Source organism: Paenibacillus lacisediminis, from assembly GCF_046567315.2.
The window spans coordinates 288,357-346,027 of sequence record NZ_JBKIAX020000004.1 but is presented as its reverse complement, the minus strand read 5'-3'; the positions used below and the strand labels follow the sequence as shown (position 1 = coordinate 346,027).

The window sequence follows — 57,671 nt, the reverse complement described above, 5'->3', positions numbered from 1 at the left end:
ACAACGCCCAGACTGAAAAAGGTAACGGCCGGCAGCAAGTAAACGAACGCCGGCATCGTCTGCATGAAATCAAGCAGCGGCGCGATGATCCGGTGGGTAATTTTGCTGTAGGCGCTCCAGATCCCAATCGGAATCCCAAGCAGGATCGAAATCAGCCCCGACGTAATGACAAGGCCAAGCGTATTCATCGTTTCCTGCCAATAACCCAAGTTATCGATCAGCAGAAACCCGATCACCGTAAACAACGCTAGCTGCCATCTGCCGATCAGATAAGCAAGAATTCCGATGATCGCGATAAACAGAAGCGGATGAGGCAGCAAAAACAATCCGGAAAAGAAACTTACAATCCATTCGATGACCGCGGACAAGCCGTCGAAAAATCCACCCAAATACGTGCTCATCCAATCGACGATCGACTCAATCCAGTCGGCAATCGGCAATTTAGGAATCGAGTTCATGAGCGGTCACCTCCTTCGTCTCATGATGAGTTTCATGATGAGTTTCATGGTGGGTTTCACCGGCAAGCGCGCCGAGCACGGCGCCGCGGACGATGACGCCCAGCAGGCGTTCCTGTTCGTCCACAACCGCCAGCGGTACTTTCGACGAGCTTGTGACCTCAAACAGATCGCTCAGCACAGTATCCGGCATGACCCGCGGACCGTCCTTGATCAGAATGTCGCTGAGCGATGCTCCGGTTTTCGCCGCGGCCGCGGCGTCTTCGGCGGTAATGACGCCGAGCAGGCGCTTGCTGCGGTCGATCACAAACAGGTTGGAGATTCCCCGTTCGCGCATCAGTTCCAGGGCAACCCGCGGTCCGCGATCCGGGTAGATCGTCTCCGGACGCCGCATCACTCGCGCGGCGGTCAGTACTTTGGACAGATCGACGTCCTCGATGAACCGTTCAACATAGCGGTCGGCCGGATTCGTCAGCATTTCTTCCGGCGTTCCGATTTGTACCAGCGCGCCATCCTTCATCAGCGCGATCCGGTCGCCGATCCGCAGCGCTTCGTCCAGATCATGCGTAATAAAGACGATCGTTTTTTTCATTTTTTCCTGCAGTTCGAGCAGTTCGTCCTGCATGTCGCGGCGAATCAGCGGATCCAGCGCGCTGAACGCTTCGTCCATCAGCAAAATCTCCGGGTCGTTGGCCAGCGCCCGGGCCAGACCGACCCGCTGCTGCATGCCGCCGCTAAGCTGCTCGGGATATTGATTTTCCCAGCCCTTCAATCCGACGAGCTCCAGGCCCTGCATGGCTTTTTCCTTCCGGTCGCGTTTGTTTACTTTTTGAACTTCAAGCCCGTATTCCACGTTTTGCAGTACCGTGCGGTGCGGGAACAAAGCGAATTTCTGGAACACCATGCCGATCGATTTTCTCCGCACTTCGCGAAGCTGTGATTTATTCATTTTCAGCAAGTCCTGCCCGTGCAGCAGAATTTCGCCTGCCGTAGGTTCGATGAGCCGGTTCAGCATCCGTACAAGCGTCGATTTGCCGCTGCCGGACAGGCCCATGATCACGAAAATTTCCCCTTCGCGGATATCCAGGCTAACCTGGCCGACACCAATCGTAATGCCTTTCTCCTTGAGCAGGCGTTCCTTCGTATAACCTTGTTTCAGCAAAGGTATGCCTTGCTCCGCGTGAGGACCAAACAATTTGCTTACTTCATGGACACGCAATATTTCCTTACTCATGTATTCACTCCTCTTCTTAACAACTTTGCCCTCCGATGCCTGACTTCGCTGCAGCAAAAAGCAAGGCGAAGCGGGCAGCATCGCATCAACCTATGTATAACAGTCTAACAGGGAAAAGGAACATAATTCAAAGCTCAAATCCGTACGTAAGGAACGTACAGAAAAAACTGAACGTAACGAATCTACAGATAACTCCCGTATGCTCCCATATCCTACCGAAGTCGCTTCTTTACATTTAGGCAGGCTTTACTTAAGATAGAATAAGCGTTAGACTACGCAGTGTTAGATGGCGCCAACACCATAGAATCATGGTTCGCAATGAATAGGAGGTTGCAAGCATGAGCTTGGACCAGCTCACAGAAGAACAGCATGCGTCATTAATGAAGGTACGCAAGCGTGTTATAGAAGCGATTGGCAGAAATATGGACTTATATGGCATTTCTCTTTCTACGGGCCATTTGTACGGGCTGCTTTTTTTTGCGGATAAGCCGATGACCCTGGATGAGATGGGCGTCGAAATGAGTATGAGCAAGACCAGCATGAGCACGGGCGTGCGAACGCTGCTTGATCTCAAAATGGTGAATAAAGTATGGGAGAAAGGCTCGCGCAAAGACTTATATGAAGTAGAATACGACTGGTATCAGACGTTTACGGACTTTTTTGCCATCAAATGGAGAAAAGCCGTGGAAGGCAACATTCTGGTGCTGCGCCGTTCCCTGGAAGAATTGAACCGCTGCCTGGCCAGTGAGCCGGAAGGACCGCTCCGCAAGGTGCTGGAGGAAGACGCTCGCAAAATGAAGGAAGCGGTAAAATATTACGAATGGCTGGACCGCCTGATCGACACCATGGAAAACGGGGACATCTACCAGCTCGTACCTAAACCTGAATAATCACGCCTTATTGTAAAAAACGCTTAGTCCCGGACCCGGCCTAAAGGATGGCCGAAGGGACTAAGCGTTTTTAGTATACTCCGATGTTGTCCAGCATGATTTTGGCCGGTCCGCCGTCCAGACGGAAGGCCAGGCGGGTGATTCCGGCCGATGGGTCAAAGCCCGGCTTCGCGGCGGTGAAGGCCGCTAATGGCAGGCGGTAAGTTTGAAATACCGCTTCGGTGGGATGCTTGTATTTGCCTTCCGACAAGTTCCGCTCCAGCCACGGATGAATCGTGAAAGTGGTCTCGGGAAGCGGCGCCCTGTCCATGAACGCGGACAAAGGCAGGCGGACGGCTAGGCCATGGCTGTCGGTCAGTTCCACGCTGATTTCCGGAGCAGCCGGATCGGCCGCAGCTGAATCGTTTTGTTCAAGCTCATGGTTTAGGTCCGCCAACGAAAAGGATAACAATTCGGGAGCGGACCCGTCCATTCCGGGAAAGGGGGCGCCTTGCTCCCATTGCAATGTGTAAACGGAGCTGATGCCTACTGTACTTTCGCCGCGTTCCAGCACGATGCCGCGGGTAGGCTTGCTGACATTATGCCGGTTTTTGGCGTTCCGCTCCATCCAGATGAGGCCGCTGGCCTCCGCTTTTCCGCCCCCGGGAACCGACGTCTTGTTTGTGTCCTCGTCATACCGGGCCCAGGCGATAAATGATCCGCTCTCAAACCGGTTATAATAGTCCGTGTCCGGCAGCCAGGACATTCCGGTGCGATAGTCTTGGAACAGGGCAAGATATGACTCTCGCTCTTGCTCCCGCTCCTGCCGTTGCAGCGTTTCCTCCAAAAATGCGGAAATATACACTTTCGCGATTTCCCGCTGCTCGTCGGGAGCCAGCATCCCGCTTCGGCTAAGCAGGATGCCCTTCGGGTAACTGACGTCGCTTGCCCCCCAGCTGCTGTTAAACTGGCTGTGGTTGGCATCGGCGATGTAGACCGAAGCTTTGAATTTATCCGCCCCGCGGGAATACGTTGTTCTTATATACTGGCGGTCGCCGTCGAAGTCGTTGACATCGCCGTCCCGGGCGCCCTGCAGCGTTAAGTAGCTGACATCCCGCAGCCTGGTGTATTTGTTGTCCACCTTTTTGTCGGTCGGGGCAATGGCAACCGCGGCTTGAATCCGGAACGAGTCCAGACTTTGCAGCGACGCGTCGGAACCGAACCAATTCCGGTAATCGGCGGCCATGACGGCCGCTTGCCCTCCGCGCGAGTGGCCGATCAGGGCGATTTGCCCGAAGTCGATTTTCCCGTAAAACGGATTGCCCGGCTCGGCGGCAAACTCCCCGATTTGCTGCAAATGCTTCAGCAGCATCCAAGCGCGCACCTTCATATCGTTGTCGGGTATCCCCGACCATGCCGAATAGTTCAAAAAGTTTTCGTCCACCGAAACGGCCACATATCCCCGGCTGGCCAAAAGCTCGCCCAAATAAGCGTATCCCCCGTCGGAAAAGTCCTCCATCAAATGATTGCCGTGAACGATCAGAACGAGCGGATAAGGCCCGGCGTTCCCTGAATTCTCCTCGGGCGTTTCCGGCATCCATACCCGGCCATTAACGGGAAGCGCGTGCTGGTCATAACCCCAAAACCAGGTGCGGAGCCGCGGCCAGCTTTTAATGTAAGCGGAGGCGTCCACCGATTCGGAGCGCAAATCCGTCTCTTTCCCGAATTCCGGCTGCCAACGGTCTTCGCAGCTCCCATAATATAAAGTAGAAACTGGATAAGTTCCCGGGTTAGCCGGATTATCGGCCGGCTCGAAAGCGCCCGAATCGGAGAGGGAGGCCGGCACCGTGCCGGTTTGTTGCGAAACATCCGGCCAGACGGCGGCGGTTAGCCCGAACAGCGCAAGCACCGCGATCAGGCCGGCTTTGGCGCGCAGGGAGAGACGCAGGCGGGCAACCCCTGCGGCGATCATGCCGGCGATGGCTCCTGCCAGTGTCACCACGCCAGATATCACCGCGGAAGCGGGGAAAGGTACTTCACTAAAATAGAAGATGAAAAAAATGATGGCCAGATCATACAACAAAGCTCCCGCAAACAGGCGGGGGATCGGCACTCCGATCAGCGCCAGCAGGACTGCGGCCGCGTGCGCCGCGGCGAACATCCCTATCGTCCCCGTCAGCACAAACAGCAGCATGTCGAAGGCGGTACCGAAGCCCGTAGGCATGCCCAAAGCCAACAACATAAAAGCGAACATGCCGGCCCCCCAAGGACCGGCTGCCGCAAAACGCCAATAGGCGGTATCGTATCGGTAAGCGCCCTGAATCCGGCGAATCAGCCGGTAACGTAGGCTTGGTTTCTGCAGAACAAGTTCGGTCAGTATCTGAAGTTCCATAATTCCCCCCAACCCGCTTTAGACTTCCGCCGTTATTGTAACATGCCGGGCAGGGGAGGAGAAACAGTCTGTTTACGTTCGAAGGTTGACAACGTTCTAGCGGCTGCGGCCGGCACCGGAGCGAAAACGAAGGATGGACCAGGCGGTCAGCAGGATCAGTACGAAGAGACATACCGAGATGCTGATCCGGTTTTGCGCGTCAAACAGAAACAACAGGGCGATGACCGATAAGCAAATGACCGTTAAGCTCGTGATATACGGATATCCCCAGACTTTAAAGCCTGGCGCCAGCGGATAAGTTTTGCGCAGCTTAAGCTGGGACAGGCAGATCGTAATCCAAACGAGCACCACGACGAAACCCGGCACCGCCATCAGCAAGCGAAACAAACCGGCCTGATTCAAATAGGCGACCAGCGAACCGAGGATCAGCACGCTGCCGCAGAGCTTCAGGCTATTGACCGGAACCCCTTTGGCCGAAATACGGGCGAGAAAAGGTGGGGCTTCGCCGCCCGCCGCCATGGAGTGGAGCATGCGGGTAGCGCCGTAGATGCCGGAATTGGCCGCCGACAGAACGGCCGTAATCAGGATGAAGTTCATCAGGTGGGCCGAACCTTGCAGGCCGGCGGACGCCAGCACCTGGACGAACGGGCTGGTCTGTTCGTTCAGGCTGTTCCACGGGACCAGCCCGCATATGATGAGAATCGGCAGCGTATAAAACAGGACGACGCGCAAAATAAAGCTTTTGACGACCCGGGGCAGCACCTTTTCGGCATCTTGCGCTTCGGATAACGTCAGGCCGATCAGCTCGGAGCCGCCGTAAGAGAACATGACGACCAGCAGGGCCGAGAAAATAGCAGTCCAGCCGTGGGGAAAGAAGCCGCCGTAAGCAGTGTAATTGTACGGAAACGGAGCCACGGCCCCGGGAATCCAGCCGAACAGGATGGCCGCGCCCAGCACGATGAACACCACGATCATGGCGATTTTGATGCCGGCCAGCCAAAATTCGAACTCGCCGTAACCCCCGACGCTCATCGTGTTGACGGCCAGGATGAAGGCCGCGCTGGCTAGGCTCAAAACCCAGAGCGGCACGCCCGGAAGCCAAAACTGCAAGAAGCTGCCGGCGGCGATGACCTCGATGACGCAGACGGCCAGCCACATAAAGCAATACAGCCAGCCGATGATAAAAGAGACCCGTTCCCCGAACGCTTGGCGGATAAAATCCTTCATATTTTTGCCTGGATAGACGGTGGCCATCTCGGCGATCGCGCCCATCACGACAAGCAGCAGCAAGCCGGCGAAAACGTAAGAAAAAATCACGCCGGGACCGGCCAGGCTTACCGTTTCCGCGCTGCCTTTGAAAATGCCGGTGCCGATCACGCCGCCCATCGCCATAAAACTGATATGACGCGGCAGCAATTTTTTTTGCAAAGTGGCTTGGTTGTTGGATTTCATATGAACAGTGCCCCCTGAACGCATTGTTGGTCATAAATGGATATTTACTAATCTTACTGCAAATCGGCAGAGATAGGAAATGACAAACCTCTTCTTTTGCCTTGACAAATATTTTTTAGCCTTGTTTAATAGGAAAATAGTTTTTTAACAAAATGTGAACAAAGAAAGGCGAACTCCATGAATACGCATCTCAAAAACATTCATCCTTTATCCTGGACTATTATTATAGGAACGATCTTTGGCCGGATGGCCACATCCATGAGCATTCCGTTTTTGTCCATTTATTTGATCAAATCGATGGGGGCGACCGCCTCGGAAACCGGGATCGTCGTGGCCGTCAGTTCGCTGATCGGCGTATTCGCCAGCTTTTACGGAGGATACATCTCGGACGTTATCGGACGAAAAAGAGTGCTGTATATATCCATTTTCGGCTGGACGTTGGTGTTCGTTGGCTTTGCCTTGGCGGACAAGGTATGGATATTTTTTGTCATGAACGCGCTAAACGGGTTGTGCCGGGCGATGTTCGAGCCAACCTCACGGGCGCTGCTGGCCGACATTACGACGCAGGAGAGCAAGATGCTTGTATTTAACCTGCGTTACGCGGCGATCAATCTGGGCGTGGTCATCGGGCCGATTCTCGGCATGCAGCTTGGTGCTTCGGAATCGGGGATCGCTTTTTATTTTGCCGGCCTCGTCTATTTCCTGTACGGTATCGTGCTCCTAATCCAGTTTATGGCCCATAAACATGTCGGCACTGCCGAACATGGCGCCGGCGAGCGCCTGACATTGCAAGGAGCCCTGCAAGTGACCGGGCGGGACCGCACCTTCGTGTACGTGCTGATCGGCATGATCTTTTGCGTGCTGGGCTACGGCCATTTCGACTCTACGTTGGCGCAGTATATGGAGATGAGTCCGGATATCGAAAACGGCGCCAAGTGGTTCAGCTACATGCTGTCGCTGAACGCGATCGTCGTATTGGCCGTGCAGTTTCCGCTCGTCCGGTTGGCCAGCCGTTTTTCGCCGATCGTCCCGATCATCGCCGGCAATTTGTTCGTTTCCTGCAGTTTGCTTCTGTTTGGAGCGTTCCATACGATTTGGGCGTTTATCCTCGGGGTCGTGATTTTTACGATCGGGGAAGTGCTGATGTTTACGATGACCGATGTGCTGGTCGACCGGATCGCGAAACCGGAGCTGCGCGGCACTTATTTCGGCGTTTTCGGGTTCAACAACCTGGGGAATACGCTGGCCCCGCTGCTTGGCGGATTTTTGCTGGATTCGCTGGGAGCCGGAGCGGCGCTGCCCATTTTTGCGATACTTGCCCTGACGACGGCCTGCGGCGTGCCGTTTTTGCTGCTGGCCAACCGCCATCTGGCGTACGGCAGGCCGGCCAAAACAGCCGAGGCTGCGGAGGCTGCGGCGCAAAGCTAAGCCGGCGCGAGCCCCGGTTGAAGTATTTGCGCAGTACAGCTGCAGCATGCCGTTCATCGCATGGAAGGACAAGGGCTGGCTGTTTTTGGAGAATCTCGACGGATTTCAGGTCTGGATGCTCAAAATGAATGTAATAGTAGTCGCAGATTCGGGTATGGTAGAGAGCGATACGTAGGAAGAGAGGGAAGGAGAAGAGAAATCTGGGGGCTTAAGGGACACCAGAGCCGTTATTTGCGTAAAAACGGAGGCTTGCAAAATGTAACGGACACAGACGACCTTATTTACCTAAAATCGGCCTGGATGAACGGGTTTAGAGCGAAATAGGGTCGCCTGTGTCCGTTAGGCTGGGAAATACCCGGGAAATGGGCGGATAAGGTCGCTGGTGTCCGTTAGAGCAGCGTCCAAAGTTTAGGAAGAGCCTCCAATCGCTCCAAAGTAGAAGTCAGAGCCATTAAAGGACGCCGTTAGGCGCAAGCAGAAAAGCCAACCGCCTTCATGCCAATGCGGTTGGCTTTTCTTTTCATAACGCGATTTAAGTAAAACGCTTATTTTAACGCTCCGATTGCTGCTGACCGAATACCGTTTTGGCATCTTCCGCCATTTCTTTGGCAAACTCTTCTCTCTCCTTGCTCGGAACCGGCATTTTGTTGAACTCGTCTCTTTGCACTTCATATTTGCTAGGACCTTGAGACTCTTTCTTCATACTGCTACCCTCCTTCAACTCCCGATAAGTCAACAGTAGGGTGCGTTGGCATGATGGATTTTATGCACCTGATTATTTTTTGATTTGCTTCGGCCAAATGAAATACGTAACCGTAATGACCAAATCCACGCACAGCACAATACCCCACACTCGGAGCACCCCAAGCAAAGCCTCGGTACGGCTGGAATCGTTGATGAAATAGATCATCCCGGCGAGCAGCAGACCTCCGATCAGAAACGCGAGAATATGGCGGATAAATCCCTTCAATTCATGTTTGGCATGATCCATGCCGTAACGCTTTGCGGGCTTGACAGCTTCCTCTTTGGCCACATAGAAGCGGAACTTGGCGTCGGCCCAGTCTATCATGCTTTTTCCGGAGGCGATCGATACCCCGATATATACGGCTGCAAGCGCATGGGCCGTCGTGGCTGTTGCCTCGTTGTACAGGTCGACGCCGGTAATGACGAACAGGATCAGGTCGATGACCGGAGTCAAAGCAAGCAAGGCCAGCCCAAGCTTAGGCCGTTTCCATAAATAACGTACGATTAATCCTGCGGCAATGACCACCCAAAAGGCGATTTCGCAGGCGACGATTGTCCAGGCCACCGCATTCATGCGTGTTTTCCCCTCCTGTAATTTGTGAAGTCCTGAAGTATTGTAACATCGTTATTTATTTAATACAACTGTACCGGATAGATTGTGTTGTTGGCCCATGGCTGGTAAACTGAAGATATGCCAAAACAAGTAGACCATACTCAAAGAAAACAAACGATCGCCGAAGCGACGTGGCGGGTCATTTTACAGCAGGGGATGGAAGGAGCGTCGGTGCGCAACATCGCCAAAGAGGCGGGACTGTCGGCCGGTGCGCTGCGCCATGATTTTTCCTCGCAGGAGGAACTGCTTCGCTACGCGATGAATCTGGTGAAGGAGAAGGCGGCTGCCCGAATCAAAGCTATTCTGATGCTGGAGTTGCCGCCAAAGGACAAAGTATTGAGAACCTTGCTGGAGATCGTGCCAACCCGCGAGGAAACCAGGGCGGAAATGGAGGTTTGGATGGCGTTTACGACCTATTTTCGGCACAAGCAGTTGGGATTTGACGCGCAGCATGACGGGATATACCAATTGATGCGATACCTCATCGCTTATTTGGACCAGCAGGGGCTGCTGAAAGCGGGAGTGGATCAAGAGCTGGAGGCGGAGCGGTTGTATGCCTTGATCGACGGCATCGCCATCCACGCGCTGCTCGACTCGCAGCGGCTCGGCGCAAACAAGATCAGCCGCATCCTGGTGCATCACTTGAATTCGATGCTGGACTAGAGCGCGGCTCACCCGGTCCGGCTTATTTGTTTTTGCGCGCCGGATTCAGCAGGGACAAGCTGAAAAACAGCACAGTGGATCCCAGCAGAATGACGATGCTTAGCCAGTTCTCCACCCTGTAGCTGCCGAATTGGTACACCACGCCCATGCTTCGCATGAACTCCGCCTCCATCCCGTCCGGTGCCCCGGCGAAGGATATTTCCATCGGACGTTCCAGCATCACGCTGCGGATCAGTACGCCGGCGTGTGATACGGGAAACAGTTTGATGGCCCACTGCACCGCTTCCGGCAGGCTGCCCACCGGCACGTAAACGCCGGTCAGGAAGCCGATCAGCGTTCCAATCACCGTACTGGCCGCCGAGAAGGCGTTTTGGCTGCGCAAAAATGTGGTGATGAAGAAAATAATCGAGCTGCTGGCCAACACGGACATTACGATAAGGCCAAGCACTTTCAGCATGCCAAGAATAGGCAGCAGCTCGCCGCCAACCAGCAGGATGTACAGCTCTCCGAGCGTGAAGGCGACCGCGCTCATAAGGATGCCGACGGAGCAGGCGCTGAGGATGTAGCCGCCGGTCAAACGGCTTCTGCGGATCGGAGAGGCCGTGAAGTCCTTGAGAATATTCCGCGACCGGTCTTCGGCCATGATGCCAAATGCGCCCATCGTTGAAGTAACGGAGGTGACGGCGAGAATGCCGGCCAGCACCCAGCTGTCGATAAGAAAGCTTACTCCTTGGATATCCGGCAGGCCGCTTGCGATCATATCGCCGAGGAACACGACGTATAACCCCAGGATGATAAAGACCGCCAATAAGGAAAACAACACGGCGGCCCGGTCGCGGAAGAAGATTTTCAAATTCCGCTGCGCGATGCGGATCATCAGCTTCTTACCTCCATTCCCGTCAGGTTAATAAAAACGTCGTCCATCGTTCCATTGATGATTTCGACGTTCTCAATATTGCCTTGGCAGCGATCGATAATTCCGAGCGCTTCCACGGTGCGGCTCAACGCGATCCGGTATACGCCGGCGGCGTCCAAGTCGAAGTGAACGCCGAGATCCGTCAGCACGCCGGCCAGCTCAGCGCCATGTACCGGCTTGATTTTCAGCAAATCCGCAGCATAGCGGTTTTTCAGTTCCAGGGAAGTTCCCCTAGCCAGCACCTCCCCATGGTCGATGATGGTGATGTAGTTGGCCAACGCAGCTTCTTCCATATAATGCGTAGTGAGGAACACGGTCATGCCCTGCTCCCGCTGCAGCTTCAGGATCATCTCCCACACGTTTTTGCGCGTTTGCGGATCCAGCCCGGTCGTCGGTTCGTCCAGGAACAGTACCTTGGGCGTATGAATCAAGGCGCGGGCGATATCGGCCCGTCTGCGCTGGCCGCCGGACAGCTTGCCGTAGGGCCGCTTTAGGAACTCGCCGGCGCTGGCCGTTTCCACCGCTGCCGCGATCGCCGCCTCCAGCGCGGCGCGAGACAAGCCGTAAAAGCTGCCCCGCACCTGTAAATTTTCTTTAACGGTCAACAGCGGATCAAGCAGGCTGTCCTGAAACACAATGCCAATGGAACCGCGAATCCGCTCATCGTCCCGCCCCAACCGGTACCCGCCGATGATAACTTCGCCGCCGTCCGGCTTGAGCCTTGTCGTGAGCATATCGATCGTCGTTGATTTGCCCGCTCCGTTGGGCCCCAGAAAGGCAAACAAGCTGCCTTCCTCCACGTAAAAGCCGATGTTCTTCACGGCCTCAAGCGATCCGAACGATTTTTTCAAGCCGTGCACTTCAATCATCTTGTTCATGGGTATCTTCCCCTTACTTGTTCAATTCGCGCTTTTGGATAATCCGCAGCTTCCGGTTGATCCTGCTCGCGTCGGCGCGGTCTTTCATGATCATCACGCCGTACACCGCAAAATATGCCAGAATCGACATCCCGCCGATGACGGCGGTACTGTTCAGGTCAAAAGAGAATACGCCCAGCAAAGGGCCAACTATAAACACGGACAGCAAAACGGCCAGGATATCGGCGGCTATCGACGTCCAGAGACGTTTCCAGGCGATCCGCTCGGTCACAAGCATCAGTATGGCGATGCAGCAGGAGGTGATGGCAAACAGTTGAAACGTGAGCACGGTCTCAAAAGGCGGCAGCACCTCCAGCAAAGACAGAATCGAATAAGCCAGGACGACAAATGTAAAGGCTATGCAGTCTCTTGTGAGATAGGCTTTTAATCTAGTCATTTTCGGCACCTCCTAAAAATCGAATTTTTGCTTGAAGCCTTGAACATAGTGGCGGTTGATAAACAGCTTCTCCCCGTTGTCGAGTCTGGCCTCAAACCTCCCGTTGATCAGGGCCCGGACGCTGGACAGCTTCATGATGTTTAAAATACAGCTTTTGCTGATCCGGGCAAAATCGGCCTGGGCGAATTGCTGCTCCAGCTCGTAAAGCCTCAGGCTGCACTCATAAACATCTTTTTCGTAATAAGCGAACGTTTTGTCGTCGATGGACTCGAAGTAGTAGATGTCCTCGGGCCGCAGGGGATAGCTAGCGCCGTCTTTTTTACCCGTGATGGCAAAGCCGTAGAGACGAATCTGCGCGATCAGCTTCTCCAAATCGGCGTCGATCAGCCTGCATTTAATGGTGATTTCCACATCCTCATGGTCAAGCGATTGGTCGATAATCAGTTTCAAAGGATTCACTCCCCGGTATCCTCTATATAGGTGAGTTAACCATATCACGGCGATTTTTGCGGACGCAATGCCGTAACTGGCAAGCTGCGTGTTCGAAGGGGTAAGATGCATGGGCCAGAGCTAGTCTGCATAATCGGCCAAGTTCCCTCATAGACATGTATCAGTTTAGGAAATCAAACTGCAGAGGGGATGATCTTATGCGCCGTTTCTCATGGATAGGGATGCTGACCATCGTGCTGGTTTTAAGCGTTGTGTTGGCTGCATGCGGGAAAAAGGACGCTGACGGCGTCGTCAAGGATTTGGACAAAGTGGTCTCTGGATTAAAGAGTTATCAAGGTTCAGGCACGATGACGCTTTATACCGGCGACAAGCCGCAGGAGTACAAGGTGGAGGTATGGTACCAGAACCCGTCGTTCTACCGGATCGCGCTGACGAATGCGCAGAAGGATATCACGCAAATTGTGCTTCGCAATGAGCAGGGCGTTTACGTGCTTACGCCCAGCCTGAACAAGAGCTTCCGTTTCCAAAGCGATTGGCCGGAAAATCAAGGCCAGGTTTATCTGTATCAGACGTTGGCCCGCAGCATTTTGACCGACGGCTCAAGGCAGTTCGGAACGGACAAAGACAGCTATATTTTTGAAGTGGCCGCCAACTACAACACCCATGCTCTCGTGCGGCAAAAAATTTGGCTGGCCAAAGACAACTACGCTCCGAAGCAAGTTCAGGTATCCGATGCGGAGGCCAAGGTTGTCGTCGAAGTGAAATTCGACAAGTTTGATTTTGATGCGAAGTTCGATAACAAATCGTTCGATATGCAGCACAACCTGGATGCGGCGGCACAGAACGCCCAAGGCACGCTGCTTGAGGTCGATGAGAACGGTATGCTCGTCGAGAAGCCGGCCTCGGAACAAGCGGACGGAACCGACTCCGCATCGGCAAGCGGGGCAAGCGCGGACAAAACGTCCAGCCCGGCCCTTTCGGAACCGTTTGGCGTCATTATTCCCACGTATTTGCCGGATGGGGTAGAATACAAGGACGACAAAGTGGTGGAAGGCAGCGAGCGCATCACTGTGCTGCAGCGTTATGACGGTACATATCAATTTACGCTGTCGGAGACGCGTTCCCCGGACCGGACCGCTTCATTGGTGTCCGGCGAATTGGTCGACATGGGCTTTACTTGGGGCCTCTTGACCGGTGAGGAGCTGCAAACCTTGACCTGGACCGTGGACGGTCTGGAGTTCCGGATCACGAGCGAAAACCTGCCTGTCCATGAAATGGTTAAGGTCGCTGCTTCTATGCAGGATCAAACGGGTAAATAATGAAGAACAGGCGGATTACGGATGTTCCGGCAATCAAAACCGATTTGGCCGGACCCGTCTTTTCGCCTGCTTTTGTTTAGCCGCCTTCATTTGCCTAAAAATGGGTGCTTCCGCAGAATTGACAGCCGTCTTCCTGACCATTACGATTAGTGTATTGCTCAGGATGTTTTTGGACTTTCAATCTTTAGAGAAGGTGACCTAGAAGTGCAAGTGAAGTATCGACCTACCTATGCAGAAATTGATCTGGACGCGCTTGAAGCCAATTATACAGTGCTGCGGAGAAGATTGCCCGCAGACATGAAATTGCTTGCTTGTGTAAAAGCTAATGCTTATGGACACGGTGCCGTACTTGTGGCGAAAGAATTGGAAAGGATCGGCGCGGACTATCTTAGCGTCGCGTTTTTGGATGAGGCGCTCGAGCTCCGGCACGCCGGGATCAAGCTTCCGATTCTCGTATTGGGCTATACGCCGCCGCATGGGGTTAGAACCGCTTGGGAGCATGACGTCACGCTGAACGTGTTCAGCGAAGAGGTGCTGGAGAGAATCGCTTCGCTTGATCCGGCGGCGTTCCCGCATAAGCTGAAAGTCCATATCAAAATCGACTCCGGGATGGGGCGTTTGGGCCTGTTGCCGGGGGATGGGGCGGTTGCCTTCGTACGCAAGGCCATGCAGATTCCGCAGGTGAAAGTGGAAGGATTGTTCACCCATTTCGCCACGGCGGATGATGCGGACAAAACCTATACATTGGAACAGTTCCGCCGGTTTCAGGGAGTGGTAAACGCGCTGCGGGAGCATGAAATTGAGATCCCGATCATACATACGGGTAATAGCGCGATCTCCATTGACTTGCCGGAGTTGTCGCTCCAGATGGCTAGAATCGGCATCGCTTTATACGGTCTTTATCCGTCCGACGATGTGCGGCAGGATGAGGTGAAGCTTGCCCCGGTGCTGACGCTCAAAACGCGGCTGGTTTGGGTAAAAGCGCTGCCTCCTCATTCCGCAGTAAGCTACGGGGCGAGATACGTAACCCGGCGGGAGGAGCTGATCGGCACCCTTCCGATCGGTTATGCGGACGGATATTCCCGGATGCTGAGCGGCAAGGCGCAAGTACTGATACGCGGGCGCCGCGTCCCTGTGGTCGGAACGATTTGCATGGACCAATGTATGGTTTCGCTTCAAGCTTTGGCTGACGAAGCCGAAGTAATTCAAGCCGGCGAGGAGGTTGTGCTCATCGGTCAGCAGTCCGGCGAGGAAATTAGCGCCGGCGAGCTGGCCTCCGCTCTTGGAACCATTCATTACGAAGTGGTGTGTATGCTTGCTCACCGTGTACCCCGGGTATACAGACGCAAGGGCCAGCCTGACGTATTGATCAATCCGCTGCTGTAAACATTCGTTTCGGCAGACAAAATTCAACAAAACTTTTCCCCCGCATGAAGGATTTTGTGCCAGGTCCATCGAAATAGCAAATAGATGGAAGTTGTTCAGGTATGTACGGCATTGTCATTTTTGTTTATAATGAAATGCAGCATACTTGATATACGTATGGCATATATTTTTGTATAAATTCCCTTGAATAATGCTATACTGATGACAGGGAATCAGGGTCGACAAGGTTTTTGGGGGTGGAAGTTAAGGATGGCCAATATGCACAACACCAAAAGAATCATGATCAGTTTACCGGATCATCTTTTGCAGGAAGTGGATGGGATCGTTGCGATGGAAAATTCCAACCGCAGCGAGTTGATCAGACAGGCCATGAAGCTGTATCTGAACGAACGCAAGAAACGATTTATTCGCGAGTCGATGCAGCGCGGGTATATGGAGATGGCAAAAATCAATTTGTCCATGGCCTCGGAAGCATTCCATGCGGAGGAAGATGCAGACATCACTCTGGACCGCCTAGTAAGCGGGGTGTAAACATTGATCGTAAAGCGCGGCGACGTTTTTTTCGCAGACCTCTCTCCTGTCGTTGGATCAGAGCAGGGCGGGGTAAGACCTGTGCTTATCATCCAGAATGATATCGGCAATCGATTTAGCCCTACGGCCATTGTTGCCGCTATCACGGCACAAATCCAAAAAGCAAAGCTGCCGACCCATGTGGAAATCGATGCGGCTACGCACGGATTTGACAGAGATTCCGTAATTTTGCTGGAACAGATACGTACGATCGACAAACAACGACTTACCGATAAAATAACTCATTTGGACGAAGAGACGATGAAAAAAGTTAACGATTCGCTGCTGATTAGTCTCGGTTTAATCGATTTCTGATATGTACGCGTGAGTTTAGTGCGCGGGCAGACGCTCCGGAGTTTTCCGGGGCGTTTTTTGTGTTAGCTTAATTCAACCGCTCCGAATGCTGATTCCGTTTGCTCATCGCCACATTTTATAAAATTCTTCAGCAGGGTCAAACTATAACGGAGCATTTTGGGTAAACGGCGCTGTTTGATCATTATTTTAGAATATAAAAATAAAGTAAACGTGAATTGGAGCTTAAAATTTTCTGAAAGGAATTTCCACAAACAGAAAAACGGGAAAATATTCATGGCATCATTCCGGAAGATCAAGTACAATAAAATATAAGGAAAAATCTAGGGAGGACCGCTTTACATGGATCAACATCCGTCTGACACATCTTATCCGTACGCATCATTCAACAACGATTACCCGCCAGGCCAGCCGCCAATGCCGGCCAAAACAAACGGCAAATCGATCGCTTCGCTGGTGCTTGGCATATTGTCGATCGTCATACCTTACATCGGCTTTATTTTGGGAATTGTCGCTATCGTGTTTTCTACGTTGGCCTTCAAGGAACTCAAAAAGACGAATGAGCAAGGGAAAGGCTTAACCGTAGCGGGGCTCGTCTGCGGCATTATCGGGACGGCATTATACGGAATTATCCTGCTGTTCCTTGTCATCGTTTTTATTGCATTCGCGGCAACGCCGGACTTGTACACGAACTTTTAGGATGATTGTAAGAGAGGGAGAGAGCATCGGTGCCTTAGAGCCCGGTGTTTTTTCGTTATTATAGGCAGGCTGCTGCGTTTGTTTGGAGGAGATCGAGGGATTAACGGTAAAAAAGGGCCCTATTTTCATCAAAAAAGGAGCCAAGCAAAGATAGAGGGATTTTTTACTGCTATTTTAGAAAAATGAGGTCAAAAAGCGCTTTTTCCTGGCTGGGTGATCCAATAGGGGCAAAAAATTCCTCTATTTAGCCTATGATGAGGAAAATACCAAATATAGCGACACAAATTACCGCTATTTCCGGCAACGAGGCTGCCCCACCCATTCCCATTCCTTCTCCATGACACGTCAATGGACCGCGGTATAATCGTGGGGAAAAACTGCCGCTAATCGCGGACTGTCTTCTTTGAATTTTACGCCGGTAGTTGTTTTTCTTATAATAGAAACAATCGTTATTTTTCTATGAAAGAGGGATCCACATTGTCACAATCGGAATCGAACGGAACCGCCGGACAGCAAGTCATTGACGCGGGAGAACAGGAACGGATTGTCACCCAAATCGCCAAGGAGCTAAGCTTGTCCTTGAAGCAGGTGCGCACAACGATCGGGCTGCTTGACGAAGGCAACACGATCCCGTTTATCGCCCGTTACCGCAAAGAAATGACGGGGGAGCTGGATGAAAATCAGCTTCGCAATATCGAGGAACGCACGCAGTATCTCCGCAACTTGGAGGAACGGAAAAAGGAAGTTGTCCGAATCATCGACGAGCAGGGAAAACTGACGGACGAGCTGGCGGCGGCGATCGCCCGGGCGGTGAAGCTGCAGGAAGTGGAGGATTTGTATCGTCCGTACCGGCAAAAACGCAAGACGCGGGCCAGCGTCGCCAAGGAGAAAGGGCTGGAACCCCTGGCCGAATGGCTCCTATCCCAGCCGAAGCAGGGAGAGCCGCTGGCGGAAGCAGCCCAATACGTGAAGCCCGAAGCAGAGCCCCCCGTAGAGTCGGCGGAGGAGGCGCTGCAGGGGGCGATGGATATCATCGCCGAGATGATCGCGGACGACGCTGCGGTCCGGGCCTGGGTTCGCGCGCAGACGATGGATCGCGGCCTGATGGTGTCCGAAGCCAAAACGCCGGACGAGGAATCTGTATACGAGATGTATTACGACTATCGGGAGCCGGCCAAAAAAATGCCGTCCCACCGTATTTTGGCCATGAACCGCGGTGAGCGGGAAAACCTGCTTAAAGTAACGCTTGAGGTGGAAACGGAACCTATTCTCCGCCATATGGCCGGCAAGCTGATCAAAGGCCGTTCGGTTACGGAAGAAGTGCTGAAGGCGGTGATCGAAGATGCGTATAAGCGTCTGATTGCTCCGTCGATCGAGCGGGAGGTTCGCGGAGAATTGACGGAGAAGGCGGAACGTCAGGCGATTTCCATCTTTGCCGCCAATTTGCGCAGCCTGCTGCTGCAGCCGCCGGTTCGCGGCAAAATCGTGCTTGGCGTCGACCCGGCGTACCGGACCGGCTGCAAGCTGGCCGTGGTGGACGATACCGGCAAGCTGCTGGAGGTCGCGGTGACTTATCCGACGCCGCCGAACAACAAAAAGCGGGAAGCGGCCGCCAAGTTCAACGAGCTGATCGACAAATACGGCGTGGAGCTGATCGTGATCGGCAACGGCACGGCTTCCCGTGAAACGGAGCAGTTCGTGGCCGAGGTGATTGCTGAGCGCCGCGACCGGAAGCTGGCGTATTTGATCGTCAACGAGGCGGGGGCCAGCGTGTATTCCGCCTCCAAGCTCGCCCAGGAGGAGTTTCCCGATCTGGACGTCGCCGAGCGGAGCGCGGCATCGATCGCGCGGCGGCTGCAGGACCCGCTTGCCGAGCTGGTCAAGATCGAGCCGAAGGCGATCGGCGTCGGGCAATATCAGCATGACGTCTCCCAGAAGCTGCTGGACGAAAGCCTCAAAAATGTCGTAGAATCGGCGGTTAACCATGTCGGGGTGGACGTCAACACGGCCTCGCCGGCGCTGCTGTCCTACGTTTCCGGGGTCAATGCCACGACGGCGAAAAACATCGTGAAGTTCCGCGAGGAAAACGGGCGCTTCCGTAACCGCAAGCAGCTGCAAAAGGTGCCGCGGCTCGGCGCCAAAACGTTCGAGCAGTGCGTCGGCTTTATGCGGATCAACGAAGGTGAAAATTCGCTCGACCAGACGCCGATCCACCCTGAGTCATACGAGGTGGTGAACCGGCTGTTTGCGGAGCTTGGCGTCAGCCTCGATCAGCTAGGTTCCAAGGAGCTGGCGGAGCGGCTGTCCGCCCTAGATCCGCAAGAGCTGGCCGTCCGGCTGGACGTCGGCGTGCCGACGCTGCGCGATATTTTGGACAGCCTGCAGCGCCCGGGGCGGGACCCGCGTGAAGAGCTCCCGCTGCCGATTTTCCGCACCGACGTGCTGAAGATCGAGGATTTGTCGCCGGGCATGGAGTTGCAGGGCACCGTCCGCAATGTGATCGATTTCGGCGCCTTCGTCGATATCGGCATCAAAAACGACGGGCTCGTGCACATCTCCCAGATGAGCAACGGGTACGTCAAACACCCGATGGATGTCGTCTCCGTCGGGGACAACGTCACTGTATGGGTGCTGAATGTGGATGTCAAAAAGGGCCGGGTCGGATTAACGATGCGCAAACCGGCCGGAATAGAGGCTTAATCTAAAGCCGCAGAATGAACAAATGTTTAAAGTGCCGGGCGCTGATCTTCAGTAGTCCCGGCACTTTTTTTAGATAAAAGACTACAGCCGTAGGAAAATAATACTCCTCAACATGGTTTATCGTCTTAGAAAGCACGCGCCTTTGGGAATGCCTTTGAATAGTTGTAAAAGCAATTAAAACGTGTTAACCCGCTTTTTTATTGCTATCTAATTGTACGTTTTGCAACTAATCGCCCAGAGCCAACAACATTATCTAATAGGTGAAATGTTGTCATTGGATATATCCAATAGAATTGGAAGAATATTGGTAAATACAGTTGCTTGATTGGATATTTTCCAATAGACGGTGCTCAGTGGGAGGCAAAACAGGCGGTTTGAGCAAAATCTAATGGATTTTTTCCAATGAGGGTTCAAAATGGTGTTCGATTTCCGGCAATCTATTGGATATTTCCAATGAGAGCGTGAATGCGGCTCCAATATTTCTGGCTTTCAGGAGAGGATGTTGATCGCTTATCATGCACCTTTAAAACCGCTACAGACCAACGGACTGCTTCAGTTTGTCCGGGTCACAGACAAGAATCATCTTCTTGTCCACCCGGATCAATTCGCTGCACTGCAAATCCTGCATCACTTTGGTTACGGTCTCCCTGACGGTTCCGGACATGTCGGCGAGCTGCTGGTGAGTGAGCTTGAAGGCGATGAGGAAGCCTTCGGGTTTGCGCGTTCCATGCTGCTCGATCAGCCTTAGCAAGGTTCTGACAATCCGCGTCCGGGCATCAAACAGCGTTAAATCCATAATCACTTCGTTTGCTTTGCTCAGCCGGCTTAGGGCGGTCTCCAAAATTTTCAGGCAGATGAGCGGATTATGCATCAGCATGCATATGAAGTCCCGCCGTTTGAGAACGTAGAGCACTGATTTCTCAATGGCCCGGTCGGAAGCGGCACGATCCCGTACACTTTCCAGCAAAGCCATTTCTCCGAAAAAGTCCCCTTCGCTCAGCACGGAAAGAATGATTTCCCGGTTTTCGTCATTGCGATAAATATGGATGATGCCGGATTGAATCAAATACAGTTCGTCCCCTTCATCGGCCTCGTGAAAAACGATCGTTCCTTTATCGTATCCCCGCGTGATGAATAACGGGGCGATTTTGGCCAAATCGGCGTAAGTAAGATGCTCGAAAAAAGGAAAGCTCCGAATTAACTCCAATTCGTTCATCGCAACGCCTCCTATGCAAAAAATGCTTTAGTCCCGCCACCTATCACATTAATGAGAAATAATTCGCGAACGATCGACAATTTCCTTCAAATTTGAAAATACCACACAAGAAACCGCTTGCAATTCAAAACGGGTTGTGATATAAAATGAATATAAATCTAAACGATTAAATTACTGTTTAACGGATTAAATCCGGGGGAGGGGGAACATGACTAATCCGAGCATCAAAGATATTGCCGCCAAAGCCAATGTATCCACGGCGACCGTCTCTTATGTGCTGAACGGAACGCGAAACGTCCGTCCCAAAACCCGCGAGCGGGTGCTGGCCGTGATCGAAGAGCTGAACTATAAGCCGAACGACATTGCCAAAAGCTTGAAGCGGCGGCGCACCGACACGATCGGCGTGATCGCCGAGGACGTCACCGTGTTCAATACGCCGGAGATTATCGACGGAATCAACGATTACGGCGACCGCCACGATTTGCACATCCTGCTGACGAACCTGCGGCTCGACAAACGGATCGGCCGGGATTTCGAGCATACGGATCAATACCGGAAATATGCGACAAGTGCGGTTTCCGAGCTGCTCAGCAAGCAGGTTGACGGCATCATATACATCGGCGTGCATCCCCGGGATTTAACCGGGTTGATCAACAGCGAAGGCAAACCGATCGTTTACACGTACGCCTATACCCAAAACGACATGGCTATCCAATACAATGACGAACAGGCTTCTTACGAAGCGATGTCCTACCTGGTTGGCAGGGGCCACCGGAGAATCGCGATTATCAGCGGCCTGATGGACTCCATCCCATCCCGGTTGCGCCTTAACGGTTATTACAAGGCGGTGACCGAATTCGAGCTTCCTTTTGACCCGCTACTGATTAAAATGGGGGACTGGGAACGGGAATCCGGCTATCGTTTGACCCGGGAGCTGCTGTCCTTGCCCGAGCCGCCTACGGCGATCCTCGCGATGAACGACGTGATGGCGGTTGGTGTGCTGCAGGCTGCAAATGAAGCGGGGGTGAACATCCCGGCGGATTTGTCCGTCATCGGGTTCGACAACCGGGAGTTTAGCGATTATTTAAGCCCGCGGATTACGACTATGGATCTGCCGCTGCATGAAATGGGCTACCGCGCAATGGAAACGCTGCATGGCGTGATCCGAGGAAAGCAGGTGGAGCGTCCGGGGATGCCAGTGTGCCGGCTGATTGAACGGGATTCCGTGGCGCCCCCGAAAAGCGAAAAGCTTTAAAGAGGTAGTTCAAAAAGCCATCTTTTGATCACGAAGCAGCTCAAGAAGTGGATTCGACGTCGAATCTTGAATTCAGCCGGGCCTTCCGTTGCTCACGTACCCAAAACGTACGCTCCGCTACTCAGTCCCTAGCTTCATCCAACCTTCTCGGTGCTGAAAAGCTGGCTTTTTGAACATATACTTAACGGGAAACTTTCGCTAAGAAAGTCCCTTTATCCAGTAAAATCTAAACGTTTAGATTTCGACACGGTGATACCTTGCGAATGGGGAGTCAAGGCTGGCCCCGCAAGTTCACATATAACATCAACCATAAATTTTCAGGAGGGGTTCGTGTGAAAAAGAGCAAAAAATGGTTTGTCCTTGCCTTGGTCAGCGCGTTATGTCTCAGTCTGTTGTCCGCTTGCGGGGGCAAAAATGAAAGCGGTGCCAATACAGGCGGAGCGGCAGACGGCGGAGAAAACGGGGCAGAGCAAGTGACGCTGCGGTTTATGACCTGGGATTCCGGACAAACGCTGCAGCCTTATCAAAACGCGATCAACGCTTTTATGGAAAAACATCCGAACATCAAGGTCAAAGTAGAATCCGTACCGGACAACTACGACCAGAAGCTGTTGACTTCCCTTGCTTCCGAGACGGCGCCCGATGTGTTTATGGCTTGGAATTATCCGCTTTATGTCCCGGGAGGGGCGCTGGAGGATATGCAAACCTGGGTGGACAAAGACAACTACGATTTGAACAAATATTACCCCATCATTATGGATTACATGAAATATGACGGAAAGCTGTGGGGGCTTCCGACGACTTATTCCACGCGGGCGATTTACTACAACAAAAAGCTGTTTGACGAAGCGGGCGTTGCTTATCCGCAGGACGGCTGGACCTGGGGCGAGTTCGTCGATACGGTGCAAAAATTAACCAAACCGGGCCAATACGGCTTTATTATGACGCCGGATGACGTAATGACCATGCAGCCTTATTTCTGGAGCAACGGCGGAGATATGGTCAGCGATGACGGTAAAACGGTCGAAGGTGTGCTGAACAGCCCGGAAAATGTGAAGACGATGACATTCCTGAAGCAATTGTACGACGCCTCCTCCAAAATCAATTCAGCCGGCAAATTCAGCACCAACAACGGGCTGGAGTCTTTCCAAACCGGGCAGATCGCCATGTTTGACAACGGCATGTGGCCGCTGGGGGATATGCTGAAGGAAGGCAAGCTGGATATCGGGACCGTAACGCATCCGCTTCCCGAAGGCGGCAATCTGAAAGGTATCATCCATACGTCGGGCTATTCCATGCCGAAATCAGGCAAAAACAAGGAAGCCGCCTGGGAGCTGATCAAGTTCATGTCAGGCGAGGAAGGCATCAAAATCATTACGGCCGACAAATTCGCCTTTTCGCCGGTCATTTCCGTGGATGAAGAGAACGGTTATGCCAAAGATCCTTATTTGGAGTCCTTCGCCAAGGAATTGGAAGGCACCGATAAGCTGATCGCCAGCATGCGCCATGAGAAGTGGAGCCAAGCGGAAGATTTGATCCGTGCCGGGGTACAGGCGATTTTCTACGGCAACGCCGATATTCAGAAAACGCTGGATGACGCATCAAAGCAAGCGCAAGCGGTATTAAAGTAACGGAATTGCGGGAAGCGCTTACGGCGTTTCCCGTGTTTCCCCAAACGAGGTGATGACAAAATGCAAGCAGCCGGCTCGGATGCCGCCATGTTGCGCCGTGCGGCCAGACGGAAAAGACGGCGCGAAAATTTCGCTGGTCTGTTTTTTATCTCTCCGTGGCTGATCGGATTCCTCCTGTTGATGTTTTTCCCAATGATGTTTTCGCTGGTTATCAGTTTTACCGAGTGGAATATGGTCGGCAGTCCTGAATTTATGGGGATTCAAAACTATGTGCAGATGTTTACGGCCGACCCATTTTATTGGAACGCTATGACCGTCACGTTCAAGTATGTGTTTATCATGGTTCCGCTCCAGGTGATCTTCGCGATCCTTATCGCCGTGCTGCTGAACCGGGCTTCGTATGGCATCAAGCTTTTCAGGGCCGTTTTTTACTTGCCATCCTTGATTCAAGGGGTTACCCTGGCACTGATTTTCAGTTGGATGCTGAACGATGATTTCGGACCGGTCAATTACATGCTGGAGCTTGCCGGCCTGCCGCAGGTGCATTGGCTGACCGACCCGAATGTCGCCTTATACGCTTTGATCTTTATCGCGCTGTGGGGCGTCGGATCGCCGATGGTGTTGTACTTGTCGGCACTTCGTGCCGTTTCGTCGGAATATTACGAGGCCGCCGATATCGACGGCGCCGGTCCAATCCGCAAATTTTTCAACATTACGCTTCCGCTGATCACGCCAACGATCCTGTTCAACATTCTGACGAGCCTGATCTCGGCTTTCCAGACGATCGTGCTCGCGTTTGTTCTGACCGGCGGCGGCCCGGCCAACTCGACCTATTTCTATTCCCTGCACGTGTACCGCAACGCTTTTACGCATTTCAAAATGGGGTACGCTTCCGCGATGGCGTGGGTGATGTTTGTTCTGATCGTGCTGCTGACCGGGCTTATTCTCAAATCGTCGAAATATTGGGTGTACTATGAAGCCGATGGAGGTGGACACTGATGCACATGCTGGCGCGAAAAAAACGAATTCAGACGCTGCTGTTCCAAATTTTGATCCTGCTGCTTGCCGCGGCGTTCCTGTTTCCGATCGCCTGGATGTTGTCCACCGCGCTGAAAGCGCCGGAGGATATTTTTACGCCGAAGCCGGAGCTGATTCCCGATACGTGGCAGTTCCGCAATTTTGCCGATGCCTGGAACGCCCAGCCGTTTGGGCGGTTTTTGCTCAATACGCTGATCGTGGTGGGTGTTTCCACGCCGTTTGCCATGCTGTCCGCGACGATGGTCGCTTTCGGGTTCGCACGGATTAATTTCTGGGGCCGGAACGCCCTGTTCCTGCTCGTCATCGGCACGATGGTGATTCCCTGGGACGTCACGGCGATTCCGCTTTATATCGAATACAACAAGCTGGGAATGATCAACACGCTGTGGCCGATGATTTTGCCCGGGGCGTTTGGTTCCGCGTTTTTCATTTTCCTGGCCCGGCAGTTTATTATGGGTGTGCCGCGCGACCTGGACGAAGCGGCGGAAATCGACGGCTGCAACCGCTGGCAGATCTACTGGAAAATCATCCTCCCGTTATGCCGGCCGATCGTCGTCGTTATCGGCGTATTCCATTTCGTATGGTGCTGGAACGAGTTTTTGACGCCGCTGATCTTTATCAACGACCAGAGTATGTATACGCTGCCGCTGGGGATCAATCTGTTCAAAAATGCGTTCAACATCGAATACGAGAAGCTGATGGCGATTTCCTGCCTGTCGGTGCTGTTTCCGGCCACACTGTTCTATTTTACGCAAAATTTGATTCTGGGAGGTATTTCGCTTAGCGGTGTCAAAAAATAACAAGCCGTCATGACGGAGGGTGGAGAAACATGACCATACTGAGCAATGCAAAGTTTGAACTGGCTTTTAACGGACGCGGCGCGGTAACGGCGCTGTTGATGAAAGAGGATCCCGCTGGCATGAACTGGGTGGTGGACCCGGAGTATCTGGCCGAAGCGGGGTATGAGGATACGCTGGATAAGCTGTTTGGGGAATGGACGGCGGTGGTGGACGGCCAGACGCTGAATAGTGCGGAATTGACGCCGGAAATCACGCGGGAAAGCGATAGCCGGTTGCAGGTCCGGTTCAAAGCGGAGAAGCTGGAGGTCGGTCTGACCTATACGCTGGAGGGGAATCGGGTCCGTTGGATCATCGAGTGTGAAAACCGGGCGGACGAAAGCGTTCGGATCGAAGGGCTGCATATTTGGTTTTCGCTCGCCTATGTGATGTTCCGGGACGAAAACGTGCTGCGGAATATGCAGCAATCGTGCGCGGTTTTCGCCCATTTGGGCGGAGACTTCGCCAAGTTTGCGGCGATCCGGCGCAGCGATGAGGCGCCTCATCTGGCGGTGTACGGGATTAGGGGGCGCACGGCGGCGTTCGGTTCGTTCTGCCGTTACGAGAACCGTTTTTTGGAGCAGGTTTCGCCTTCGCTGGACGGGGTGCTGTTTCACCGCCTGTCGCTGGTGGAGGACGGCGGTTCGATGCCGGAGTCGGCGGCGGCGGACTGGATTTATGGGGCAGGATATCATCCGGTCGTGTTGGAGTCCGGTCAGAATATGAGTTGGGAGTACGCCATCGCTTCCTGCGAGGGACGGGATGATTTCTATCGGCAGGCGATGGCGCTAGGCCATCCGCGCTGGAACTATACGCCGGTGCTGGTCCGGGGAGGAACGTTTGAAGCGGAACTAGAGCTCCCGGCGGGGGAGGGCGTGCGGGAAATCCGCGTGGTTTCCGCGGTTCCCGAACCGGCTGGAGGCTGGCGGATTGGCGAGGAAGCGGTGACGGAGCGGTTTGCTGTAGAGGAAGCAGTGGCGAAGCGGTTAGCCGCAGAGGAAATGGTGACGGAGCGGTTAGCTGTAGAGGAAGCGGTGACGGAGCGGTTAGCTGCAGAGGAAGCGGTGACGGAGCGGTTTGCCGCGGACAGCGAGCGCGGGGAGGTGCTGCGCGTCTCTTTGCGGCGGGAGCAGCCTGGCGAACACAAGCTGGAGCTGACGCTGGATGACGGGCGCAAGGACGTGCTGATCTGGAACGTGCTGGAGCCGATCGACCGCATTCTGGAGAAGCGGGCTGAATGGCTGTGCCGGAACAATTACGATCCAGCGGGGATTGAGGGCAGACCGCACGCTTTTTTGCCGCTGTCCAACCAGGGCGAATCTTTGGGTAAGCTGGCTTTTTTGCTGATGAAAAACAGCTTGGCGGTCCCGGCCCCTGAGCAGGTGGCCATAGCCGAAGCCTCGGCGGTATTGGATATGAAAAACCATTGGTTCGAAGGCGGCGATTTCTCCCGGCCGCGCGTTTTGTACGGGACGTTTTACCGGATTTTCGATCTGGATTACATCGCCCATGTGTTTTATTTGCTCTCCCGGATGGACGCGGCGCTGCTGAAGCTCCATCCGCCGCAAACGTACCTGGCGTGGTCCGCAGAAGTTTTGTGCGTGCGGTTGGATCCGCAATGCCACGAGGGACAGCGGGAAAAAAACGAGACGGGCTTAAACGGCGTATTTACTATGTACGTTCAAGACCTGCTGGCGGATTTGGCGGCCGCCGGCCTGACCGGGGAGCTTCGCCGTTTGCAGGCGCTGTGGGATGCGTTTGGAAGCCGGCTCAAGCGTAATGTCCGGCAGTTTGCCGGGGCTGTCACCGAGCATTTTTACGACAATGCGGGGTTTGGTCCGACCTGCGAAACGCTGCTGCGCGTTGGCATGACCAGCAAGGGGGAACAGTATGCACGGCTGATTTTGGCCAATATCGGCTTCAGCAACGATTACCGGGCGCAAAATCCGGACCGCTGGTGGGAAGCGTTGTCTTATATGATTCACTCCCTGTGGGGCGGTTTGGTCGCGGCTTCGGCGCGGACGGCTTACGAGCACTTGGGCGACCCGCAGTATCTGGAAGCGGCATACCGGGCCAGCATGGCCGTCTTCAATTGCTATGACTGGAACGTGGTGTCGACGCCGCGCCGCCTGCAGCCGGGTGAAGCCGCATCGACCTACAGCGTCGCTGCTCCCAATCTGAACATGCCGTCCCTGTCGCGCAACCGGTTCGGCCAATCGGTGTTCCGGGACGCGAGCGACCCGTTGTTCGCGCGCTTGTTCGCGAATGCTTCGGGCGACGACTGGGACATGGGCGAGGAACTGGTGGCGTATCTGCTTGGGTTCGGCACGACCGCTTATTTGTACCGCGATGAGCAGGGGCGGCTTCGCTGCGCGAACGGCTGTTTGACGCGTGATGGTGATGGGGATGGTGATGGCTGGCTTATCACCAGCTACGCCGCATACCCACGGCAAATCGTGATGCGGGAGGAAGGGCTGGTGCTGCGGGCGCAACCGGGCGAGGCGCTTCGGCAAGCGCGATATTGCGATGGCCAGCTAGTGCCGTTGTTGTGAGCTTAGCCAGAACGTGGGGCGGGAGAGTAGGCTTGATAACAGAACTCCCGCCTTCTGTGTTTTTCGTCCTGATTGGATATATCCAATAGAATTGGAAATTAAATGGGAAATTAAGTGGCTTGATTGGAAATTTTCCAGTAGAATAGTCTCAGTAGGGTGCAAAACAGGCCATTTGATCGAAATCTATTGGATATTTTCCAATGAGTGCTCAAAAATTTCGTCCGATTTCGTGAATCTATTGGATATTTTCCAATGAGGGGGGAAGGGCGGATAGGTTTGCCGGGAGCTCCGGTGCATGTTACGTGAAATTCACACTTAAATGAAGCAGCCGTCTCCAACCTGCCATAAGCGGAGGGACGGCTTTTTCCAGCGGTTACTGCATACTGCTTGTTTCGCCTTGGCTGTTCCGGCGGCTGTAGTAAAAAAACCAACAATCGTTCAGCAGCCGAATTTGACGGCGGTCTCTTTTGTTAAAGGCACGCATGATCTGATTGCTGAGCCAGTTAGGCAAGCGTATCTCCTCCTCCGGCAATCACCTTGGTATGTTTAGACTATGGGGCGAATCCCCAAGATGTGCACGTCCCACCAGAAGATGAAGCGAAAATCGCGGCTTTTGATCACGAAGTGGATGCCGAGAAGCGGATTCGGCGTCGAATCTTGCGTTCACCTTCGAAGTCCGGTGCTCATGTAGGCTATCCCTACACTCCGCTCCTCCTTCTGCAGGTTCACGCAACCTTCTCGGTGCTGAAAAGCCATAATTTTCGCCTTCATTGGAAGAGGAAGCGAAAATCGCGGCTTTTGATCACGAAGTGGATGCCGAGAAGCGGATTCGGCATCGAATCTTGAATTCAGCCGGGCCTTCCGTTGCTCACGTACCCAAAACGTACGCTCCGCTACTCAGTCCCTGGCTTCATCCAACCTTCTCGGTGCTGAAAAGCCGTGATTTTCGCCTTCATTTGAAAGAGGAAGCGAAAATCGCGGCTTTTGATCACGAAGTGGATGCTGAGAAGCGGATTCGGCGTCAAACTTCGAATTTAGTTTGCGCCTTCTTCCTCGTACCATTGTTCGAGTTGGGCCTGAAGGGCGCGGATTTCGGTCAGCAGTGAAATCAGCGGATAATTTTCTTCCCGGATAGAAGAAAAGGAAGCCTCGAGTTCATTAATGTAATCCAGCCCGCTCGTAATCCGCAGCGATTCCTGCAATAGATCCAACCGGTCGCATTCGGCAATCGCGCGCGGCAGCGCCGGGACCTGCGCAGCCGTTAATTTGTCGATCTCCTTATTTAACCGCAAATTCAATGCGCTGAGCTGATAAGCATAGTCAGCCGGCATTTCCACGAATTTCAATTCCTGGCCTTGCTGTAAAATCACGTATCTCATCATGGACATCGCTTATGATCTCCTTTTCTATTAACCTACTTGACAGTGTAGCGTAATAGGAAGTTAAAATTCAAGTAGAAGTCCAAGCCGGTTTCCGGTGACGGCAACCCGCCGGGACGCGAGCAACAAGAAAGGAGAACCCGATGAACAACGACCAATTGCAAGCCTGGATAGAGCATGTCTCGCTCCGTGATTTCGGCGTTCCTTTTCGCCACCACGCCCGGTTTAACAGCCGGCTGCGCACGACCGGAGGGCGCTATTTTACGAAATCCCATGACATCGAAATCAATCCCGCTCAGCTCGCCGTTCATGGGCAGGAGGAAGTCGAGAAGATCATCAAACACGAGCTTTGCCACTATCATTTGCATTTGTCGGGACAAGGTTACCAGCATCGAGACCCGGAGTTTAAGGCCCTGTTAAAAAAAGTCGGAGGAAGCCGGTTCTGCAACGCTTTGCCCGGAGATAAACAAAGAAAAACTTTACCCCACCGCTTCAAGCTGGTTTGCGCCCAGTGCGGCATGGAGTACCTCCGTAAACGCCGCGTGGATCCAAACCGCTACCGCTGCGGAAAATGCGCCGGCCGGCTGCGCTTAACCGCGCTCCCCGGCAATTAAGCGGAACATGTGGTATACTTTGATCATATAACGAAAGAGGAGTGATCGAAGATGGCCCAGTCCAAAGCCAAAAAGTTGCGCAACAAGCAAATCCGCGAAGGGAAAAGAAACCCTGAACTCAGCCGAAGCCCGTTTGCTTTCACGGATATGAGGACCCGTAAAACGAAAACGAAGCTGGAACAAATGAACAAACCCAAATATAAGAACCACGCTTCCGCTTATGGAGACGATGGTTCTTTTTATTTTTTCGGAGAATCGGTGTTTTTGGCAATGGTGAAAAAAATTTCATAACGTTCCGCATCCGGAGATTTTTTATCGTCCTGGTGCTGTTCGCAGAAATCATTGATCCATTGAAATAATTCCTCCGCTTTTTCCTTTGTCAAAAAAACGCTGGGACTTGTCAACTGTGCTGAAGGCGGAGCGAGCCTGGAGGCCTTCAGAAAGCGCTGCTTGCTTTCATCGTAAAGGTGGGTTAGCAGTTTTTCCGTCTCGGATTGAAAGACCTGCTGGATCGCCTCATCGATCTCGCTTTTTCTAATGTGGATTTGCCCTTTAAAAGGCTCGAAATATTTGGCCGTAATGCCGTTGATCAGTTTGGTGTCCACCAGTTGCAGCAGACCGATGCTCTCCAGTTTTTTGGCGTGATAGTATACTTTGGCAGGCACCTCCCGCATCACATCCGCCACTTCCTTGATCGTCGCCGGACGATTCAACCGCAGAAATTCATTCATGATCTGCATGCGATATGGGTCCGAATATATGCGGATTTCCTCCAACGTGTTCAGTTCCTTGATTTCCATGTGCACGCACCCCGCGTTAAGACTAGAGCCAGCTATATTTTCCGTACAATTTAGTATAGCTTATCTGTGAGAATGCGCAAAGCCGCTAGCAATTCGTCAAATGCTCATAAACTTTCGCTGTTTCAACAGGTAAACGACAGGCAGAAGCAGGCAAATACCAAAAACGAGATAAAGCCGGTGGACCTGCATCCATTCCCCCATCACGCCCGCCAAGGCGCTTCCCAGCGGAATCGCACAGGTGCAGACCATATTGTTAAGAGCGCCTACTCTTCCCAGCAGTTCTTTTGGTACCGATTCCATGAAATACGTCGTGGCCGGGGTATTGATTAAAGAGATGGCCAAGCCCATGCCAGAACAGCAAGCGGCAGCCGGGTAAAGCGGATGTAACGGCCAAATAGCGGGTACATACAACAAAGCGTAATTGCTTCCCAGCAGGCAGTAACCGGTGATGATGAGTTGGCTTTTTTTAAAGTTATCGCCCTTTTTGCCGATCCATAACCCGCTCGCGATCATCCCGATGATCAAGCTAATGCCCAACAAACTGAGACCTTCTGGGCCGGACCGTAAAATTTCGTTAACATATACCGCATTCAGCACATTGTACGGTGATAGGCAAAAGTTCACATAAGCTGCCGTGAAAATGATGATTAGGATAAGTTTATTCGCTCTAAGGTAGCGCAGGCCTTGCTGAATTTCTTGAAAAAAGGAGCTGCTTGCTTGGTTTGTCGGAGGAAGGGAGTCAGGTGAGATGCGAATGAATGCGAGAAGCGCCGCAGCGGCCATGAAGGTAAGTCCGTCGATTAAAATCGCATGCGATATTCCCCAGTAGGCGATGATGCCGCCGGCCGCTGCCATGCCCGCCAGTTCAGCGATCCTTGAGGCGGAAGTGCTGATGGAGTTGCCGCGGAGCAGTTTTTCCTTGGGAAGAAGCTGCGGGACTAGAGCCATTTCGGCAGGGGAGGTGAAGCATTCCAGCGTTGAAATCAGCAAGGTAAAAATGTACAGATGCCACGGAGCCAGAAGCCCCTTCCAATACATCAAAGCCGTGAGGGTGACGAGGATTCCCCGGCCCAAGCAGGTTGCAACAATAACAAGCTTTTTGGGCCACCGGTCCACCAGGGTTCCCGCAAAAAAGCTGAACAGCAAGTTGGGCACATAATTCAAAGCGAATAGGGTACCCATTAAAACCTTAGACCCCGTTAGCATATAAACCATCCAGCTGTAGGCAATGGAATCGATCGAATCTCCAAACCGGGAAATGACGCGTGCAAGGAGGAGATACGTAAACGGTTTGCTTACCAGCAGATCGGCCTTTAAACTACCTAATCCTTTTCTTTTGACCAGGACTTTCTCGCTCATGGCACCCACCCCTAAAAAATAAACTCAACGTAAAAATAATTTTAACGTTAAGTTTATTTTATTGATTCTCCAGTGGATTGCAATAGTTATTTTCCGTGGCTTGTCCTATGGGGAATGATCACTAAATATTGACTTTACCGCCTAATCGTGATAAATTTATTGATGTTCTCACAATTTACAACGTTCCCTGATAGCTCAGTTGGTAGAGCACTCGACTGTTAATCGAGTTGTCACAGGTTCGAGTCCTGTTCGGGGAGCCATATTCTTGGAGAGATACCCAAGTGGCTATAAGGGGACCCTCTGCTAAGGGGTTAGACTGCGTAAGCGGTGCGAGGGTTCGAATCCCTCTCTCTCCGTTTCGAAATACATCGTTTAAAGAACCTTCCGTTAATCCGGGAGGTTCTTTTTATGCAGAGGGGTGGGAAACCTCATTGGAGGGTTCGTCTGGAGGGTTCATCGTCGGGCATAAGCTTCGGGAGGATTTCGCCGCAGTCTCGAACGAAGTGAGAGTATTCTATCCCTATCCCTTTCTTACCGATGCTAACGGTTGTCATCGCGCTTATTTGCGCGAAAAAGCGGCGGTTTCTTTTTTAACGGATGCAATCGCACTTATTTAGGTGAAACCACCCCATTACTGCCGATAAAACGGGAAATAGGTTCGCTGGCAACCGTTACATTTTGTATCCGCTCGTTTTTGCTCAAATAGCATCGCTCACAACCGTTAGATTTTTTTGCGCCTTCTTTTAGGCTATTATACTTATCAAATTCCCGTAGTTTCTTTCAAATGGAAATTTAAAATTAGGGGTTGCAAGGCTCTAGTGTTTTTGCTATACTCAATTTTGTCGCTGCTTCCGAGCGGCATGAGGCTGTGGCCCGTTGGTCAAGGGGTTAAGACACCTCCCTTTCACGGAGGTAACAGGGGTTCGAATCCCCTACGGGTCACCATTTTCTTAACATATGAATATGCGGTCGTGGTGGAATGGCAGACACGCTATCTTGAGGGGGTAGTGGGCGTACGCCCGTGGAGGTTCGAGTCCTCTCGACCGCATCTGAATTGCAGAAAGAACCTTGCTGAACGCAAGGTTCTTTCTGCATAACCAGAGGTGATCAGGGTCTCTAGCAAGGCGAGCTTCTGGTTAGGACTAGCATCACGCCCCGGAAATACCGTGACTCAGCTGCGGGGAGAAAATAGCGGAACTTTATGGTCTTATTTTCGGGCAGTGAGCCTGTTGATCACCATTAACGGAATTTTTTGTCCTTATTTTCCAATGGACGATACGAAAACGAGCCATTTCCCTGAGATTGGAGAAAATAACGACATAAATTTCCTCTATTTCACTCAACATGGGGGATAGCGCCGAAATAGCGACATTTTTTTCCGTTAAGTTGTCCTATGTTCTCCCCCTGGGTTTCAACAGGCTAACTTTGGCAGTTTTATCTGCCTTGTTCCACAAGTGGAACCGCCAACTACAATTCCAGCAGGTGATTTAAAGCGTAAGCCACACCGTGGTGGTTGTTATCGCGCGTGACCATGGTGCTTAATTGCTTGATTTCATCGACCGCGTTGCCCATCGCAATGCTTGTCCCGGCTACGTGAAACATGGAAATATCGTTATAGCTGTCGCCGATCACGACGGTATCGGCCATAGGGACTCCCAGATGTTCGGCCATAAAGCGCAAGGCGCTCCCTTTATCGGTTTCGGTGGAGATGATTTCCAGGGTATGATCGGCGGAGGATGTCGTGTGAAGATGGTCCTGCTCGCCGAAGTGCTTGCGGATCCGGTTTAGCTTGGCTTCGTCAAAGGTAAATATCAGCAGCTTATAGACCGTCGCCCCGCGCTCCAGCAGCTGCAAAGGGTTTTCGATCTGTTGAAAACCAAATTGGAAAAATTGGATTTGGGCGCTTTTCCACAATCGCTCGCGGCTGGCCGCAGGGTTGGCGCTTAACAGCACATCCATTTCCGCCTGCAGCTTCTGTTCCCCGCCGCAAGGGGAATAAATCGCCTCAGGGCAGAATATTTCAAAATAAACCTGCTGCTCCAGCAAATATCGTACCGCGTCCAGGGCCGTGGCTTCTCCAATCGGTGTTTCCCGCAACAGCAGCCCGCGTTCGTCATAAACGGCGGCTCCGTTAAAACCGATGGTCGGGATAGCCAGATCGCCTGTCAACCCTTTGGCATCAAAGCTGGCTCGGCCGGTGCACAAGGTTACAGTGTGGCCTTTGGCGGCCGCTTGGCGAATCGCGTCCAGCCCCTCGGCGCTCGGCTTGCTTTCGGATGTCAACAGCGTACCGTCTAAATCTACGGCGATTAGTTTTTTCATGAATGGTTTCCTCCTAACCCGAATGTCTCTCTTTTTTCGGTTTTGTATGTTCTGTCTTCCTATAAAAGTATAGTTTATGAAATGCATTTCAGGTCAACAGGCCGTGAAACGCGATCATTTCGGCAATACGCTTGACTTGGCGATCGTATGCAAGTTCGATGGGGGCCGTTACATTTAAAGCACCCGGATGCAATTGGGACAAATGTCATGGGTACATTCGGCATGGGTATGCTTTTGCAAATAAGCTTTGCGCGATAAAATAAGGGCAGTCATGGAGACCTATTAAGTCCTTAAAGGCGCTGTGCTAAGATATAAGCAGTCCTTGAGCTTCAAAAACCCAATCTGTACGTGAAACACGCAGGAATAATAGCTTTTATTTTATCCCAACTTAAATGCGAGATGATTACGGTGTTACGGGAAGGTTGGAGAAGAAGTTGTCAATCTACGAACGTATTGAACTGCTGATTAAAAATGCGGGTTTGACCAAAAAGGCGTTTTGCTTGAAGCTTGGGATCAGCACGGGGAATTTGGGAGACTGGAAACGCAAGAAGTCAACGCCGAGTTCGAATAAGCTGATCGAAATTGCAAATTTTTTTGACGTAAGTCTGGATTGGCTCATGATTGGACGGGAAAAACCGGCTTCCACCGTAAACGAGGGCAAAGCCAAATATACGGTTCGGGACGGGGACTGGGAGGCCTTTGCAGCAACGCTGTCGGAATCGGAACGGGCTTTCGTCCGGGAATATATCGAATTTGCCCGCTACAGGAAACAACAGAGGAAGTACTCCGGAAAATAATCTCACTTTACTTTTAAGCGCCGCGAAGATATAATAGTAATGTTCGTTTCTAAATCACTTGCGGTCGTGGTGGAATGGCAGACACGCTATCTTGAGGGGGTAGTGGGCGTACGCCCGTGGAGGTTCGAGTCCTCTCGACCGCATCTTAATTTTGAACCAGGAGCTTCCCGGTATTTATTCGGGGAGTTCTTTTTTTTGCTAAAATAAATCCACCAAAACCAATGATTGTTTCTATAGAACCGGCGCTATTTTTTTCTATAATGAGTGTAAGTTACCTAAAAAGGTCAGACGCAATTCATCGGCTTAACCGGGAGGGATAACATGAGAATACTGGTTGTGGATGACGAAGCCAGACATCGGAGGGGCATGTTTCATTTACTTCGCTCGATTCGCCCTGATTATGAGGTGGCTGTAGCCAAAAACGGGTTGGAGGCGCTGGAGGCGATTCGGTTGCAGGAGACCGATATTGTCCTGACGGACATACGGATGCCGGGGATGGACGGGCTTGCCTTTCTTGAGAACTTGAGCGATATCGCCAAGCGGCCCAAAGTGATCATTTTATCAGCTTATAATTTGTTCGAATACGCGCAAACCGCGCTTCGCCATGGGGCCAATGATTATTTGCTGAAGCCGGTGAATACCGACAAGGTGGAAGAAGTATTGCTAAGACTTGAGGCGCAAATGGCACTGGAAACCCGAAAGGATACGGAGACAGGAAAAGAGCAAATCCTGGTGGACTGGCTCAAGGGCACCCTTGAACCGGAGACATTCCGGAATAGCGATGCGGAAGTGGCTGAAATGGCCGATCAGTCCGGGCTGATTGCCGTTACCGAATATTTGCCCGAGAACCACGTTCCAAGCCGGGAGGACGAGAAAAGGTTATGTGACGATTTGCAGGACGCCTGGTCGGCACTTGGCCTGGCCCGGTCATTTATCGTCAAAGAGGCGGGGGAAGAAAGGATCATTGCGGTGACGATCATCCGATGCGGCGGAACGGAAACGATCCATGCACAAAAAAGCGAAGCCAGGCTCGCGCTGGAAAAGCTGTCCCATCACCTCCGTTATGCGGGAGGCCGTTTGGAGCATGCCGCCGGTCATTTTTGTAAGCGTTTGCTGAATGAAGGACCTTCTTCTTACCGAGCGTCGCTTGCGGCTTTGCGATTTGCGTTTTATGACAAATGGAACGGGATCGTTATTCCGGAGGAACGGGCCTCGGGCGCCGTTAGTCCGTTCGAGCTGGATCATGAGCGATTGTATGCGGCCCTTTGCGGTCAGCAGGCCAAGCATGCGCTCGTTCTTTGCCGCTCCGCTTTCGACCGGCTGGCGGGCGAGGGGTGGACCGAACCGGCCGTCGTGAAAGACAGTGCGGCCTTAACTCTAATGCTGCTGAAGAGCCGCTGCCGGGAGCTGCTGGACCGGGATACCTCCGGGCGTTTGAGCGAAGCGGCAACCAAGGAAATCCCCGCGTGCGAGACGTACTATGCGCTCCTGTCCATATTGGAGGCCAGGCTGCTCGAAGTACATCGTGTGCTGCAAGGAAAGAAGCGGGGAAGGGGCGAGTATGTCGCGGAAGCCTGCATCCGGATCATACGGAGCCGTTACATGGAGGACTTGACGCTCGAAAATGTGGCGGAGCAGTTTTACTTCAACCCTTCCTATTTCAGCACCATGTTTAAGAGCCATACCGGCCGGACCTTCTCCGAATACTTGACGGATACGCGGATTGCGCGGGCAAAGGAGCTGTTGTCCGACCCGGCATGCACGTTGAAAATTTATGATGTCGCCGAACAAAGCGGGTACCGGGATACCAAATATTTTAGCCGCATTTTTAAAAGAACCGTGGGGGTTTCCCCGGAGGCTTACCGCCATAAATCACTGGAGAACCTTTGCCAATGAAGCTGAGAACCCGGTTGTTGACCAGCTACCTGATCCTCATTTTGCTGCCGCTCATTATCATCGGCCTTTTATTCTATAAGACCGGCCTGCAGGTCGTTACGAAGCAGGCGCAGGATAACGTCTACGAGATCGTTAAGAAAAACAACGAGGTGTTGGATGGAAAGCTGAAACAGATCGAGAACGACAGCGTGACGTTGTTTGCCGACAAGGAACTGCTGGATATTTTCAACCGGCTGGATTCCGGCAAGCAGGAGGAACTGCTGATGGCCGACCGCAAAATATCGCTTATACTCGGGCGGCATTTCGCCCAAAACGAAGATTTGTATACGTATCAAATCTGGACGACGTACTATACCTTCGGTCCGCAACGGAATATGCCGCAAGGAGATCCGACCCGGACGAAAATTTATCGGGCGGCCAAACAAGCCGGAGGCAGAATGGTCTGGTATCCGACCTATGATTTTGTCGAGATGTTTGAACAACCGTGGCTGTCGGATGCGGAAAATTACGATTACGGTTACTTATTCACGGCCACCCGGCTGCTTAATTTCTCCCACTTGGACAACACTTCGATGAAAAATCTGGATCCCGAAGTAGAGCGTCCGGTGCTGGCGATCAGCCTGAAGGCCGATTTGTTCCGGACTTTGTTTGAACGCAGCATTCCAGAGAAGTCGGAGTACATGGTGATGACTCCGGACGGAAATATTGTCGCGCATTCCGACGCAGAGCAGGTGACCGCTCGCTTCGCCGAAGACTGGGCCCGCCCGCTGCTGGCCAGCGGAACCGGGACGCAGCGGATCACGCTGAACGGCCAGAACATGATCGTCTGCTTCGATCGTTCGGAAATCACCGGCTGGTTGTCCGTCGTTGTCATTCCGGAGGCCGTACTGGTCCGGGAAATCGTGCCGACGATCCTGTTATCCACTTTGACGCTGGCCATCGTGCTGGGAGCGGTCGCCATTACGCTGGCTTTCCTTGTCGTCGGCAGGATTACCGGGCCGATCAAGAAACTGCTCGTGGCCATGCGATTTGTCGGCGAAGGAGACTTCCATATGCAGATCGAACCGGCGGCCAACGACGAGTTGGGAGTCCTGATCCGGAAATTCAACAATATGAACAGCCGCATTCAGAAGCTGGTTACGGAAAACTACGAAATCAAGCTGAAGGAGCAGCAAGCGGAAATACAGGCGCTGAACCTGCAGATGAATCCCCATTTTCTGTACAACACCTTAAACATCATGAACTGGGTGGCGATCGAAAACGGCCAGAAGGAATTGAGCAGGATGCTCGTTTGCTTGTCCAGCATGCTGCACTATACCACCCGCAAAGATTGGGACGCCGTGGAGCTTTCGGGAGAAATCGAATGGATGAAAAATTATTTCTATATTATGTCCGTCCGGTTCGAGGGAAAGTTCGAGGTGATGTACGACATCGATCCCGAGCTGTACCGCTTCAAAGTACCGAAGCTGCTGTTTCAGCCGTTTGTGGAAAACGCGCTTATCCACGGTTTTAACCAGTTGGAGGAGGGCGGCCGCATCACGATTGTCGGCAGCCTGGAAAACGGCAGCAGGCTGTTTCGCATAACGGATAACGGCTGCGGTATCGAAGGGGAGGAACTGGCAAGGATCGCGGCAGGCGAGACTGCGACGGTCGGGATCAAAACCATGATCTCCCGCATCAGGCTCCGGCATGGGGAGCAATACGGCTTATCGATTGCCTCATCGCCCGGAATCGGGACGACGGTAACGATCCGTTTGCCGGGCATCGTCGAAGATTAGTCCACCAAACCTAAGAATAATCCGATTTTGTGAGCGCCTTCATGCTGATATAGTTGAGGCATCATAGACTGCAGCTATGAATCGATCGAGGCGAGAATGAGAGGGGTTATGAAGCATGAAGCTGAAAAGGAAATCGATACCCGTTCTATTGGTCCTTTTGTTGATGATGACCGGTGTGTTGTCCGCCTGTTCCGGTGGAAGCGGGGGAGATAACGGTGCGAACGCAGGCGCGGAAGGCTCGGCGTCCCCGGATTCCGGCTCGAAGGAACCCGTAACGTTAAGGTTGACGTTTTGGGGCAGCCCCGGCGAGGTGGAAGCTTACCAAAAGGCGGTTGACCGCCTACGAGTCACGCATCCGCATATCAATGTCAAGCTGGAGAACATTCCGTCGGATTACGATGCCAAATTAACGACGATGGTGGCCGGGAACGAGGAGCCGGACGTGGCGATGATGGAGTCGGCTTCGATCGCCTTTCCGTTGGCCGAGGAGAACAAGTTTCTGAACCTGCAGCCGCTTCTGGACGCGGATGGTCAGTTTGGCCCCGACCGGCTGGTGCCCAACATTTCCTATTATTCCGAACCGGGCAATATGATCGGCATTGGGCCCGGCCCGGAGACGTTTTCGTTGTATTATAATGTCGACCTGTTCAAGGAAGCGGGCGTCGAACCGCCTCCGGCCAAAGCGTCGGAAGCCTGGAGCTGGGAGGAATTCGTAGATGCCGCTAAGCGGCTGACTCTGGACGAAAACGGCAACAACGCCACGGAGAGCGATTTTGACCCGAAAAAAATCAAGCAGTTCGGCGTGAGCGGAGCCAACGGTTGGTGGGGTGCTTGGTCCAACTTCGTCTTCAGCAACGGCGGCGACTTTGTCTCTGAAGACGGCAAGACGTTTGGTCTGAATCGGCCGGAAGCGGTGGAGGCGCTGCAAAAGGTCGCCGATCTGATCAACGTTCATCACGTTGCGCCGTCGCCGGTGCAGGCTAAAAATGTGCCGAGCACCAACGTGGCCTTGCAAACCAAAAAGGTAGCGATGGTGATCGACGGGCAGTGGGCGAACTTCGATCTGAGCAAAACGGGGGTTAATTACGACGTGGCCCCGTTGCCGGTCTTCAAGGAACCGGTGACGACCGTCGTATGCGCCATGTTTTCGATTTTCGAATCGACCGAACATCCGGAGGAAGCTTGGGAACTGGTCAAAGCGCTGCTCGATCCGGAAGGATCGCTGGAACTGAACCACCAGGGATTGTGGATGCCTGCTCTCAAAGACTGGTACGTACAGCCGGACCTGATCGGCAAATGGACGGCCGATTCGAAAGGACGCACGCCTGGTTATAAGGATGCGGTGATCGACATGATGCTGAATTACAGCTATCAATCGCCGACCGGTTATGTAAAGAACTTCAACAAAATCATGGATGCGGTCACTCCGGCTTTGGATAAGCTGTGGCTTGGCGAACTGACTGCTCAGGAAGCGATGGACTCGGTCGCAGCCAAGGCCCAGGCGCAGGTACAAGGACGCCGCGACATTGAGTAATCAAAAGTCAACCAAGGAGGACCACATGACAACCGACATCCGCTTGCAAACGCAACCCGCCCCAAGCCCTGCGGTTCGTTCCAAGGAACGGAAAGCTTTGTTGTACGGACTGTTGTTCACGCTGCCGGCCACGCTGGGATTTGTGATTTTTACGGCGGGGCCGATGATCGCCAGCTTTTTCTTGAGTTTGACCGATTACAGCGTCTTTAAAGAGGCGACCGGTTGGGTCGGATTCGAGCATTATGCCCGCTTATTGTCCGGCCTTGACGAACTGTTTGCCAAATCGCTGTGGGTCACGTTCTATTTCGTTTTCCTGAAGGTTCCGGCGACCATTTTGGTATCTCTGGGCATTGCGCTGCTGCTCAACATGAACGTAAAGGGCCGCTCGATCTTCCGGACGATCGTGTATTTGCCGAGCATCGTTCCCGCGGTGGCCACGGCGATGATCTGGATGTGGCTGCTGAATCCCGATCTTGGACTCATCAATCAACTGCTGAGCGCGCTTCACCTGCCGACGAGTTCTTGGCTATATGCCGAAAGCAGCGTCATCCCTTCCGTGGTGCTGACTACAATGTGGGGCATCGGCGGCACGGTTGTGATTTTCCTGGCCGGTTTAAGCGGGATTCCGGACCAGTATTATGAGGCGATCGACGTCGATGGAGGAGGCTGGTGGCATAAACTGCGCCATATTACGATTCCCCTCGTCAGTCCGACGATTTTTTTCAATACGGTCATGGCGATCATCGGTTCGTTCCAGGTATTTAACGAGGCGTATATCCTTACCCAGGGCGGCCCGAACAACGCCAGCTTGTTCTACATCTTTTATTTATGGCGCACGGCGTTTCGGGATACGGAAATGGGATACGCTTCCGCGCTGGCGTGGATCATGTTCGTGATCATCATGGTGTTTACGCTATTGGTGTTCCGGACGGCCAAGTCCTGGGTGTATTATGAAGGGGAGGAGCGTTCATGAGAACCTCGAGACTTAAGAAATGCTTGGCTTATGCGGCTTTGTCCCTGATTTCGGCGATGTTCCTGATCCCGTTCGTCTGGATGGTTCGCAGTTCCTTGATGGATTTGGCGCAAATCTTCGTTATGCCGCCGGTGTGGATCCCGCATCCGGTCAAATGGGACAATTTCGTGCGGGCGCTGACGATATTGCCTTTTGATCGTTTTTTTCTGAATACGGTCATTATCGTCCTGTTCTCCGTCGTAGGCACCGTGCTAAGCAGTTCGGTCGCGGCCTTCGGATTTTCCCGCATTTCGTGGAAGGGCCGCAACGTGGTCTTCGGGATCCTGTTGTCGGCCATGATGCTGCCGGGCGCAGTAACCTTGATCCCAACCTTCCTGGGGTGGAGAACGTTGGGGTTCTACGATACGTACATGCCCCTCATTTTGCCGGCATTTTTTGGGGGCGGGATTTTTAATATCTTTTTGCTTCGGCAATTTTACATGACGATTCCGCGCGATTTTGACGAGGCGGCGGTGGTGGACGGTGCAGGCTATTTTCAAATTTTTGTCCGGATCATATTTCCGCTCAGCCGCTCCGCAGTTATCGTTGTGTCCCTGTTCACATTTCTGGCGGCTTGGAACGACTTTTTCGGTCCATTGATCTATTTGAAATCCAACGAGAAATTCACGCTGGCGCTTGGCCTGCAAATGTTCCAGGGCGCCTATACCTCGCAATGGGATTTGCTGATGGCCGCCTCGGCCGCCGTCGTGCTGCCATGCGTTGTCGTATTCCTGATCGGGCAAAAATATTTCCTCGAAGGCATTACGCTAACCGGGTTAAAAGGGTAATGCCGGGCAGGATACGGAGGGAACTGTACAATGAGTCCACATCAGCTGAAAATGCAGAGCTGGAGGAGCGTTTCTTTTAATCAGGTAGGTCTCGCGGATGGCTACTGGCGACCGCGCTTGGAGGCGCTGAGCCGTGTCACGCTGCCGGCCTGCCTGGCCCAATGCGAAGCGACGGGCCGGATTTCGAATTTCGCCAAAGCCGGCGGCTTGGAAAGCGGCGAACACCAGGGAATGTATTACGATGATTCCGATGTTTACAAGGTGCTGGAAGGGGCTGCTTACTCGTTGATGATCGTACGCGATGAGCGGCTGGAAGCGGAGATCGACCGCATTATCGATCTGATCGCTGCGGCGCAGGAGGAAGACGGTTATTTGTCGACTTACTATACACTGACGGCGCCGGACAAAAAATGGACCGACATGGAGAAGCATGAGATGTATAACGGCGGTCATTTGCTGGAAGCGGCCGTGGCCTACTACGAAGCCACAGGCAAACGCAAGCTGCTGGACGTCGCCTGCCGTCTGGCCGATCATTACGACCGGTTGTTCGGGCCCGGGAAACGCCACTGGGTCGAAGGCCATGAGGAAATCGAGCTGGCGCTGGTCAAGCTGCACCGGGTGACCGGCGAAGCGCGTTATCTGAAGCTGGCACAGTGGCTGCTGGAAGAGCGGGGGCACGGGCACGGTGCCGGAGCGATTTGGGAAAAAGAGGATTGGGGACCGGCTTATTGTCAGGATGACGTTCCCGTTCGGGAAATCCGGCGGGTGACCGGCCATGCGGTTCGGGCCATGTATTTGTACACGGCGATGGCCGACGTGATAGGCGCCGCCGCCGATTCTTCCTATGCCGAGGCGCTGCAGCACGTGTGGGCGCATACGGTGGAACGCAATATGTATGTGACCGGCGGCATCGGGCCTTCACGGCACAATGAAGGATTTACGACGGACTATGACTTGCCGAACGAAAGCGCGTATTGCGAAACCTGTGCCGCGATCGCCCTGGTATTCTGGAATCACCGGATGAATCTGCTGTACGGCGATGCCAAATATGCCGACGTGGTGGAGAAAGCGATGTATAATGGCGTGCTGTCGGGGATTTCCCTGTCGGGGGACCGGTTTTTCTATGAGAATCCGCTTGCTTCCCAAGGGAACCATCACCGGGTCGAGTGGTTCCATACGTCCTGTTGTCCGACCAATTTGACCCGGTTCCTGCCTTCGGTCGGCGGGTACGCCTATGCTGTGACGGACCGCGGCCTGGCGTGCAATTTATTTATGGGCGGCCATGCGGAAATTACGCTGGAGAGCGGCAATCCCGTGAAGCTGGAGATGGAGACCGGTTATCCCTGGGACGGTGGAATTCGCCTGACGGTTCATCCCGGCAAAGACGAGGAGTTTCCTGTGTTGCTCCGGATACCGGGCTGGTGCAGGAGCTATCAGGTGGCCGTAAACGGAGCACAGGTCAGGTCTACGGATGTGACAGTTCATCAAGGGTACCTTGTCCTTGAACGAAAGTGGACTGCGGGCGACTTGATCGAATACCGGCTGGATATGTCCGTGCAGGTCGTGCGATCGCGGCCCGAGGTCGAAGCGAACCGCGGCCGCATCGCTTTTCAGCGGGGACCGCTGGTTTACTGCTTGGAGCAGGAGGATAACGGCGATTTGACGTACGATGATTTTTCTGTCTCTGCAAAAACGGCATTTTCCACCGAACACCGGGATGATATATTGGGGGGCGTGACGTTGATCTCCGGCCAAGATCGGATTGGTGCTCGTTATACCTTCATCCCTTATTATGCTTGGGATAACCGGAAACCGGGCTTTATGCAGGTATGGGTGAAAGAGGAAGATACGCCGGCGATTTACAATGTGTGAGTACGGGCCTGACGAGTGGTCCTGAGGATGAAAGGATGTGACAGCCATTATGAGAAAATCCGTAAACCCGCTGTTCCCGGGCTGGTACGCCGACCCGGAGGCAAGAATTTTCGCTGGACGGTACTGGATTTATCCGACGTATTCCGATGTTTACGAAAAGCAAACTTTTTTTGACGCCTTTTATTCGGAGGACTTGCTCACGTGGATGAAAGCGGAGCGGATTTTGGACCTTTCGGGCGTGGCTTGGGCCCGCAAGGCGGTTTGGGCGCCTTCGCCGATCGCGGCGGGCGGCAAGTATTATTTGTATTTCGCCGCCAACGACATCCAAAGCGACGCGGAATGGGGCGGTATCGGGGTGGCTGTCGCCGACCGGCCGGAGGGACCGTTCACCGATCCTCTGGGCAAGCCGCTGATCGAGCGGTTCGTTTTTGGCGCGCAGCCGATCGATCCGCATATTTTTATCGATGACGACGGGACGCCTTATTTGTACTACGGGGGCTGGGGGCACTGCAATGTCGTGAAACTGAAAGCCGATATGATTAGCCTGGATGCCCATGAAGACGGCGAGGTGTTCAAGGAAGTGACGCCTGCCGGTTATGTGGAAGGGCCCTGCATGCTGAAAAGAAATGGCCTGTATTATTTTATGTGGTCGGAAGGCGGCTGGGGCGGTCCTGATTACTCCGTTGCTTATGCCATTTCGGAAAGTCCGCTTGGCCCGTTCGAACGCGTGGAGAAAATCTTGTCCGCCGATCCGAACGTGGCGACCGGCGCCGGCCACCACGGTTTTCTGAACGTTCCGGGCACGGACGAGTGGTACATCGTGTATCACCGGCGCCCCCTGGAGGAAACGGCGGCCAACCATCGCGTCGTCTGCATCGACCGGATGGAATTCCGCGCGGACGGCACGATCAAGCCGGTACAACTTACCTTTGAAGGCGTGGCTGGCCGCAAGCTGCCATCTCCGCCAGAGCAAGCATAAAACCTGGGCAATTCTGAAATTTTTTACCAAACAAGAACAATATTATAACATTGTGCTAATACTCCCTAATTAAACTTCTCTTTAGTTCGTAATTATGGGGAGGGGAAGCAATGAACAAGCTTTGGAAAGGGTTGGCCATCAGCGGTTTGGCGCTGTCCGTCGTATCGGCGGGAAGTTTCGCTGCGGCGCAAGGGCAAGAGGAGAAGTCGGAGCAACATGCGGCGAACGGAAAATCGCGGAATCTGATCGTCCTGATCGGCGACGGCATGGGTCCGGCGCAAATCTCCGCAGCGCGGTATTACCAGCAGTACGAGCACGGTGTTAAGTCGTTGAACCTTGATCCGTATTATGTCGGTCAAGCGACTACGTACGCGGATCGCGGGGAAGACGGGGGTACCGTCGTGTCCGGGATCGTCACGGACTCGGCTTCGGCCGGAACCGCGTTCGCCACCGGGCACAAGACGTATAACGCCGGCATCAGCGTATCGAACGAGGACGTCTCCAAGCCGTTTGCTTCGATTATCGAAGCGGCCGAGCGCGGCGGCAAGTCGACGGGCCTGGTGACGACGGCGCGGATCACGCATGCGACGCCGGCCGTTTACGTCTCCCATGTCCGCAACCGCGACAACGAAAACGCGATCGCTTCGCAGTACCTCGAAAGCGGCGTTGACGTGCTGCTGGGCGGCGGGGAATCGTTTTTTGTCACCAAGGAAGAAAAAGGAAAACGCAGCGACAAAAACCTGCTGCCTGAATTTAAAGCAAAAGGTTACCAAGTGGTGAAAACGGCTCAAGAGCTAAATGCTCTGCCGGCTAAAGAAGGTAAAGTGCTTGGTCTGTTCGGGAGCTCGCACGTTGCCTACGTGCCCGATCGTACAGACGAAACGCCAAGCCTGGCGGAGATGACGTCCAAAGCGCTCGATATTTTGTCCACCGACAAAAAAGGCTTTGCGATCATGATCGAGGGCGGGCGGATCGACCATGCCGGACACGCCAACGACCTGCCGACGATGGTGCAGGAAGCGCTCGATTTTGACGCGGCTTTTAAGGTGGCGCTAGATTTTGCCAAGAAGGATGGCAATACGTCCGTCGTCGTTACGGCCGACCACGAAACCGGCGGTTTGTCCTTGTCCCGGGACAATATTTATGAAGTCAACATCGACCTGTGGGACAAGCAAAAGCATTCCTCCGAATATCTGGTTACGGCGCTGAATGAAGCGAAAACGATTGCCGACGTGAAAAAAATCGTTGCGGAGAACACTTGGATCACCGACTTGACGGATGACGAAGCCAAGCTGATTCTCGATGGCGACGGTTCTTCCTACAAACGCGAGGGCGGATATAACGCCGTCATCTCCAAACGGCTGCTGATCGGCTGGTCCGGCCACGGACACTCCGCCGTCGATGTGGGCGTATGGGCGTACGGGCCGATCGCCGACAAAGTCAAAGGACAGATCGACAATACGCAGATTGCCTTTGCCGGTGCCGAAGTGCTGGGGGTGGATCTGCAAAAAGCGACGGCAGAGCTGCAGTCCAAATATATTTACCCGAAATTTAAAATCAACCGCGAAAATGAAGTGCTCTATCCGGCGAAGGCCCTGACGGAAGCGCTCGGCGGGGCTTACAAGGAATCCGACAATACGGCGACGTTGAGCGGAAAAGGCGGCAAGACGATTACGGTGGACCTCAAAGCGGGTGCCGCAAAAACCGCCGGGGCATCGGCGTCGATGACGGTCGACGTGGACAACGGTACGTTGTACCTGCCGCTGGCGGCGTTTAGCGAATTGACCGGCAAAACGCTGAAGTGGGACGCGCTTTCCGAACGGATTGCATTGCAGTAATCCGGCAGGCAGACTATCCGAAAAAACAGGAGGAACGATCCGTGTTCTCCTGTTTTTCCATCTTAACGGAGGGAGAGAGCATTCATGCTGAGCATTCGCGGTTTGAAAAAACAGTTTCAGGTAGCCGGGCAGCACATTCCGATTCTGGACATCCCCGAATGGGAGGTGCACCAAGGGGAGAAGTTGGCGATTACCGGGCCAAGCGGATCGGGCAAAAGCACGTTGCTGCATATCGTCAGCGGCTTAATGCGTCCCGATGAAGGCGAGGTACAGGTGTTTGACCGGGCGCTCCAGCAGATGTCGGAAGCGGCGAGGGATCGTTTCCGAGCCAAGCATATCGGCTACATCCTTCAGGATTTCCACTTGATTCCTTCCTTGACGGCCAGGCAAAACGTAGAAATTACCTTGCCCCGCGCGAAAGGCAGACGAGAGCGGCGGGAGCTGATCGACCATTGGTTTGAGCAGGTCGGCTTAAGCGACCGCAGCCGCCATTTGCCGTCCCAACTGTCCCGCGGACAGCAGCAGCGGGTGGCGATCGTCCGGGCGCTGATCAACGATCCGGCGCTGGTGCTGGCCGACGAACCGACGGGAAGCCTGGACTGGGAGACGGCGGAGGAAGTGACGGACCTGCTGCTTCGGTTGTGCGAAGGCCAGCAGCATACATTGCTGGTGGTGACTCATGACCTCAATATGGCGGACCGGTTTCCGCGCCGCTTGCATATCGGGGAAATCAACCGTTTGTCCGGCGAGCGCCGGAGATTATCCGCCGCCGGCAGCGGCGGTTCCGCGCCTGCGGCCCGGGAGGAGCAGACCGGATGAGCCTGTTTCAGATTTTGATCCGCAATATTTGGCACCGCAAGTTTCTATCGCTGCTGACCGTCGTTTCGGTGGCGGCTACCGTGGCGTTTACCGTGCTGCTTTCACTGTCGCGGGATAGCGTGGAGCAGGGGGCTGAGAAAGGGTACGGGCCTTTCGATGTCGTCGTCGGGGCGGCGGGAAGCGAAACGCAACTTGTGCTCAGCACGTTTTACCATATCGGAGCGCCGACCGGCAACATTCCGCTGGCAACGTTGGAGACGGTCCGGCAGGATCCGGGCGTGGATGCGGCTTATGCGATGACGGCTGGGGACAACTATAACGGGTATCCGATTGTCGGGATCGAACCGTCCTATTTTTTGACCCGTTACGGGGACCGCGCGTTAGCGTCTGGGGAGCTTTACAGGGCAACCGGCGACGTAGTGGTCGGGTCGTACGTAGCGAACATGCTTGGTCTTCAGGTGGGCGACACGTTTGCCGGAGCGCATGGACTGGTTGAGGGAGCCCATCACCTGGAGGAAGAAGCGGAGGAGCACGAAGAGCATGATGAGCACGGAAGCTTCAAGTATACGGTGAAAGGGATACTTCCCAGGCTCAACACGCCCGATGACCGCGCCGTTTTTACGACGGTCGATTATGCCTGGGCCGTGCATCAAAAAGCTGACGAGGAAATCACGGCGATTCTGGTTAAGCCGGCGACGCTGCTGGGAGCGCAGCAGCTGAAAAACGTTCTGGAGCAAACCGGCACTGTCCAGGTTGCCTATACGAGCAAAGCCGTTGCCGACGTCGTCAACCTGGTGGACCGCGGAGCGGATATTGTTGAAGTTCTGACCTGGCTATGCGTCATTTTGGCGGCGATTTCGATTCTGCTGTCCCTGATAGCCGCCGCCGGCGAACGGACGAAGGATGTCGGCCTGCTGCGCTTGTTGGGAAAGTCGAAGACTTACGTCTGGATGACGATGATCGGCGAAGGGCTGCTGGTCACCGCCGCGGGGCTGGTGCTAGGCATCCTGGCCGGCCATACCGCCGGTTATGTTTTGCAGGATGCGCTGTTTGCTTACGGGGGGATTCAGATTGAACCGTTCCGCGCTACGCCGGATCAGGCGTATATTGCGGCGGGGACGCTTGTCATCGGACTGGCGGCTTCGCTGGGGCCGGCGATCCGGCTGTACAGAATGGACCCGCTTACCCTATTTCGGGCGTAACGAGAGAGGAGATGGCCTAACGTGAAAAAAAGTTTATCCCTGCCGTGTCTGCTGCTCGTGCTGTCAGCGCTGCTGCTGCATGCCTGCGGCAAGGATACGGGTTCCCGGGAAGAAGCCGGATCATTTGGCGCCGCGGCATCAGTGGGAACGGCCTTTAGTTATGAGGTGCAAGGCCCCGATACGGCGGAGAGCGAAAAGCCGGATCAGGAGCCGGGTTCAAATAATAACCCTGCTGATAAAGAGGCAGTTGGCGTCCCGGAGGCCGCCGAAGTACAGAAGGCTGGCGCTGCGGCGGACACGCCGGCCGGAACTTCGCAGGATGCGGCAGCTAAGGCGGACGCGGCCGAAGCGGACAAAGCTGGAGAGAAAACAGCCGACAAGCCGAAGTCCGCGGATGCCGGCCGGGCCTCTGCTTCAAGCTCCAAAAAGCCCGATACCGCGAAGGCTGGGCAAAGCAAGGCGTCAGGCAAAAACGTCGCGGCGGCTTCGTCGAAGAGCGCCGGTTCGGGCGGAACCGCGAAAGCCGAAACGTCCGGCGGCGCAAGCGAATCGGCCCGCACTTCCTCTTCCGATAAAGTAAAGGGTGCAAAGTCGGGTGTGACGACCATCGGGTGGTCCGAGTTTTTTGACGGGGATGATCAGACGACGCCTTCCGAGCGCTTTTGGGATCTCAGCGGATCAACGGTTACCATCAAGGGCTTTATGGGTGAAGTGCTGTCGTTTGAAAACCACTGGTTTTTGCTCATTCCCGAACCGGGTGCGGAATGCCCTTTTGACAACGGGGATGAGACGTATTGGAACAAAATCATGATCGTGTTCGTACCGGATGATGTCAACCTTCGCTACAAGTCGGAGGCGCTGCAGATAACCGGCCGCCTCGACGTCGGCATTAAAATCGACGAGTCCGGTTACAAGACGATGTTCCGGTTGTACGACGCCTCCTTTGAAGAGATCAAAGAATAATGACTAGCCCCCCTGCTCAGAAAATAAACGGACAGGGGGGATCTTATTTAAAATCGGCTTCACGAAGAATGAAATCGCTTTTTTTTGCGCATCCTATCCAAATACAGGAATTATATTGCCAAACAGGCTATTTAACGCCTTTTTAAGTTGACACGCCGAAGAAAATTATTTAATATGTCTAAGTACTAAAAGAGAGTATCTCTGGAACGGAATGAAATTTGATAATACGGGTGATCGAATGTCTTACAGACCGAATGTTGTGAACGTGACAAAGGCCGGAAACAACGACAATGATGGATTATACGAGTTTATCGCCAAATTGGCCGACGGTACGGAATGCCGCGTGTTTTACCACCGCTATCCGAACTGGCGGTTAACGAACGTCAACCGGCTTCAAAAGACGCCGTGCCCGGTCTGCCGCAAAGATTTTATTTGCCAGTGCATGGAGAAATTTTCCGGTGAAATTCACCGTCAGATCGCTGAAGGGCAATGGTTTGATAAGCTTTTGTCGGAGTAATTTTATAACTTAAGCAGGCACGGGGGAATCCCGTGCTTTTTTCTTTTAATTTAGGACTTGCCGAAGTCCCAAAACTGTGATATTCTTACAGTAAATATCAGGAATAACGGGAGCGGTAGCACCGTCCATGATCCGATTTGTATCGGGTTTTGGGCGGTGCTTTTTTTGTTTCCGTTCAAAGGAAGGTGAACTTATGGGGCCAGTCCGGCTTGCGCTTGCCGTGCGGGATGAGCAGTATATCGAAGCCTTTTTATATTACGTTCGCAGCAGCGAGTTTAGCCACAATCTGATTTTGACCGCATTCAGCCGCAGGGAGGCGTTAGATAAATACCTGGAGGAGTCAACAGAGTTTGTTGACGCTGTCCTGGGAGAATCGGCATTTCGGGAAACGATGGATGCGGCCGATAAGCGGGGCATTTCATGGATCGTTCTGGGTGAAAGAGGCGAGGCAGATGACGGCAAACCTTGCGTGCAGAAATATCAGCCGCTTCACCTGCTTCTGCAATCGGTGCTGGACATGGTCCGCGGCGGAAAAGCCGGAGGGGCAGGGGCGGAAGGACAAGCGGCGGTCATTGCGGTTTACTCTAGCGTCGGCGGATGTGGCAAAACGACCGTGGCGCTGAATATGGCCCGGCAGTTGGCCTCTGAAGGGGGCAAAGTGTTTTATCTGAACCTGGAGACGGTATGCAGCGGCAGCTTGTTTGCCGGAACTCCGTTTCGGGAAGGGCAAACGGCTGGACTGGCCCGGTTGTTGTATGACCTTAAGGCGGCGGACGACAAGGGGGAGGCACCGAGGTTTCCGGTCTCCACGTATGCCTACAGGCATCCTGTGCTGCAAGGAGATACGTTTGGCCCGCTGGAGAATATCAACGAAATGCTGGAGATGGAGCGAAAGGATACCGTCGAGCTCATCGATTACATCGCGGGAAGCGGTCTTTATGACGCGGTCATTGTTGATCCGGATTCCTATCCGAGCGGAAGAACGGAGGGTGTGCTTGAACGGGCGGACCGGTTGGTATGGCTGGTCACGGATGAATGGAGCGTGATGCGGAAGACGGGGGCTTGGCTGTCCCACCTGGAGCGCTCGAAGGCGGCTTTGCATCATGATCTGTTTGGCAAAACGCGGTTTGTCCTAAATAAGTACGCCGGAAATATCGTAACCGATTTGCCGAAGCCGGGGCTTTCGATTCAAGCGACATTATCGTTTATTCCTTCCTGGAGCCAGGGGAGCAGGCAGGGAGAACTGCCGTACTCCCCCGCGTTTCAGCGGGATTTGCTGAAATTGTGCCACGCACTTTTGGGCGGTGCGGCAAATGTCCGGGTGCGGGAGGGGTAAAGGTGAAGGAAGAAATATTCGCCGCCCTGCGCAGCGATTTACGTTTAGGGCTTGATGTCACTAAGGTGATGAGCGACGGGCAGCTGTTTGAGTACATTGAAGGCCATGTGCTGAACGATGCCCGCTTGGCTGAATTGACGGCGTCCGCCAAACGCCAATGGGTCCGCCGGTTATACGATTCCTTCCGCGGTTTCGATGTGCTGCAGCCGCTTGTTGAAGACCGGACCATCACGGAAATCATGATCAACAGCCACGAGGAAATCTTCGTCGAGCAGGAAGGTCATGTGCAGAAGCTTCCCGTCCGCTTTGAATCCCGTGAGCGGCTGGAGGACATCATCCAAACGATCGTCTCCGGCGTAAACCGGGTCGTCAACGAATCTTCGCCGATCGTGGATGCCCGGCTTCGTGACGGCTCCCGGGTGAACATCGTGCTGCCGCCGATTGCGCTGAAAGGCCCGACCATGACGATCCGGAAATTCCCGGCGCAGCCGCTGACGATGGAGAAGCTGGTTGCGATCGGATCGCTGAGCGAGGAGGCCGCCTTGCTGCTGCAGAGGCTCGTCAGAAGCAAATACAACATTTTTATCAGCGGAGGTACCGGTTCAGGCAAAACGACGTTTCTAAACGCGCTCTCGCAGTTCATCCCGGCGGATGAGCGGGTGATTACCATCGAGGATTCGGCCGAGCTGCAAATCGTTACCGTGCCGAATCTGGTGTCGCTGGAAACCCGCAATGCCAACACGGAAGGAAGAGGCGAAATCGCCATTCGCGATCTGATCCGCTCGTTGCTGCGGATGCGCCCCAACCGGATCGTCGTCGGCGAGGTCCGGGGCCGCGAAGCGCTCGATATGCTGCAGGCGATGAACACCGGACACGACGGCAGCTTATCGACCGGGCACGCCAACAGTACGGCGGATATGATCAGCCGGTTGGAAACGATGGTGCTTAGCGGTGCGGAATTGCCGATCGGCGTGGTCCGTCAGCAGATCGCCTCGTCGATTGACATCTTTGTGCATTTGTCCCGGCTGCGCGACCGTTCGCGCCGGGTGGTGGAGATTTCGGAGGTGGCAGGATTAAAGGAAGGGGAGGTGGTGCTGCGGCCGCTGTTTATCTTTCAGGAGGAAGCGGAGCGGGAAGGTAAAGTCATCGGCCGGCTGAAAAGTACCGGGGCTGGGCTTTTGCATACGGACAAGCTGCGGATGGCGGGGATTTCGCCGGATGCTCCGGCAGAAGGAGGAGAGCCGCATGAAATGGCGGGCTGAAATTTTTTTGAAGAAAAGAGACGCCCCGGGCATTGTTCGTTCCGAAGGGCTCAACGATTACCGGGTTTACGTTCTGACGGGGCGGCAGAAAGCATTGTGTATCCTGCTCGGCGGGGCGGTGTTAGTCGCTGTAGGCTACGTTTTTTTTCATTCCGTTCCGCTGGCTTTGGGGTTTTCCATCTTCGCGGTGTTTGTACCGAAGTATTGGAGCGGGCATTTGCTCCGAAAACGAAGAGAAAATCTCAGCTTGCATTTTAAGCAGGCGCTTTATTCGCTCTCCTCATCCCTGGCCGCCGGCCGATCGGTGGAAAATGGATTTCGCGAAGCGATCGATGATTTGAAATTGCTGTACCCGGACGGGGATAACGATTTGATCAGAGAACTTGGGATTATTTGCACGCGAATGGAGTACGGACAGCCTGTGGAGGAAGCGCTGCTGGATTTCAGCCGCCGGGCCGGCATGGAGGATATCAGCAATTTTGCTGACGTGTTTACGACCTGCAAACGCTCCGGCGGTGATTTGGTGGATATTGTCCGGCGGACTTCGGCCCTGATTAGCGAGAAGCTGGAGATCGGGCAGGAAATCAGCGTCATGATTGCCCAGAAGCGCTTTGAAGCGAAGGCGATGCTTGCCGCTCCCATCCTGTTTTTATTGTTTATGGAAATGACTTCCCCCGATTATATGCAGCCGCTGCACAGCGGAGTCGGGCTGTTGATCTCGGCGGTCGCGCTGCTCGTTTTTGCCGGGTGCTCCTGGCTGATGCTTAAAATCGTCAATATCCGGGTTTAAGGAGGCTTTGCTGGATGTTACTGATGCCTTGGGGGATCTTGCTGGTTTTGCTGGGAGGATGGGGATGGGTATACCGGATATCCTTCCGCCGCTATAGCGGATATACCCAATTGGTCATGGAGGGCTTGAGGCTTCAGCGTTTGTCGCCGCCGATGCTGTATTTGCTGGAGCGCATCAAGGTGTCCCGGCGGTTTCCGGGCGTGTTCTTTAAAGTGAACCGGGCGGTACAGAAAATTTGCGGCGACCGGCGTTGCGGTGAGTTTACGCTGCTGTTTCTCGCCGAAATGCTCACCTGCAGCTGGCTGCTGCTTACTTTGGGGTGCATCTTGTCTCTGCTGATGAACGGCGATTCCTCCGGGCTTCTGATCGGGGCGGTGCTAGCTTTGTTGCTTCCGGCAGCGCTGATCCATGATCTGCACCGCAAGGTGGTTCGGCGGGAGCATGCCGTTATCCTGGAGCTTCCCGAACTGCTGAACAAAATCGTGCTTCTCGTCGGCGCCGGTTCAACGGTTCAGCAAGCGATCAAGCTCTGTATGGAGCGGAAACGCGAACAGGAGAATCATCCCCTTTACCGGGAGCTGTTCCAAATGCTGCGGGAATGGGAAGGGGGCTATTCCTTCCAGCAGGCGATGGAGGGATTCAGCAAACGCTGCGGAATTCAGGAGGTTTCCGCCTTCACGACCGCCGTGCTGCTGAACTATCGCCGCGGGGGCCATGATTTTGCCCTGGCGCTGCGCGATTTGTCCCATTCATTGTGGGAGAAGCGCAAAGCCGTTAGCAAAACGCTGGGGGAGCAGGCCTCGTCCAAGCTGGTTTTTCCCATGGTGCTGATGTTTATGGCGATCCTTCTGTTGGTTGGCGCACCCGCATTCATGATCATGGATCTTTAAGAGGTAGTTCAAAAAGTCAGTCGTCTTTTGATCACGAAGCACTTTTAATAAACTTTCGCTATTTTGAAATTCAAGGAGGAAGAGGCCGATGTTAACGGCAATGAGCAGTGGAGTAAAAGGATTTTGGAACGATGAGGACGGATTGGGGATGCTTGAGATGATTTTAATCATCGCGGTCATCGTCATTATTGCCGTGATCTTCCGTTCTCAACTGAAAGAAATCGTAAACAGCCTGCTCGGGAAAGCAAAAACGAAGACCGAAAAATTCATGGACGCGGAGTAGGCAAAACATGCGGCGTTGTCTGCGGGATGCGAGGGGAAGCTTTACGCTGGAAGCGTCCTTGGTGCTGCCGGTCATTTTTTACGCGATCTTGGTTTTGCTGTTTTTCTGCTTGTATTTGTATCAAAACGCTCTGCTCGGGCAGGCCGCTTCCGTGGCCGCGGAACGCAGCGCCTACACTTGGGATAACAGTCATCGTAATGATCTGACCGGTGCTTTTGAGGAAGGGGAATATGACTCTTTATACTGGCGTCTCAAGGACGACGGTATGCTGCAGGGTATTTTTGGCTGGGGCGAGGCAAACGGAGCCGTCCGGCTTCGCTTGCCTGCCGGGGAGGCCTCCGCCGATTCGCTGCCCGATAAAAAGCTGGCCCGGACGGGAAAGGGGCTTCCCGAGAGCATCTCGGGAGAAATGGAATATGACAACCGTATGCTTGTGCGTAAAGCTAAGGTGGCTTTGGAAAAGCTCGTTCCATTACCGCCGCTCGAGAGTTGGTTGGCCGATATTACCCAAACCGGAAATTCCTGCGCTTATGTTATCGAACCCGTGGAATTTATTCGTACCGTCGAATTGGCGCGTTATTATGGAGCGAAGTTTAAGGGTGAAGACGGGGACCCGATGGACCGGACGGAGGCCGGAAACGCGCTGAAGCTGTTTGGCAAATAAGCCGGGAATGAGGGATAAGAGCAGGAGAGGAGGAACCGTATGTTTGCTAAGAAACGCGCGGAGTCGGGAGCGGTTACGGTCTTTTTAATCGTGGTGTTTGCGGCGATATTCGCTTTTGTGGCTATTTTTATCGATTTTTCCAGGATGTTCGCGCTGCAGGCCAAGACGGAAGCCTTGGCTCACGCCGCCGCTAGATCCGTGATGTCCTCGTACGACCGGGAATTGGCCGAGCGGTACGGATTGTTTGCTTTGGGAGAAACAGACAGCAATTATATTATGTCCAAAGTGCTTCAGGATTCTTTTCAACTTGCGGGGCGAAGCGGCGGGCTGCCGCTGCTTGGAGCCAGGCTGGAATCCTCTTCGGTTGAACCGCTTCGTCCGCTCGGTTCCTACGCCGTGTTTGAACGGCAAATTCAGGAGCAGATGAAATACCGCGCGCCGATTGATGTAACGGTAGAAATTCTGAACCGCTTCAAACCGATGGCGCAAGTGATGAAAGACGCGTCCAATACGGTTGATTTGCTCGGCAAATTGCAGAAGCTGTACGATAGGCGGGAAGCGAAACTGGATGAGCTTTTGGAGTTGCAGCGCCAGGCTGCACGGACGGTGGAGGGTTTCGAAGAATCGCTGCCCAGAGGTTCCTCTCTTGTGATAGATGACGAACCTTTGGGCGGCGAAATCTCCTCGGCCCTGGACTTTACTGCCCAGTATGAAGATTACAAGGAAAAGGTTGAGCAGGATAAGAAACCTGGGCCTGGGAACCCAAAGTACCGATGGAAGATTGAAATCTACCGTTCCGAAACGTCCAAAGTATACAAGCAATTGGACAAAATTCGCGCCGAAGCCGAAGAAAAGCATGAAAATTTGCTGCTGCAAGCTAAAGCGCTGCTTACTGAGGTGCGCCAAATCAATGAGCAGATGAAACAAACGATAGAGGAGGCGGGGCAGCGCGCTGCCCGGAAGGGGTACAACGAAGTGGCTGCAGGGCCAAGCACCAGGGACGACGGCCAGGTGAGTGGAACGGAGGAGATTGCCAGAATACGGGAGCAAAGCGGTTCGTTTGTCCTCTCCGAGGAGCTTTTTACGGATCTTGAGGCGGATACCGACGATCAAGCCGCGGCTTTTCAGCAATTGAACGAGGAAATCACCTCGCTGTGCGCCCTGCAAAGCGGGGTATTATCGGCGGTAACGTCTTCAAGAAAGCTGCAAACGGCTGTACGCCGGGCTGGCTGGAAGGCGGATAAATATATGCGGAGCTATGTGGATCGGGGAGCGGCGAATGTTTTGGAGGCCAACATGCAACTGCTGGAATCGCATCGCGGGAGCGATAAGGAACGCAAGTCAGTTGAGAAGGCGGCCGGGGCTAAGCTGAAAGAAGCTGCCGGTCTTATCACACGAATTTCTAAGCTGGGAGACAAGCTGAAGGCTCAGCAGGAGCGATTCGATCAATTAAAGACACATTATGAAGCGAACCGGGACATGAACCAAGCCGTATCCGGCGGCGATGAGGGCGCGGGAGCCGCGATCGATGGCGATCCCTATCAAACGGGGAGCTCGGCCATGGCAGGTATGGACGGCTTATACGGAGGATTATCCGGACTATTGAGAGGGATGACAGACAACGTTTTTCAAGCCGAATACATCGCCAGCTATTTTCGTTATTTGGATGTGAGTGCGCTGGATGAACTGCTGCAAGGAGGCTCCGGTAAAGACAAATTGGATATGCTGAGTGACCAATTTGCGCCGGATCGGCAGGAGGCCGAGTATATTTTGTACGGGTTTCACAACCCGGTGGGCAATATCGCCGCCGCTTACGGGGAAATCTTTGCGATGCGCTTGGCGATCCGGACGATGGAAGGATTCATTAAAAACGGATCAAAGGGCAATCCTTTGCTGATTCTGGCTACCGCACTGTTGTACGGTGCGGAACATG

51 protein-coding genes and 5 tRNA genes (2 of these 56 cut by a window edge) are annotated in these 57,671 nt (G+C 53.6%); 40 read left to right on the top strand and 16 right to left on the bottom strand.

The features are described 5' to 3' along the window. Both ACLD72_RS10360 and ACLD72_RS10355 read right to left on the bottom strand, forming a co-directional pair. Positions 1-458, bottom strand: the 5' portion of a protein-coding gene (locus ACLD72_RS10360; protein ID WP_410997258.1) for an ABC transporter permease. 385 nt of this gene lie to the left of the window's left edge; only the first 458 of its 843 coding nucleotides appear in the window; the start codon lies at positions 456-458; its stop codon lies off the left edge, out of view. Beyond that, positions 442-1,689, bottom strand: a complete 1,248-nt coding sequence (locus ACLD72_RS10355) for a quaternary amine ABC transporter ATP-binding protein (RefSeq protein ID WP_410997260.1) — start codon at positions 1,687-1,689, stop codon at positions 442-444. Before ACLD72_RS10355 ends, ACLD72_RS10360 begins: the two co-directional genes overlap by 17 nt. 338 nt (positions 1,690-2,027) lie before the next feature. Here ACLD72_RS10355 and ACLD72_RS10350 point away from each other — a divergent pair, with 338 nt between their 5' ends. Next, complete coding sequence (locus ACLD72_RS10350) at positions 2,028-2,579, top strand: GbsR/MarR family transcriptional regulator (protein ID WP_251590492.1); 552 nt, start codon at positions 2,028-2,030, stop codon at positions 2,577-2,579. A 70-nt stretch (positions 2,580-2,649) separates the two neighbouring features. Here the strand turns inward: ACLD72_RS10350 and ACLD72_RS10345 are convergent, their stop codons facing one another. Both ACLD72_RS10345 and ACLD72_RS10340 read right to left on the bottom strand, forming a co-directional pair. Next, positions 2,650-4,950, bottom strand: a complete 2,301-nt coding sequence (locus tag ACLD72_RS10345; protein WP_410997262.1) for an alpha/beta hydrolase family protein — start codon at positions 4,948-4,950, stop codon at positions 2,650-2,652. A 96-nt stretch (positions 4,951-5,046) separates the two neighbouring features. Then, positions 5,047-6,402 carry an amino acid permease gene (locus ACLD72_RS10340; RefSeq protein ID WP_410997264.1) on the bottom strand — a complete coding sequence of 452 codons (1,356 nt, stop codon included), beginning with the start codon at positions 6,400-6,402 and terminating at the stop codon, positions 5,047-5,049. A gap of 177 nt (positions 6,403-6,579) precedes the next feature. On the opposite strand from ACLD72_RS10340, the gene ACLD72_RS10335 reads away from it, so the two are divergent. Next, entirely contained in the window at positions 6,580-7,830 is a 1,251-nt protein-coding gene (locus ACLD72_RS10335; RefSeq protein WP_410997266.1) for an MDR family MFS transporter, read from the top strand. 550 nt (positions 7,831-8,380) lie between these two features. On the opposite strand, the gene ACLD72_RS10330 is transcribed toward ACLD72_RS10335, so the two are convergent. Then, positions 8,381-8,533, bottom strand: a complete 153-nt coding sequence (locus ACLD72_RS10330) for a hypothetical protein (RefSeq protein ID WP_410997268.1) — start codon at positions 8,531-8,533, stop codon at positions 8,381-8,383. Between the two features lie 72 nt (positions 8,534-8,605). Next, positions 8,606-9,148 carry a hypothetical protein gene (locus ACLD72_RS10325; protein WP_410997270.1) on the bottom strand — a complete coding sequence of 181 codons (543 nt, stop codon included), beginning with the start codon at positions 9,146-9,148 and terminating at the stop codon, positions 8,606-8,608. Positions 9,149-9,265: 117 nt separating this feature from the next. Between ACLD72_RS10325 and ACLD72_RS10320 the strand changes: the two genes are divergently transcribed. Next, positions 9,266-9,850 (top strand): TetR/AcrR family transcriptional regulator, encoded by a 585-nt coding sequence (locus tag ACLD72_RS10320; protein ID WP_410997272.1) that lies wholly within the window; start codon positions 9,266-9,268, stop codon positions 9,848-9,850. 22 nt (positions 9,851-9,872) lie between these two features. Here ACLD72_RS10320 and ACLD72_RS10315 read toward each other — a convergent pair whose 3' ends face one another. The 4 genes from ACLD72_RS10315 to ACLD72_RS10300 are packed head-to-tail and all read right to left on the bottom strand — an operon-like array spanning position 9,873 to position 12,530. Beyond that, on the bottom strand, positions 9,873-10,727 hold the full coding sequence (locus ACLD72_RS10315; RefSeq protein WP_410997274.1) for an ABC transporter permease: 855 nt from the start codon (positions 10,725-10,727) through the stop codon (positions 9,873-9,875). Continuing rightward, entirely contained in the window at positions 10,727-11,644 is a 918-nt protein-coding gene (locus ACLD72_RS10310; protein ID WP_410997276.1) for an ATP-binding cassette domain-containing protein, read from the bottom strand. Before ACLD72_RS10310 ends, ACLD72_RS10315 begins: the two co-directional genes overlap by 1 nt. Before the next feature lie 13 nt (positions 11,645-11,657). Beyond that, on the bottom strand, positions 11,658-12,080 hold the full coding sequence (locus tag ACLD72_RS10305) for a hypothetical protein (RefSeq protein WP_410997278.1): 423 nt from the start codon (positions 12,078-12,080) through the stop codon (positions 11,658-11,660). Between the two features lie 12 nt (positions 12,081-12,092). Continuing rightward, on the bottom strand, positions 12,093-12,530 hold the full coding sequence (locus tag ACLD72_RS10300) for a LytTR family DNA-binding domain-containing protein (RefSeq protein WP_410997280.1): 438 nt from the start codon (positions 12,528-12,530) through the stop codon (positions 12,093-12,095). Positions 12,531-12,727: 197 nt separating this feature from the next. Here ACLD72_RS10300 and ACLD72_RS10295 point away from each other — a divergent pair, with 197 nt between their 5' ends. From ACLD72_RS10295 to ACLD72_RS10270, 6 genes are all read left to right on the top strand, one after another. Continuing rightward, positions 12,728-13,849 carry a DUF4367 domain-containing protein gene (locus ACLD72_RS10295; protein WP_410997425.1) on the top strand — a complete coding sequence of 374 codons (1,122 nt, stop codon included), beginning with the start codon at positions 12,728-12,730 and terminating at the stop codon, positions 13,847-13,849. Between the two features lie 204 nt (positions 13,850-14,053). Next, positions 14,054-15,235, top strand: coding sequence for an alanine racemase (alr, locus tag ACLD72_RS10290; RefSeq protein ID WP_410997282.1), 1,182 nt, complete (start codon positions 14,054-14,056; stop codon positions 15,233-15,235). 249 nt (positions 15,236-15,484) lie between these two features. Further along, positions 15,485-15,766 (top strand): CopG family ribbon-helix-helix protein, encoded by a 282-nt coding sequence (locus ACLD72_RS10285; protein WP_018750966.1) that lies wholly within the window; start codon positions 15,485-15,487, stop codon positions 15,764-15,766. A 3-nt stretch (positions 15,767-15,769) separates the two neighbouring features. Further along, entirely contained in the window at positions 15,770-16,120 is a 351-nt protein-coding gene (locus tag ACLD72_RS10280; protein WP_009226461.1) for a type II toxin-antitoxin system PemK/MazF family toxin, read from the top strand. 339 nt (positions 16,121-16,459) lie between these two features. Beyond that, the gene (locus ACLD72_RS10275; RefSeq protein WP_410997284.1) at positions 16,460-16,816 is read left to right on the top strand and encodes a DUF4190 domain-containing protein; all 357 of its coding nucleotides are present in this window, start codon (positions 16,460-16,462) and stop codon (positions 16,814-16,816) included. Positions 16,817-17,293: 477 nt separating this feature from the next. Then, on the top strand, positions 17,294-19,516 hold the full coding sequence (locus tag ACLD72_RS10270) for a Tex family protein (RefSeq protein WP_458475739.1): 2,223 nt from the start codon (positions 17,294-17,296) through the stop codon (positions 19,514-19,516). Positions 19,517-20,048: 532 nt separating this feature from the next. Here ACLD72_RS10270 and ACLD72_RS10265 read toward each other — a convergent pair. Then, a complete protein-coding gene (locus ACLD72_RS10265; protein ID WP_410997288.1) occupies positions 20,049-20,732 on the bottom strand; it encodes a Crp/Fnr family transcriptional regulator in 684 nt (227 codons plus the stop codon). A 208-nt stretch (positions 20,733-20,940) separates the two neighbouring features. Here ACLD72_RS10265 and ACLD72_RS10260 point away from each other — a divergent pair, with 208 nt between their 5' ends. The 5 genes from ACLD72_RS10260 (at position 20,941) to ACLD72_RS10240 (ending at position 28,044) form a co-directional block, all read left to right on the top strand. Continuing rightward, the gene (locus tag ACLD72_RS10260) at positions 20,941-21,987 is read left to right on the top strand and encodes a LacI family DNA-binding transcriptional regulator (RefSeq protein ID WP_410997290.1); all 1,047 of its coding nucleotides are present in this window, start codon (positions 20,941-20,943) and stop codon (positions 21,985-21,987) included. A gap of 332 nt (positions 21,988-22,319) precedes the next feature. Further along, a complete protein-coding gene (locus ACLD72_RS10255; protein WP_410997292.1) occupies positions 22,320-23,618 on the top strand; it encodes an ABC transporter substrate-binding protein in 1,299 nt (432 codons plus the stop codon). Between the two features lie 60 nt (positions 23,619-23,678). Continuing rightward, positions 23,679-24,617: a carbohydrate ABC transporter permease gene (locus tag ACLD72_RS10250; RefSeq protein ID WP_458475738.1), complete on the top strand. Its 939-nt coding sequence runs from the start codon at positions 23,679-23,681 to the stop codon at positions 24,615-24,617. Then, the gene (locus ACLD72_RS10245) at positions 24,617-25,456 is read left to right on the top strand and encodes a carbohydrate ABC transporter permease (protein WP_410997296.1); all 840 of its coding nucleotides are present in this window, start codon (positions 24,617-24,619) and stop codon (positions 25,454-25,456) included. The genes ACLD72_RS10250 and ACLD72_RS10245 overlap by 1 nt, the downstream gene beginning before the upstream one ends. A gap of 29 nt (positions 25,457-25,485) precedes the next feature. After that, complete coding sequence (locus tag ACLD72_RS10240; protein WP_410997298.1) at positions 25,486-28,044, top strand: hypothetical protein; 2,559 nt, start codon at positions 25,486-25,488, stop codon at positions 28,042-28,044. A 373-nt stretch (positions 28,045-28,417) separates the two neighbouring features. Here ACLD72_RS10240 and cmpA read toward each other — a convergent pair whose 3' ends face one another. Together cmpA and ACLD72_RS10230 are read right to left on the bottom strand one after the other, a co-directional pair. Continuing rightward, entirely contained in the window at positions 28,418-28,555 is a 138-nt protein-coding gene (cmpA, locus tag ACLD72_RS10235) for a cortex morphogenetic protein CmpA (protein WP_115311231.1), read from the bottom strand. 523 nt (positions 28,556-29,078) lie between these two features. Continuing rightward, positions 29,079-29,432 (bottom strand): hydrolase/acyltransferase, encoded by a 354-nt coding sequence (locus ACLD72_RS10230; RefSeq protein ID WP_410997302.1) that lies wholly within the window; start codon positions 29,430-29,432, stop codon positions 29,079-29,081. Between the two features lie 134 nt (positions 29,433-29,566). Here ACLD72_RS10230 and ACLD72_RS10225 point away from each other — a divergent pair, with 134 nt between their 5' ends. Continuing rightward, positions 29,567-30,037, top strand: coding sequence for a SprT family protein (locus ACLD72_RS10225; RefSeq protein ID WP_410997304.1), 471 nt, complete (start codon positions 29,567-29,569; stop codon positions 30,035-30,037). 239 nt (positions 30,038-30,276) lie between these two features. On the opposite strand, the gene ACLD72_RS10220 is transcribed toward ACLD72_RS10225, so the two are convergent. Continuing rightward, complete coding sequence (locus tag ACLD72_RS10220; protein WP_410997306.1) at positions 30,277-30,837, bottom strand: ArsR family transcriptional regulator; 561 nt, start codon at positions 30,835-30,837, stop codon at positions 30,277-30,279. Positions 30,838-30,933: 96 nt separating this feature from the next. After that, positions 30,934-32,196 (bottom strand): MFS transporter, encoded by a 1,263-nt coding sequence (locus ACLD72_RS10215; RefSeq protein ID WP_410997308.1) that lies wholly within the window; start codon positions 32,194-32,196, stop codon positions 30,934-30,936. A 184-nt stretch (positions 32,197-32,380) separates the two neighbouring features. Between ACLD72_RS10215 and ACLD72_RS10210 the strand changes: the two genes are divergently transcribed. From ACLD72_RS10210 to ACLD72_RS10195, 4 genes are all read left to right on the top strand, one after another. Then, positions 32,381-32,456 (top strand) — tRNA-Asn (locus ACLD72_RS10210). A gap of 7 nt (positions 32,457-32,463) precedes the next feature. After that, positions 32,464-32,552 (top strand) — tRNA-Ser (locus ACLD72_RS10205). 514 nt (positions 32,553-33,066) lie between these two features. Next, a tRNA-Glu gene (locus ACLD72_RS10200) sits at positions 33,067-33,141 on the top strand. Positions 33,142-33,161: 20 nt separating this feature from the next. After that, a tRNA-Leu gene (locus ACLD72_RS10195) sits at positions 33,162-33,244 on the top strand. Positions 33,245-33,663: 419 nt separating this feature from the next. Here ACLD72_RS10195 and ACLD72_RS10190 read toward each other — a convergent pair. Further along, the gene (locus tag ACLD72_RS10190) at positions 33,664-34,518 is read right to left on the bottom strand and encodes a Cof-type HAD-IIB family hydrolase (protein WP_458475737.1); all 855 of its coding nucleotides are present in this window, start codon (positions 34,516-34,518) and stop codon (positions 33,664-33,666) included. A gap of 422 nt (positions 34,519-34,940) precedes the next feature. Here ACLD72_RS10190 and ACLD72_RS10185 point away from each other — a divergent pair, with 422 nt between their 5' ends. The 21 genes from ACLD72_RS10185 to ACLD72_RS10085 all read left to right on the top strand — a co-directional run. After that, positions 34,941-35,315 carry a helix-turn-helix domain-containing protein gene (locus ACLD72_RS10185; RefSeq protein ID WP_458475736.1) on the top strand — a complete coding sequence of 125 codons (375 nt, stop codon included), beginning with the start codon at positions 34,941-34,943 and terminating at the stop codon, positions 35,313-35,315. Positions 35,316-35,375: 60 nt separating this feature from the next. Further along, positions 35,376-35,458: transfer RNA gene (locus ACLD72_RS10180), tRNA-Leu, on the top strand. A gap of 178 nt (positions 35,459-35,636) precedes the next feature. Further along, positions 35,637-37,211 carry a response regulator gene (locus ACLD72_RS10175; RefSeq protein WP_410997316.1) on the top strand — a complete coding sequence of 525 codons (1,575 nt, stop codon included), beginning with the start codon at positions 35,637-35,639 and terminating at the stop codon, positions 37,209-37,211. Next, the gene (locus ACLD72_RS10170; protein ID WP_410997318.1) at positions 37,208-38,989 is read left to right on the top strand and encodes a sensor histidine kinase; all 1,782 of its coding nucleotides are present in this window, start codon (positions 37,208-37,210) and stop codon (positions 38,987-38,989) included. Before ACLD72_RS10175 ends, ACLD72_RS10170 begins: the two co-directional genes overlap by 4 nt. 115 nt (positions 38,990-39,104) lie before the next feature. Further along, a complete protein-coding gene (locus ACLD72_RS10165) occupies positions 39,105-40,523 on the top strand; it encodes an ABC transporter substrate-binding protein (RefSeq protein WP_410997320.1) in 1,419 nt (472 codons plus the stop codon). Between the two features lie 25 nt (positions 40,524-40,548). Further along, positions 40,549-41,496 carry a carbohydrate ABC transporter permease gene (locus ACLD72_RS10160; protein ID WP_410997322.1) on the top strand — a complete coding sequence of 316 codons (948 nt, stop codon included), beginning with the start codon at positions 40,549-40,551 and terminating at the stop codon, positions 41,494-41,496. Then, on the top strand, positions 41,493-42,323 hold the full coding sequence (locus tag ACLD72_RS10155; protein ID WP_410997324.1) for a carbohydrate ABC transporter permease: 831 nt from the start codon (positions 41,493-41,495) through the stop codon (positions 42,321-42,323). Before ACLD72_RS10160 ends, ACLD72_RS10155 begins: the two co-directional genes overlap by 4 nt. 30 nt (positions 42,324-42,353) lie before the next feature. Beyond that, the gene (locus ACLD72_RS10150) at positions 42,354-44,195 is read left to right on the top strand and encodes a glycoside hydrolase family 127 protein (protein ID WP_410997326.1); all 1,842 of its coding nucleotides are present in this window, start codon (positions 42,354-42,356) and stop codon (positions 44,193-44,195) included. A 49-nt stretch (positions 44,196-44,244) separates the two neighbouring features. After that, complete coding sequence (locus ACLD72_RS10145; RefSeq protein ID WP_410997328.1) at positions 44,245-45,174, top strand: glycoside hydrolase family 43 protein; 930 nt, start codon at positions 44,245-44,247, stop codon at positions 45,172-45,174. A gap of 110 nt (positions 45,175-45,284) precedes the next feature. After that, entirely contained in the window at positions 45,285-47,012 is a 1,728-nt protein-coding gene (locus ACLD72_RS10140) for an alkaline phosphatase (protein ID WP_410997330.1), read from the top strand. 84 nt (positions 47,013-47,096) lie between these two features. Continuing rightward, positions 47,097-47,831, top strand: coding sequence for an ABC transporter ATP-binding protein (locus tag ACLD72_RS10135; protein ID WP_410997332.1), 735 nt, complete (start codon positions 47,097-47,099; stop codon positions 47,829-47,831). Continuing rightward, on the top strand, positions 47,828-49,033 hold the full coding sequence (locus ACLD72_RS10130; protein ID WP_410997334.1) for an ABC transporter permease: 1,206 nt from the start codon (positions 47,828-47,830) through the stop codon (positions 49,031-49,033). Before ACLD72_RS10135 ends, ACLD72_RS10130 begins: the two co-directional genes overlap by 4 nt. A 21-nt stretch (positions 49,034-49,054) precedes the next feature. Further along, positions 49,055-49,996 carry a hypothetical protein gene (locus ACLD72_RS10125; protein ID WP_410997336.1) on the top strand — a complete coding sequence of 314 codons (942 nt, stop codon included), beginning with the start codon at positions 49,055-49,057 and terminating at the stop codon, positions 49,994-49,996. 238 nt (positions 49,997-50,234) lie between these two features. Further along, entirely contained in the window at positions 50,235-50,513 is a 279-nt protein-coding gene (locus tag ACLD72_RS10120; protein WP_251590437.1) for a hypothetical protein, read from the top strand. Between the two features lie 193 nt (positions 50,514-50,706). Continuing rightward, entirely contained in the window at positions 50,707-51,849 is a 1,143-nt protein-coding gene (locus tag ACLD72_RS10115; RefSeq protein ID WP_410997338.1) for a nucleotide-binding protein, read from the top strand. A 2-nt stretch (positions 51,850-51,851) separates the two neighbouring features. After that, positions 51,852-53,111 carry a CpaF family protein gene (locus ACLD72_RS10110; protein ID WP_410997340.1) on the top strand — a complete coding sequence of 420 codons (1,260 nt, stop codon included), beginning with the start codon at positions 51,852-51,854 and terminating at the stop codon, positions 53,109-53,111. Continuing rightward, positions 53,095-53,901 carry a type II secretion system F family protein gene (locus ACLD72_RS10105; protein ID WP_410997342.1) on the top strand — a complete coding sequence of 269 codons (807 nt, stop codon included), beginning with the start codon at positions 53,095-53,097 and terminating at the stop codon, positions 53,899-53,901. The genes ACLD72_RS10110 and ACLD72_RS10105 overlap by 17 nt, the downstream gene beginning before the upstream one ends. 14 nt (positions 53,902-53,915) lie before the next feature. Next, on the top strand, positions 53,916-54,791 hold the full coding sequence (locus tag ACLD72_RS10100) for a type II secretion system F family protein (RefSeq protein WP_410997343.1): 876 nt from the start codon (positions 53,916-53,918) through the stop codon (positions 54,789-54,791). A gap of 88 nt (positions 54,792-54,879) precedes the next feature. After that, positions 54,880-55,074, top strand: coding sequence for a Flp1 family type IVb pilin (locus tag ACLD72_RS10095; protein ID WP_410997345.1), 195 nt, complete (start codon positions 54,880-54,882; stop codon positions 55,072-55,074). 7 nt (positions 55,075-55,081) lie between these two features. After that, a complete protein-coding gene (locus ACLD72_RS10090; protein ID WP_410997347.1) occupies positions 55,082-55,738 on the top strand; it encodes a TadE/TadG family type IV pilus assembly protein in 657 nt (218 codons plus the stop codon). Positions 55,739-55,777: 39 nt separating this feature from the next. Then, positions 55,778-57,671, top strand: partial view of a TadE/TadG family type IV pilus assembly protein gene (locus ACLD72_RS10085; RefSeq protein ID WP_410997349.1) — the 5' portion only. Its footprint extends 335 nt past the window's final position; only the first 1,894 of its 2,229 coding nucleotides appear in the window; the start codon lies at positions 55,778-55,780; the stop codon falls past the right edge of the window.

What these genes read in the sequence shown, in the direction of transcription:
- ACLD72_RS10225 (WP_410997304.1), top strand. Translation starts at nt 29,567, where the DNA reads ATGAACAACGACCAATTGCAAGCCTGGATAGAGCATGTCTCGCTCCGT.
- ACLD72_RS10175 (WP_410997316.1), top strand. Translation starts at nt 35,637, where the DNA reads ATGAGAATACTGGTTGTGGATGACGAAGCCAGACATCGGAGGGGCATG.
- ACLD72_RS10120 (WP_251590437.1), top strand. Translation starts at nt 50,235, where the DNA reads ATGTCTTACAGACCGAATGTTGTGAACGTGACAAAGGCCGGAAACAAC.
- ACLD72_RS10320 (WP_410997272.1), top strand. Translation starts at nt 9,266, where the DNA reads ATGCCAAAACAAGTAGACCATACTCAAAGAAAACAAACGATCGCCGAA.
- ACLD72_RS10190 (WP_458475737.1), bottom strand. Translation starts at nt 34,518, where the DNA reads ATGAAAAAACTAATCGCCGTAGATTTAGACGGTACGCTGTTGACATCC.
- ACLD72_RS10090 (WP_410997347.1), top strand. Translation starts at nt 55,082, where the DNA reads ATGCGGCGTTGTCTGCGGGATGCGAGGGGAAGCTTTACGCTGGAAGCG.
- ACLD72_RS10215 (WP_410997308.1), bottom strand. Translation starts at nt 32,196, where the DNA reads ATGAGCGAGAAAGTCCTGGTCAAAAGAAAAGGATTAGGTAGTTTAAAG.
- ACLD72_RS10145 (WP_410997328.1), top strand. Translation starts at nt 44,245, where the DNA reads ATGAGAAAATCCGTAAACCCGCTGTTCCCGGGCTGGTACGCCGACCCG.
- ACLD72_RS10340 (WP_410997264.1), bottom strand. Translation starts at nt 6,402, where the DNA reads ATGAAATCCAACAACCAAGCCACTTTGCAAAAAAAATTGCTGCCGCGT.
- ACLD72_RS10265 (WP_410997288.1), bottom strand. Translation starts at nt 20,732, where the DNA reads ATGAACGAATTGGAGTTAATTCGGAGCTTTCCTTTTTTCGAGCATCTT.
- ACLD72_RS10315 (WP_410997274.1), bottom strand. Translation starts at nt 10,727, where the DNA reads ATGATCCGCATCGCGCAGCGGAATTTGAAAATCTTCTTCCGCGACCGG.
- ACLD72_RS10150 (WP_410997326.1), top strand. Translation starts at nt 42,354, where the DNA reads ATGAGTCCACATCAGCTGAAAATGCAGAGCTGGAGGAGCGTTTCTTTT.
- ACLD72_RS10350 (WP_251590492.1), top strand. Translation starts at nt 2,028, where the DNA reads ATGAGCTTGGACCAGCTCACAGAAGAACAGCATGCGTCATTAATGAAG.
- ACLD72_RS10105 (WP_410997342.1), top strand. Translation starts at nt 53,095, where the DNA reads ATGAAATGGCGGGCTGAAATTTTTTTGAAGAAAAGAGACGCCCCGGGC.
- ACLD72_RS10095 (WP_410997345.1), top strand. Translation starts at nt 54,880, where the DNA reads ATGTTAACGGCAATGAGCAGTGGAGTAAAAGGATTTTGGAACGATGAG.
- ACLD72_RS10140 (WP_410997330.1), top strand. Translation starts at nt 45,285, where the DNA reads ATGAACAAGCTTTGGAAAGGGTTGGCCATCAGCGGTTTGGCGCTGTCC.
- ACLD72_RS10325 (WP_410997270.1), bottom strand. Translation starts at nt 9,148, where the DNA reads ATGAATGCGGTGGCCTGGACAATCGTCGCCTGCGAAATCGCCTTTTGG.
- ACLD72_RS10355 (WP_410997260.1), bottom strand. Translation starts at nt 1,689, where the DNA reads ATGAGTAAGGAAATATTGCGTGTCCATGAAGTAAGCAAATTGTTTGGT.
- ACLD72_RS10115 (WP_410997338.1), top strand. Translation starts at nt 50,707, where the DNA reads ATGGGGCCAGTCCGGCTTGCGCTTGCCGTGCGGGATGAGCAGTATATC.
- ACLD72_RS10100 (WP_410997343.1), top strand. Translation starts at nt 53,916, where the DNA reads ATGTTACTGATGCCTTGGGGGATCTTGCTGGTTTTGCTGGGAGGATGG.
- ACLD72_RS10160 (WP_410997322.1), top strand. Translation starts at nt 40,549, where the DNA reads ATGACAACCGACATCCGCTTGCAAACGCAACCCGCCCCAAGCCCTGCG.
- ACLD72_RS10130 (WP_410997334.1), top strand. Translation starts at nt 47,828, where the DNA reads ATGAGCCTGTTTCAGATTTTGATCCGCAATATTTGGCACCGCAAGTTT.
- ACLD72_RS10330 (WP_410997268.1), bottom strand. Translation starts at nt 8,533, where the DNA reads ATGAAGAAAGAGTCTCAAGGTCCTAGCAAATATGAAGTGCAAAGAGAC.
- ACLD72_RS10250 (WP_458475738.1), top strand. Translation starts at nt 23,679, where the DNA reads ATGCAAGCAGCCGGCTCGGATGCCGCCATGTTGCGCCGTGCGGCCAGA.
- ACLD72_RS10275 (WP_410997284.1), top strand. Translation starts at nt 16,460, where the DNA reads ATGGATCAACATCCGTCTGACACATCTTATCCGTACGCATCATTCAAC.
- ACLD72_RS10170 (WP_410997318.1), top strand. Translation starts at nt 37,208, where the DNA reads ATGAAGCTGAGAACCCGGTTGTTGACCAGCTACCTGATCCTCATTTTG.
- ACLD72_RS10305 (WP_410997278.1), bottom strand. Translation starts at nt 12,080, where the DNA reads ATGACTAGATTAAAAGCCTATCTCACAAGAGACTGCATAGCCTTTACA.
- ACLD72_RS10155 (WP_410997324.1), top strand. Translation starts at nt 41,493, where the DNA reads ATGAGAACCTCGAGACTTAAGAAATGCTTGGCTTATGCGGCTTTGTCC.
- ACLD72_RS10260 (WP_410997290.1), top strand. Translation starts at nt 20,941, where the DNA reads ATGACTAATCCGAGCATCAAAGATATTGCCGCCAAAGCCAATGTATCC.
- ACLD72_RS10240 (WP_410997298.1), top strand. Translation starts at nt 25,486, where the DNA reads ATGACCATACTGAGCAATGCAAAGTTTGAACTGGCTTTTAACGGACGC.
- ACLD72_RS10295 (WP_410997425.1), top strand. Translation starts at nt 12,728, where the DNA reads ATGCGCCGTTTCTCATGGATAGGGATGCTGACCATCGTGCTGGTTTTA.
- ACLD72_RS10285 (WP_018750966.1), top strand. Translation starts at nt 15,485, where the DNA reads ATGGCCAATATGCACAACACCAAAAGAATCATGATCAGTTTACCGGAT.
- ACLD72_RS10335 (WP_410997266.1), top strand. Translation starts at nt 6,580, where the DNA reads ATGAATACGCATCTCAAAAACATTCATCCTTTATCCTGGACTATTATT.
- ACLD72_RS10220 (WP_410997306.1), bottom strand. Translation starts at nt 30,837, where the DNA reads ATGGAAATCAAGGAACTGAACACGTTGGAGGAAATCCGCATATATTCG.
- ACLD72_RS10230 (WP_410997302.1), bottom strand. Translation starts at nt 29,432, where the DNA reads ATGTCCATGATGAGATACGTGATTTTACAGCAAGGCCAGGAATTGAAA.
- ACLD72_RS10310 (WP_410997276.1), bottom strand. Translation starts at nt 11,644, where the DNA reads ATGAACAAGATGATTGAAGTGCACGGCTTGAAAAAATCGTTCGGATCG.
- ACLD72_RS10345 (WP_410997262.1), bottom strand. Translation starts at nt 4,950, where the DNA reads ATGGAACTTCAGATACTGACCGAACTTGTTCTGCAGAAACCAAGCCTA.
- ACLD72_RS10165 (WP_410997320.1), top strand. Translation starts at nt 39,105, where the DNA reads ATGAAGCTGAAAAGGAAATCGATACCCGTTCTATTGGTCCTTTTGTTG.
- ACLD72_RS10135 (WP_410997332.1), top strand. Translation starts at nt 47,097, where the DNA reads ATGCTGAGCATTCGCGGTTTGAAAAAACAGTTTCAGGTAGCCGGGCAG.
- ACLD72_RS10245 (WP_410997296.1), top strand. Translation starts at nt 24,617, where the DNA reads ATGCACATGCTGGCGCGAAAAAAACGAATTCAGACGCTGCTGTTCCAA.